Source organism: Mesorhizobium sp. WSM4807, from assembly GCF_055811615.1.
In genome coordinates this window covers 114,752-172,422 of sequence record NZ_JBVVQY010000013.1, presented here as the reverse complement: position 1 = coordinate 172,422, position 57,671 = coordinate 114,752, and the positions used below count along the sequence as shown (strand labels likewise).

General features: G+C 62.1%; 45 protein-coding genes and 4 pseudogenes (2 of these 49 running past the window's edge). 27 read left to right on the top strand and 22 right to left on the bottom strand.

The window, feature by feature from the left end:
- The 3 genes from AC0L3N_RS18825 to AC0L3N_RS18815 all read right to left on the bottom strand — a co-directional run.
- Positions 1-162: the 5' end (the start) of an antitoxin Xre/MbcA/ParS-like domain-containing protein gene (locus tag AC0L3N_RS18825; protein ID WP_473548999.1), read on the bottom strand. The gene continues 249 nt to the left of window position 1, outside the view; 162 of the gene's 411 nt are visible here — the first part of the coding sequence; its start codon is at positions 160-162; its stop codon lies off the left edge, out of view.
- Between the two features lie 633 nt (positions 163-795).
- Positions 796-2,199, bottom strand: coding sequence for a sensor histidine kinase (locus AC0L3N_RS18820; protein ID WP_473548998.1), 1,404 nt, complete (start codon positions 2,197-2,199; stop codon positions 796-798).
- Entirely contained in the window at positions 2,196-2,951 is a 756-nt protein-coding gene (locus tag AC0L3N_RS18815) for a response regulator (RefSeq protein WP_123147422.1), read from the bottom strand. The genes AC0L3N_RS18820 and AC0L3N_RS18815 overlap by 4 nt, the downstream gene beginning before the upstream one ends.
- A gap of 340 nt (positions 2,952-3,291) precedes the next feature.
- Here AC0L3N_RS18815 and AC0L3N_RS18810 point away from each other — a divergent pair, with 340 nt between their 5' ends.
- From AC0L3N_RS18810 to AC0L3N_RS18795, 4 genes and pseudogenes are all read left to right on the top strand, one after another.
- Positions 3,292-4,824 (top strand): efflux transporter outer membrane subunit, encoded by a 1,533-nt coding sequence (locus tag AC0L3N_RS18810; protein WP_244602630.1) that lies wholly within the window; start codon positions 3,292-3,294, stop codon positions 4,822-4,824.
- On the top strand, positions 4,824-5,897 hold the full coding sequence (locus AC0L3N_RS18805; protein ID WP_473549019.1) for an efflux RND transporter periplasmic adaptor subunit: 1,074 nt from the start codon (positions 4,824-4,826) through the stop codon (positions 5,895-5,897). Before AC0L3N_RS18810 ends, AC0L3N_RS18805 begins: the two co-directional genes overlap by 1 nt.
- Positions 5,894-8,977: pseudogene (locus AC0L3N_RS18800) on the top strand (efflux RND transporter permease subunit); the annotation flags it as partial. The gene AC0L3N_RS18805 and the pseudogene AC0L3N_RS18800, both read left to right, overlap by 4 nt.
- A 673-nt stretch (positions 8,978-9,650) precedes the next feature.
- The gene (locus AC0L3N_RS18795) at positions 9,651-9,938 is read left to right on the top strand and encodes a hypothetical protein (RefSeq protein WP_123146674.1); all 288 of its coding nucleotides are present in this window, start codon (positions 9,651-9,653) and stop codon (positions 9,936-9,938) included.
- Between the two features lie 422 nt (positions 9,939-10,360).
- Here AC0L3N_RS18795 and AC0L3N_RS18790 read toward each other — a convergent pair whose 3' ends face one another.
- The 4 genes from AC0L3N_RS18790 to AC0L3N_RS18775 all read right to left on the bottom strand — a co-directional run bounded on the left by AC0L3N_RS18790 (position 10,361) and on the right by AC0L3N_RS18775 (position 14,935).
- Positions 10,361-11,560, bottom strand: a complete 1,200-nt coding sequence (locus AC0L3N_RS18790; RefSeq protein WP_473548997.1) for a mandelate racemase/muconate lactonizing enzyme family protein — start codon at positions 11,558-11,560, stop codon at positions 10,361-10,363.
- A 17-nt stretch (positions 11,561-11,577) separates the two neighbouring features.
- Positions 11,578-12,939 (bottom strand): mandelate racemase/muconate lactonizing enzyme family protein, encoded by a 1,362-nt coding sequence (locus AC0L3N_RS18785; protein WP_473548996.1) that lies wholly within the window; start codon positions 12,937-12,939, stop codon positions 11,578-11,580.
- 62 nt (positions 12,940-13,001) lie between these two features.
- Positions 13,002-14,168 (bottom strand): mandelate racemase/muconate lactonizing enzyme family protein, encoded by a 1,167-nt coding sequence (locus AC0L3N_RS18780; RefSeq protein WP_473548995.1) that lies wholly within the window; start codon positions 14,166-14,168, stop codon positions 13,002-13,004.
- A 59-nt stretch (positions 14,169-14,227) separates the two neighbouring features.
- Positions 14,228-14,935 carry a GntR family transcriptional regulator gene (locus AC0L3N_RS18775; protein WP_473548993.1) on the bottom strand — a complete coding sequence of 236 codons (708 nt, stop codon included), beginning with the start codon at positions 14,933-14,935 and terminating at the stop codon, positions 14,228-14,230.
- Positions 14,936-15,147: 212 nt separating this feature from the next.
- Here AC0L3N_RS18775 and AC0L3N_RS18770 point away from each other — a divergent pair, with 212 nt between their 5' ends.
- The 6 genes from AC0L3N_RS18770 (at position 15,148) to AC0L3N_RS18745 (ending at position 21,634) form a co-directional block, all read left to right on the top strand.
- Positions 15,148-16,626, top strand: a complete 1,479-nt coding sequence (locus AC0L3N_RS18770; RefSeq protein ID WP_473548992.1) for an ABC transporter substrate-binding protein — start codon at positions 15,148-15,150, stop codon at positions 16,624-16,626.
- A 66-nt stretch (positions 16,627-16,692) separates the two neighbouring features.
- A complete protein-coding gene (locus tag AC0L3N_RS18765) occupies positions 16,693-17,652 on the top strand; it encodes a carbohydrate ABC transporter permease (protein ID WP_473548990.1) in 960 nt (319 codons plus the stop codon).
- On the top strand, positions 17,649-18,539 hold the full coding sequence (locus AC0L3N_RS18760) for a carbohydrate ABC transporter permease (protein WP_473548989.1): 891 nt from the start codon (positions 17,649-17,651) through the stop codon (positions 18,537-18,539). Before AC0L3N_RS18765 ends, AC0L3N_RS18760 begins: the two co-directional genes overlap by 4 nt.
- 10 nt (positions 18,540-18,549) lie before the next feature.
- The gene (locus AC0L3N_RS18755) at positions 18,550-19,647 is read left to right on the top strand and encodes an ABC transporter ATP-binding protein (RefSeq protein WP_473548988.1); all 1,098 of its coding nucleotides are present in this window, start codon (positions 18,550-18,552) and stop codon (positions 19,645-19,647) included.
- 50 nt (positions 19,648-19,697) lie between these two features.
- On the top strand, positions 19,698-20,861 hold the full coding sequence (locus AC0L3N_RS18750) for a mandelate racemase/muconate lactonizing enzyme family protein (RefSeq protein ID WP_473548987.1): 1,164 nt from the start codon (positions 19,698-19,700) through the stop codon (positions 20,859-20,861).
- Positions 20,862-20,884: 23 nt separating this feature from the next.
- Positions 20,885-21,634, top strand: a complete 750-nt coding sequence (locus tag AC0L3N_RS18745) for a ribonuclease activity regulator RraA (RefSeq protein WP_473548986.1) — start codon at positions 20,885-20,887, stop codon at positions 21,632-21,634.
- 1 nt (position 21,635) lies between these two features.
- Here the strand turns inward: AC0L3N_RS18745 and AC0L3N_RS18740 are convergent.
- Positions 21,636-21,842 (bottom strand): annotated as a pseudogene (locus AC0L3N_RS18740) (lipopolysaccharide biosynthesis protein); the annotation flags it as partial.
- 195 nt (positions 21,843-22,037) lie between these two features.
- Between AC0L3N_RS18740 and AC0L3N_RS18735 the strand changes: the two are divergent.
- From AC0L3N_RS18735 to AC0L3N_RS18720, 4 genes and pseudogenes are all read left to right on the top strand, one after another.
- Positions 22,038-24,227: pseudogene (locus tag AC0L3N_RS18735) on the top strand (GumC family protein).
- 123 nt (positions 24,228-24,350) lie between these two features.
- Positions 24,351-25,250: a bifunctional methylenetetrahydrofolate dehydrogenase/methenyltetrahydrofolate cyclohydrolase FolD gene (gene folD / locus AC0L3N_RS18730; RefSeq protein WP_473548985.1), complete on the top strand. Its 900-nt coding sequence runs from the start codon at positions 24,351-24,353 to the stop codon at positions 25,248-25,250.
- Between the two features lie 18 nt (positions 25,251-25,268).
- Positions 25,269-26,267, top strand: a complete 999-nt coding sequence (locus AC0L3N_RS18725) for a GlxA family transcriptional regulator (protein ID WP_258122016.1) — start codon at positions 25,269-25,271, stop codon at positions 26,265-26,267.
- A gap of 110 nt (positions 26,268-26,377) precedes the next feature.
- Positions 26,378-28,032 (top strand): annotated as a pseudogene (locus AC0L3N_RS18720) (vWA domain-containing protein).
- 47 nt (positions 28,033-28,079) lie between these two features.
- Here the strand turns inward: AC0L3N_RS18720 and edd are convergent.
- The 4 genes from edd to AC0L3N_RS18700 all read right to left on the bottom strand — a co-directional run bounded on the left by edd (position 28,080) and on the right by AC0L3N_RS18700 (position 32,458).
- Positions 28,080-29,924, bottom strand: a complete 1,845-nt coding sequence (gene edd, locus AC0L3N_RS18715; RefSeq protein ID WP_473548984.1) for a phosphogluconate dehydratase — start codon at positions 29,922-29,924, stop codon at positions 28,080-28,082.
- Positions 29,925-29,997: 73 nt separating this feature from the next.
- The gene (pgl, locus tag AC0L3N_RS18710; protein WP_473548983.1) at positions 29,998-30,714 is read right to left on the bottom strand and encodes a 6-phosphogluconolactonase; all 717 of its coding nucleotides are present in this window, start codon (positions 30,712-30,714) and stop codon (positions 29,998-30,000) included.
- Positions 30,696-32,165 carry a glucose-6-phosphate dehydrogenase gene (gene zwf, locus AC0L3N_RS18705; RefSeq protein ID WP_473548982.1) on the bottom strand — a complete coding sequence of 490 codons (1,470 nt, stop codon included), beginning with the start codon at positions 32,163-32,165 and terminating at the stop codon, positions 30,696-30,698. Before zwf ends, pgl begins: the two co-directional genes overlap by 19 nt.
- Positions 32,162-32,458: a hypothetical protein gene (locus tag AC0L3N_RS18700; RefSeq protein WP_473548981.1), complete on the bottom strand. Its 297-nt coding sequence runs from the start codon at positions 32,456-32,458 to the stop codon at positions 32,162-32,164. The genes zwf and AC0L3N_RS18700 overlap by 4 nt, the downstream gene beginning before the upstream one ends.
- A gap of 13 nt (positions 32,459-32,471) precedes the next feature.
- On the opposite strand from AC0L3N_RS18700, the gene AC0L3N_RS18695 reads away from it, so the two are divergent.
- Positions 32,472-33,218 carry an SDR family oxidoreductase gene (locus AC0L3N_RS18695; RefSeq protein ID WP_123147424.1) on the top strand — a complete coding sequence of 249 codons (747 nt, stop codon included), beginning with the start codon at positions 32,472-32,474 and terminating at the stop codon, positions 33,216-33,218.
- Between the two features lie 233 nt (positions 33,219-33,451).
- Here AC0L3N_RS18695 and AC0L3N_RS18690 read toward each other — a convergent pair whose 3' ends face one another.
- The 4 genes from AC0L3N_RS18690 to AC0L3N_RS18675 form a co-directional block, all read right to left on the bottom strand.
- Positions 33,452-34,276 carry an SH3 domain-containing protein gene (locus AC0L3N_RS18690; RefSeq protein ID WP_165848438.1) on the bottom strand — a complete coding sequence of 275 codons (825 nt, stop codon included), beginning with the start codon at positions 34,274-34,276 and terminating at the stop codon, positions 33,452-33,454.
- Between the two features lie 229 nt (positions 34,277-34,505).
- Positions 34,506-35,792: an NAD(P)/FAD-dependent oxidoreductase gene (locus tag AC0L3N_RS18685; protein ID WP_473548979.1), complete on the bottom strand. Its 1,287-nt coding sequence runs from the start codon at positions 35,790-35,792 to the stop codon at positions 34,506-34,508.
- 104 nt (positions 35,793-35,896) lie between these two features.
- The gene (locus AC0L3N_RS18680; RefSeq protein WP_123146692.1) at positions 35,897-36,262 is read right to left on the bottom strand and encodes a four helix bundle protein; all 366 of its coding nucleotides are present in this window, start codon (positions 36,260-36,262) and stop codon (positions 35,897-35,899) included.
- 40 nt (positions 36,263-36,302) lie between these two features.
- Positions 36,303-37,739, bottom strand: a complete 1,437-nt coding sequence (locus AC0L3N_RS18675; protein WP_165848439.1) for a glutamine synthetase family protein — start codon at positions 37,737-37,739, stop codon at positions 36,303-36,305.
- Positions 37,740-37,888: 149 nt separating this feature from the next.
- Between AC0L3N_RS18675 and AC0L3N_RS18670 the strand changes: the two genes are divergently transcribed.
- The 5 genes from AC0L3N_RS18670 (at position 37,889) to AC0L3N_RS18650 (ending at position 42,380) form a co-directional block, all read left to right on the top strand.
- Positions 37,889-38,605, top strand: coding sequence for an HAD family hydrolase (locus AC0L3N_RS18670; RefSeq protein WP_123146693.1), 717 nt, complete (start codon positions 37,889-37,891; stop codon positions 38,603-38,605).
- Between the two features lie 295 nt (positions 38,606-38,900).
- Complete coding sequence (locus AC0L3N_RS18665; RefSeq protein ID WP_473549017.1) at positions 38,901-39,782, top strand: metal ABC transporter substrate-binding protein; 882 nt, start codon at positions 38,901-38,903, stop codon at positions 39,780-39,782.
- Positions 39,779-40,684, top strand: coding sequence for a manganese/iron ABC transporter ATP-binding protein (locus AC0L3N_RS18660; RefSeq protein WP_123146695.1), 906 nt, complete (start codon positions 39,779-39,781; stop codon positions 40,682-40,684). Before AC0L3N_RS18665 ends, AC0L3N_RS18660 begins: the two co-directional genes overlap by 4 nt.
- On the top strand, positions 40,681-41,538 hold the full coding sequence (gene sitC, locus AC0L3N_RS18655; RefSeq protein WP_123146696.1) for an iron/manganese ABC transporter permease subunit SitC: 858 nt from the start codon (positions 40,681-40,683) through the stop codon (positions 41,536-41,538). Before AC0L3N_RS18660 ends, sitC begins: the two co-directional genes overlap by 4 nt.
- Positions 41,535-42,380 (top strand): metal ABC transporter permease, encoded by an 846-nt coding sequence (locus tag AC0L3N_RS18650; protein WP_473548978.1) that lies wholly within the window; start codon positions 41,535-41,537, stop codon positions 42,378-42,380. Before sitC ends, AC0L3N_RS18650 begins: the two co-directional genes overlap by 4 nt.
- Positions 42,381-42,390: 10 nt before the next feature.
- Here the strand turns inward: AC0L3N_RS18650 and AC0L3N_RS18645 are convergent, their stop codons facing one another.
- The 4 genes from AC0L3N_RS18645 to aceA form a co-directional block, all read right to left on the bottom strand.
- Positions 42,391-42,834 carry a Fur family transcriptional regulator gene (locus AC0L3N_RS18645; protein ID WP_473487201.1) on the bottom strand — a complete coding sequence of 148 codons (444 nt, stop codon included), beginning with the start codon at positions 42,832-42,834 and terminating at the stop codon, positions 42,391-42,393.
- Between the two features lie 203 nt (positions 42,835-43,037).
- Positions 43,038-43,427 carry a response regulator gene (locus tag AC0L3N_RS18640; RefSeq protein WP_244602699.1) on the bottom strand — a complete coding sequence of 130 codons (390 nt, stop codon included), beginning with the start codon at positions 43,425-43,427 and terminating at the stop codon, positions 43,038-43,040.
- Positions 43,428-43,738: 311 nt separating this feature from the next.
- Entirely contained in the window at positions 43,739-43,981 is a 243-nt protein-coding gene (locus tag AC0L3N_RS18635) for an SMc00767 family acetate metabolism repressor (protein ID WP_077379645.1), read from the bottom strand.
- Between the two features lie 55 nt (positions 43,982-44,036).
- On the bottom strand, positions 44,037-45,326 hold the full coding sequence (aceA, locus tag AC0L3N_RS18630; protein ID WP_123146699.1) for an isocitrate lyase: 1,290 nt from the start codon (positions 45,324-45,326) through the stop codon (positions 44,037-44,039).
- Between the two features lie 247 nt (positions 45,327-45,573).
- On the opposite strand from aceA, the gene AC0L3N_RS18625 reads away from it, so the two are divergent.
- The gene (locus tag AC0L3N_RS18625; protein ID WP_473528118.1) at positions 45,574-47,028 is read left to right on the top strand and encodes a helix-turn-helix domain-containing protein; all 1,455 of its coding nucleotides are present in this window, start codon (positions 45,574-45,576) and stop codon (positions 47,026-47,028) included.
- A gap of 41 nt (positions 47,029-47,069) precedes the next feature.
- Here the strand turns inward: AC0L3N_RS18625 and AC0L3N_RS18620 are convergent, their stop codons facing one another.
- The gene (locus tag AC0L3N_RS18620) at positions 47,070-47,861 is read right to left on the bottom strand and encodes a class I SAM-dependent methyltransferase (RefSeq protein ID WP_473528117.1); all 792 of its coding nucleotides are present in this window, start codon (positions 47,859-47,861) and stop codon (positions 47,070-47,072) included.
- Between the two features lie 254 nt (positions 47,862-48,115).
- Here AC0L3N_RS18620 and AC0L3N_RS18615 point away from each other — a divergent pair, with 254 nt between their 5' ends.
- The 5 genes from AC0L3N_RS18615 (at position 48,116) to AC0L3N_RS18595 (ending at position 53,534) form a co-directional block, all read left to right on the top strand.
- Positions 48,116-49,066, top strand: coding sequence for a DMT family transporter (locus AC0L3N_RS18615; RefSeq protein ID WP_473528116.1), 951 nt, complete (start codon positions 48,116-48,118; stop codon positions 49,064-49,066).
- 358 nt (positions 49,067-49,424) lie between these two features.
- Positions 49,425-50,522: a polyamine ABC transporter substrate-binding protein gene (locus AC0L3N_RS18610; RefSeq protein WP_258122033.1), complete on the top strand. Its 1,098-nt coding sequence runs from the start codon at positions 49,425-49,427 to the stop codon at positions 50,520-50,522.
- 74 nt (positions 50,523-50,596) lie between these two features.
- Complete coding sequence (locus AC0L3N_RS18605; RefSeq protein ID WP_473487168.1) at positions 50,597-51,736, top strand: ABC transporter ATP-binding protein; 1,140 nt, start codon at positions 50,597-50,599, stop codon at positions 51,734-51,736.
- A gap of 8 nt (positions 51,737-51,744) precedes the next feature.
- Positions 51,745-52,719, top strand: a complete 975-nt coding sequence (locus AC0L3N_RS18600; RefSeq protein WP_473528113.1) for an ABC transporter permease subunit — start codon at positions 51,745-51,747, stop codon at positions 52,717-52,719.
- Positions 52,716-53,534, top strand: coding sequence for an ABC transporter permease (locus AC0L3N_RS18595; protein ID WP_473487166.1), 819 nt, complete (start codon positions 52,716-52,718; stop codon positions 53,532-53,534). The genes AC0L3N_RS18600 and AC0L3N_RS18595 overlap by 4 nt, the downstream gene beginning before the upstream one ends.
- A gap of 48 nt (positions 53,535-53,582) precedes the next feature.
- Here the strand turns inward: AC0L3N_RS18595 and AC0L3N_RS18590 are convergent, their stop codons facing one another.
- Entirely contained in the window at positions 53,583-55,433 is a 1,851-nt protein-coding gene (locus AC0L3N_RS18590; protein WP_123146706.1) for an AsmA family protein, read from the bottom strand.
- A 272-nt stretch (positions 55,434-55,705) separates the two neighbouring features.
- On the opposite strand from AC0L3N_RS18590, the gene AC0L3N_RS18585 reads away from it, so the two are divergent.
- Positions 55,706-57,671, top strand: the 5' portion of a protein-coding gene (locus tag AC0L3N_RS18585; RefSeq protein ID WP_473548976.1) for an acetoacetate--CoA ligase. 17 nt of this gene lie beyond the right edge of the window; 1,966 of the gene's 1,983 nt are visible here — the first part of the coding sequence; its start codon is at positions 55,706-55,708; its stop codon lies off the right edge, out of view.

The following is a 57,671-nucleotide window of genomic DNA, read 5'->3' as shown; positions in this document are numbered from 1 at the left end:
AACGAACTGGGCCAGCGGGAACACGTGCCTCCCGAGGCCCTTGCGCAATGCTATGACCTGGTTACGCTTCTGCCAGCGGTGCAACGTCGATCTCGGAATCTGCAGATTTTCTTCGAGGTATGTTGGCCCGGCAACTGCGCCTGCCCAGTCTTCAAGACGCATTGTGGCAACATCGGCGAGACGCGATCGCGTCAAATAGGGTTCAGAATCTCGCCCCGCGTTCGCTCGCGCCAAATCGGCATTCTTTTCCTCAGACGGCCTTGTGCCCCTGCCGGTCTGGCCGAGACAGCCGCGCGGCAAGTTTCGCTGGCGAAGGGAGCGGCTTGACGGTTCCGCAAGATTTGCCCAGCGACCGAGCGCGGCGCCGTCACCAAGAGGCAACCTCATCGATCGCCCTGGCCACCTGGGTTGCTGCTGGGCCTGCTGACCGGAGGAAAGCCGCCACGGTGGCCGGCAACAAAACTTCACCAACCGCCTTGGTTTTGTCCCGCTTTTGACATCGCCAGGGTCTCGGCCGCGGCTACGTCCTAACACGATAGAGACGGAGACCCTTTATGGCCCATGATGATCTAAAGCGTGAGGACATCCTCAAAGACCCACTCATCAGACAGATGATGCGCGCGGACCGCGTCTCTTTGAGAGAGATGAGGAAACTGCTTCAGGATGCGGCGCGGTCGCACCGGCTTCATGGGAAGGATGAGCCCTTGCGGCCCTCAGGAGGCGCTCCCCCTCACCGCGCCAAGGCGTTGAACGACGGTCCCAAACGTCACGGCCCGCGTCGTGCTATATAGTCGACTATCTGCCTTTGGCGAGCGCCTGCCGCGTTGAAGCCTGTCGTTGCATATCGTCAGTCTTGCTGTTTTTGAGCGGAACAACCCGTGCCGGCGGCAACGATATCGTCGCTCGTAGCCCATGCGGGGATATGTTCTCGAGCGACAGCGAGCCACCATGGCTCTTTGCGATCTCATCTGCGATCGAAAGACCCAGTCCAAAACCGCTGTTGATAGTCGAGGACCGGGCCTGATCTGCCTTGAAAAAAGGCTCAAGAGCCTTCTCGTGGAGACCCTCTGCAAGGCCGGGGCCATCGTCCTGCACAACAATGGACACTTTGCTTGGCGGGAAATTGGACAATTGGACGTGCACGATCTTACCGAACCTGACGGCATTTTCCACGATGTTGGTGACTGCCCGCGTCAGCCCTTTCTGCTTGCATGAATATCCGAATCTCTCGGGCCCGACGTAAATCACCGTGTGTCCAACATCGGAGAACCCGGCAACGATTGTCTTCATCAGGGCTGCAATATCAACCTTTCGAAGCGGCTCGTCGCGCGCCGTGCTGCTCAGATATTGAAGGCTTTCCTCGATCATCGCGGTCAATGTGGCGATATCGTCAAGCATCAATTGTTTCGACGGGGTCTCCTTTGATCGCTCCACGCGCATTCTTAGACGCGTTAGTGGTGTTCTCAGGTCGTGGCTTACGGCGGTCAGCATCCGCGTGCGGTCATCAACCATCTTACGTATTCTACGCCGCATATCGTTGAGCGCCGTTGCGAGGGTGCGAAGCTCCTTGGCGCCTGCGACAGTGAATAGCTGCTCCTCGCTGCCGTCGAGCCGCAAGCTCTTTGCCGCTTCGGCAAAACGGACAAGAGGCGACGTGATCACGCCACCTATGTAAAGCACCAGCAGAAGCATCGGGAGGATCAACATCAGGATCTTGGCAATGAGTTCGACAACCGTGCCGAAGACGGCTGGATAGGTATCAGCGTCAGAGAACCGTACCAGGAGGCCACGCTTGGCGTCGACACGCACCGCCAGGGCATTGTGTTCCGCATCCTGCGGAAGAACAGCGGCCTCAAAATCAGTGGGCAGCACGTCGCGAAGCTCGTCGGCGATAAATTGCATATCCCCTTGGTGGCTGCTTCCGACGTTAAGATCACGCCACGGCAAAATCCTCATCTCCAGACCGATGGGAGCGCTCGCTCGCAGCAGCTTCTCGGCGTCGGCATCGTCCGCGCTGTTTCTGAGTTGCTCTACGATCAATTCGATCTGTGTGCTTCTGACCGCAATCACTTGCTTAGCCTGGAAGATGTACGGCTCCGGCAAGAGCGCGATAACGCTAAGAAGCACTGCGGGAATAGGGATCGCAGCGAGCACGACGAACTGGAGTCGAATGGGCGCCCGTCTGAACCGACCGATCATATGGCTACCGCGACCTCCGGAGTGAAGATGTAACCGCCCAGCCGCACTGTCTTAATGAAAGTGGGCTCCTTATAGTTCGGCTCTATCTTTTGCCGGATACGGCTCACATGCACATCAATGCTGCGCTCGACAGGTCCGGCAGCGCCAGCGTGGGTGCGAGCAAGTATGTCTTGCCGGTTCATCACCTGTCGAGGATTCTCGCAGAACACAAGCAGCACATCAAATTCCGCCGTCGTGAGCGGCACATGGACACCGTCAATGTCAGTCAATTCGCGAGTGACAGGATCTATTCGCCAGCCCGCGAACGTCATCGGGTCCTGGCTTGGCTTGAGTTGGCTTGAATACGACGATCGCCGCAGCAGCGCCTTTATTCTCGCCAAAAGTTCCCTCGAACTAAACGGTTTTGTGACATAGTCGTCGGCCCCCAGTTCCAGTCCGACGACTCTGTCCACCTCTTTTGTCAGCGCGGTAAGCATGAGGATGGGTGTAGTATCGGATGCCCTGATCCTTCTGCAAATGCTAAAACCGTCCTCACCCGGCAGCATTCCGTCCAATACAATAAGGCTGAACTCTTTCTTTTTGAGAACGCGGTCCATTTCCATGGCCGATCCGACTGTCTCGGCGACGTAGCCCGCCTCTTTCATCAGTTCGATCAGCATAGTCGCTATATCCCGGTCATCCTCGACGACGAGAATTCGGGCTGAAGCTGGAGTGATGACATCATATCCGACGTTTTCCATAGGCTTGGCCATTTTGTTGCCCTTTCCCCTTCGGAGTAACACGCTGCTCATCATGGCTGTCAGCAACAATTGTGTTTAATTTTGTTGCTGTGGTCCCCGGCAGGCCTCCTCCCGGCCCAACAGTCGCCGCGTCTGCGGCAGCGATCCCATCCGCGCGGCGCGGACCAGCGCTTCCGGCGGGCGCTAGGCCGCTGCGCCTTAGCAACTCTTAACAATACATAACCCACCGCAATGACAAATCGGGATTAATGCCGCCCAGGAGCGATTGCGAAGAACGATCGCCATACGCGGTGCTGCCGGTGGAGACCTAGATGTTTCCGCTGGGTGGCGGCCCCGGAACAAGGCGGTAGACATGCATCGACTAGTGGCCATCACCATGATGGCCTTTCTTGCTGGCTGTTTCGCGCCGGGCCGTAATGCCTGCCAATCGAAGGCCGCGATGAAGGCGGCCTATCGCAGGATTGTCGGTATGGGCGGTCTTGGAGCGTGCCTGATCGTGTCAGGCTGCACGACCGTCGCCAGCGTTCAGGAACCTGATTTGAAGATCGCGAATGCCTGGCACGCGACCTTTCCGCATGGCGGCCGGACCGGCGATCTCGTGTCCTGGTGGTCCACGTTTTCCGATCCATCGCTGACGGCCCTCATTGCATCTGCGCAGGCGGAAAGCCCCAGTCTCGAGTCCGCCGCTGCAGAGATCGAGAGGGGGCGCGCCACGCTGGCATCTACGCAGGCGAGCCTTTTTCCGGGGCTTGGCGGCTCGGGATCGCTCGCCCGCTCCGGCACGGGCGGCAACAAAGCCAACCAAGTTGCTGCCGCTACGACGGTGAGCGGCAGCCTCGACGCTTCTTGGGAAATCGATCTGTTCGGCAAGACGCGGCAGAGGAGCGAGGCTGCGCGGCTGCGGGTCCACGAGCGCACCGCCGATTGGCACGATGCGCGCGTCTCACTCGCGGCGGAGGTGGCGGACTACTATATGCAGTACCGTGCCTGCCGGCAGCTGGAGCAAGTTTATACCACCGAACTCGCCTCGCAGCGCGAGACGATCCGGGCAATGGAAATGGCCGCAACCTCCGGCCTTACGTCGAGCGCCGACCTTGCGCTAGGGCGGGCGAGTGCTGCTACCTCGGCCTCGACACGGACCGCCCAGCGTGCCGAGTGCGAGGTTCTCGTCAAATCTCTCGCCCGCCTTATCGGCGGTGACGAGCCTCACGTCCGCGATATTCTGGCGATGGGCAAGCACGGGTTACTCACGCCGAGGACCCTCAAGCTATCCGCCGTGCCTGCCGACGCCTTACGGCAGCGCCCCGACATCGACGCCCTTGAGCTCGAGGTCGCTGCATCGCTCGCCGAGATCGGCGCGGCAAAAGCCGATCTCTATCCGAGCCTCAGCCTCGGCGGCTCGGTCACGATCGACAGTTCATCGCTGATGGGAACCTCTCTGCCCTGGTCCTTCGGCCCGGCCATCTCGATCCCGCTCTTTGACGGTGGCTCGCGCCGGGCGGCAGTGGGCAGCGCGGCAGCCGCATATAAGGTGGCGGTGGCCGCCTACAAATCAGGTGTGCTGGACGCGGTCGCCGAAGTCGAGACCGCACTCGTGCGGATCGACAGTACGCGACGGCAGATCGGCGACGCCAGTGTCGCGGCGCGCAACTACCGCGCCTACTTCAAAGCCGTGGATTCGAACTGGAAGGCCGGTGGCGCAAGCCTGCTCGACCGCGAGGACGCCCGGCGTTCGGCGCAGTCGGCGGAGGTCTCGCTCATCGAAATCCGTCGTGACTCCGTGCGCTATTGGATCGCCCTCTACAAGGCGCTCGGCGGCGGCTGGGATGCGAGCGCCTCCTCATCCAAGGACCTGCCGCAAAAATCGAAAGAAAACCTGCTCTGATGCGATCTTCACCTCTTCTCCTCGCCGCTTTCCTGAGCGGGATCCTTGTTTTCGCCGCAGAGCCCGCGCTCGCGCAACAGAACGAGGCGGCAGCGCTTACCGTCGCAGTGGCAAAGCCCGCGGAACGCCAGTGGCCTGAAACGATACCCGCCAGCGGCTGGCTGAAGCCCTGGCACGAGGCCGTAATCGCCGCGGAAATCGGCGGCCTGCGTGTGACCGATGTCCTTGCCGATGTCGGGTCGGTTGTCTCAAAGGATCAGCCCCTGGTTCGGCTGGCCGACGAAACGGTGCGCGCGGAACTGCGCAAGGAAGAGGCTGTGCTGGCAAGCGCCAAGGCGGACCTCGCAAAAGCCAGGACGAGTGCGGGCCGAGCACGCAAGGTGCAGGGAAGCGGTGCGCTTTCTGAGGAGAAGATCACCGAATACCTGATCGCCGAGCAGACTGCGATCGCGGGTGTCGAATCCGCCGAAGCGTCGTTGGAAAGCCAGAAGATCAAGCTTGCTCAGGCGACCATTCTGGCCCCGGACGACGGGCTGATCACTGCCCGTTCGGTCCAACTCGGCGCTGTCGTTTCCTCCGGCACGGAGCTGTTCCGTCTCGTGCGCCAGCAGCGCGTCGAGTGGCAGGCGGAAGTGTCTGCACGTTATTTGCCTCGCATCAAGGAAGGCCTGACCGCCACGATCGTCGGTCCGGAGGGGCGGCGCATCAACGGGACCGTGCGGCTCGTCGGGCCGACGGTCAGCACCGATACCGGAAGGGTGCTCGCCTACGTGGCGCTGCCGGCGGAAGCGCACCCACCCATTGGCCTTTACGTCACCGGCCAGATCGAGCTTGCGACCACGAAGGCATTCACCGTGCCCGAGACGGCGCTCGTGGTGCGTGACGGCATCGCTTACGTCTTCACCGTGGATGCAGACATGCGTGCGTCACGCGTCCGTGTTGAAACCGGCCGCCGCAATGCCAGCGAAGTGGAAATCCTCTCGGGCCTTGATCCCTGGGCCGACGTGGTGACGACGGGCGGCGCCTTCCTTTCGGATAAGGCGCTTGTCCGGGTAGAGGAGGAAGCACGATGAATTTTTCCGCCTGGTCGATCCGCAATCCGGTTCCCGCAATCCTGCTGTTCATCCTGCTCACCGTCGGCGGCCTGCTCGCCTTCGATCGTTTGGCGGTTCAGAACTTCCCCGACATGGTGCTGCCGACTGTCCAAATCAACGCCGCGCTCGAAGGTGCAGCGCCGGCCCAACTCGAAACCGAAGTCGCGCGCAAGATCGAGGACAAGCTCGCCTCCCTGAACCTCCTAGAGCACGTCACAACCACGATCACGGACGGCGCGGTCAGCATCAATGTCTCATTTCAGCTGGAGAAGGACGGCGAGGCAGCGCTGAACGAGGTGCGCAATGCCGTCGACAGTATGAGCGGTGACCTGCCCGCCCAGATGCAGACACCAAGCGTGACGAAAACGACGGCGCAGGGATCACCAATCCTTACCTACGCCGTGCGCTCCATCCGCCTCAACGAGACGGAACTCTCGTGGTTCGTCGACAACGACATGACGAAGACCTTGCTTGCCGTGCCCGGCGTCGGCCAGGTCAGCCGCATCGGCGGCATCGATCGTGAGGTGCATATCGATCTCAATCCCCAGCTGATGAGTTCGCTCGGCCTTAGCGCTGCAACCGTTTCCGCGCGGCTCAAATCCGTGCAGTCGGACGCTTCGGGCGGCCGGGCCGAAATCGGCGGCAGCAAGCAGGTGATCCGCACGCTTGGCGCGGTTTCGTCGATCGAGGCGTTGAGGGCGCTCGCAATCCCGCTTCCGAGCGGAGCTCTGGTGCGTCTGGACGAGATCAGCACGGTTACGGACAACTTCGCCGACCGGTCGTCCATCGCCTATCTCGACGGCAAGCCGGTAATCGCATTGCAAGTCAAGCGCTCCAACGGCTTTTCGGATACGGGCGTCGCGACGGCTATCCAGGTGGCCATGCAGAACTTCGCCGCCGCCAATCCTGATGTCGAGATTGTCGAGGCGTACAGCACGATCGGGCCGATTATCGAAAACTATGACGTCTCCATGCACATGCTCTACGAGGGCGCGATCCTCGCAATCGTCGTGGTCTGGCTCTTCCTGCGCGACTGGAGGGCAACCTTCCTTTCGGCGGTGGCGCTGCCCCTATCGGTCATCCCGACCTTCCTTGTGATATACATGGCGGATTTCAGCCTCAACACGGTGACGCTGCTCGCGCTCTCGCTTGTGGTCGGCATCCTCATCGACGATGCGATCGTGGAGATCGAGAACATCGCGCGCCACCTGCAAATGGGGAAACCGCCGAAGGAGGCCGCGCTCGAAGCCGCAGACGAAATCGGCCTTGCCGTCATCGCCACGACCTTCACGCTCGTTGCCGTCTTCCTGCCGACTGCCTTCATGGGCGGTATTCCCGGCCTTGTCTTCCGCCAGTTCGGTGTGACGGCAGCCGTGGCGGTTCTCGCCTCCCTGGTCGTCGCGCGCCTGCTGACGCCGATGATGGCCGCTTACATGATGAAGGCGCATCCTGTCGAGGCAAAGGACGGCCGGATCATGCGCGCCTACCTAGCCATTGTTAAAACCTGCCTGCACCATCGCAAACTGACGGTCCTTGGCGTCTGCCTGTTCCTCGGCCTGTCGATTTCGACGATCCCGTTCCTCAGTTCCGGTTTCCTACCCGCGTCGGACGATGCGCAGACACAAGTCACTCTGACGCTGCAACCCGGCAGCACGATTGAGCAGACGGACGCGATCACGCGGCGAGCCGCAGAGATTGTTTCCCGACTGCCGGACGTGACGCATGTGTTCTCCTCCGTCGGAAGCGCCTCTTCAGGTGACCTGATCGATTCCTCGACGACCGTCGATACGGCGGCCGCCTCGCTCGTCGTCGACCTGAAGAAGATCGGCGAACGCACCCGCAAGCAGACCGAGATCGAGAATGATATCCGGCAGGCACTCGCCATTCTTCCTGGCGCCAGGATCGCTGTGGGTACGGGCGGCAACGGCACGACACTGGAAATCACGCTGGCCAGCGACGATTCCAATGCGCTCGGCCAGGCAGCCGGCGCGCTCGAAGAGCAACTTCGCACGCTGCGGGGGATCGGCGCGGTTACCTCCAGTGCCTCCCTGCAGGCCCCTGAAATCCAGATCGTCCCGAACCTCGACCGCGCGGCCGCTCTCGGCATCACGGCGGAAGCGATTTCCGAAGCGGTTCGCGTGGCCACCAACGGCGATTATTCCTCCTCGCTAGCAAAGCTCAACCTGCCGCAGCGCCAGCTTCCTATCCGCGTCCGGTTTGATCCCAGCAACCGTACGACGTTTGATGACATTGCCAATCTTCGCATTGCTGGCGCCAGGGGCAGCGTCGATCTCGGCTCGGTCGCCGAGATCAGCATCGGCGGCGGCCCGTCGGAGATCAGCCGCATCGACCGCTCGCGAAATGTCACGCTGTCGGTCGAACTCAACGGGCGCATCCTCGGCGACGTCTATCGCGAAGCGCAGGCACTGCCCGCCCTTCAGCGCCTTCCAGACGGGGTGAAACTCGTCGAACAAGGGGAACTGGAGCGCAGCTCCGAGCTCTTCGGCAGTTTCGCCATCGCCATGGCAATCGGCGTTTTCTGCATCTATGCCGTGCTGGTCCTGCTCTTCCATGATTTCTTCCAGCCGGTGACGATCCTTATGGCGCTTCCGCTGTCTCTTGGCGGCGCCCTGCTGCCGTTGGTGCTGACCGGCACGAGCTTTTCCATGCCGGTGGTGATCGGGCTGCTCATGTTGATGGGTGTGGTGACGAAGAATTCGATCCTGCTGGTCGAATACGCGATCATCTCACGCCGGGCCGGTCTCTCGCGGTTCGACGCCCTCATTGACGCTTGTCACAAGCGTGCTCGTCCGATCGTCATGACGACGATCGCGATGGGATGCGGCATGCTTCCCGTAGCGCTCAGTCTCAGCGGCGGCGACTCCAGTTTCCGTCAACCGATGGCAATTGTCGTTATCGGTGGCCTGATGACTTCCACCGTCCTCAGCCTCGTCGCCATTCCCGTCATCTTCACCTTCGTCGATGACTTTCTCAGGCTTCTCAAGCAGCTTGTCGGCATAAGACAGCCTGCGCCCTCGCCGGCTTCCACACCTGAAGATGGGGGGCGGTTCGGGGCACCACTTTGCGGGGAGCGGCCCTGGGAGGCACCTCCACTTGGATCCAGCCGTCGTGGACCAGACGCGGCATCGAACTGGGCTGCAACGCCCGCGGACGGGCGTTTGCCTCCTGCTGCCAGACAACCAGCACGTCGGAATTGAAGCCGATGGCTCGCTGCACTTCAGCCGAGGTGGCGAACCGTCGCGCTGTCCGCCTCTTCGGAAATGGCGCGGATCGGGACCGGCGGTTGCCACGAAGGATCGGCCGACCATCAGGTCCATTCTTATTATTCAGACAAAGTACATTGGTGACGTTGTCTAAATGTCAGAAATGCGCCCTTATCGGACATCGAGACCAGCGTCGCTGTGCGCTCAGAAACGGACCCTCTCGATCCAGAATCGGCAGCTGGATGGACCAGCAAGTGCGCCGACGAGCAAGCGCGCCGAGCAGCAGACGCGCTAGGCCGAAGAGTCTAGCACCTGGTCGGTGATCGGTCGGGTCCCAAGCCAATTTCCTCCTGCCGCGCTCCACTTTATTGCAAGACGGTCAAATTTGAGCTTCCGCATTCATGCTTTGTCGAGCGTATCTCTTAGAGTCGCTTAAACCTTCTGCGCCGTAAGTTTTAGCCGTGCTGAATCGCCGTCAGCGCCGATGACGACGAAATAGGAGAACGCAATGACTCGCAATCACGTTGAACGTCTTGGAGAGTTCAGGGAAATCCTGGTCGCGACTCGACGCGAAGGAGTCCGTAACGTGCACCATACCCGCGACGCAATGCGGGCAAGTGGCTTTCAGATCGGGGACAGCGACGGCTCCAGCTACGGAGCTGAGCTAAAGGAGCTCCAAGAGGAAATCGAGGCAGTCGATCGCGCCATCGAAGACGAGAAGCGGCTGGCCTTGGCCCTTGAGAGTGCGGCTCAATCCCGCCGACCAATTAAGCCGAGAATCGTGAAGGGAACATAGAGTCGGAGACGGCCCTTGGTGCCCGTCGCGCGGATTCGCCTGCGACATCGTGTCGGGCTCGTCGCCGCCGTGCTACAGAGCCCTGAACGTCATCCGTTGCCATCAAACGTGGGGCAGGGGCGGCCGAAGCCGCCCTGTGTCGATGTCGACTTCGCTATGTCCATCGTTGTCGATGCCGTCGCTACCCTCGCCAACGGCGTTCCTAAGGTATCCGATCTGAAACGCGATATTTGGACATGAAATCACGGAGGCCAGCTTCTGGCGCAAAGCGGTCGGCACTACCCTGGATGAAAAGGTCGGCTTTCTAGCCCCATCATCCCGAAAGCGGACGTTCCGCTTCCGGCCCGAAACGGTCATTTCATTCCAGTCGCCAATTTGCGTGAAGCGGTCCGCGTGGTACAGGGCGGCGCAAGAAGGATGGTTCAGTCAAAGAAGCCCGCATCCTCTTCACTGAGATACTTGCTGGCTGCTTCGGCGTCGATATCGAGGCCCAGCCCCGGCGCTTCCAGCAGGTCCACCATGCTGTCCTTCACGATCTGCGACGGCAGGCCGATTACGAGGTCCTCCCACCAGGGGTCGGAGGCGCTCGGGTATTCGAAGGCGATGTAGTTGGCGGGCAAGGTGGCGCAGACATTGATCAACGCGCCGAGGCCAAGCAGGCCGTTCGCCGTGCCGTGCGGCGCCATCAGGATCGAGTGCATATGGGCGTGCTCGGCTACCCATTTCAGCTCGGCGATGCCACCGATATCGGCCGGGTCCGGACCGATGATACGGACCGCCTGCGTTTCGATCAGCTCCTTGAAATTATGGCGCAGGTAGATCTGCTCGCCGGTATGGATTGGCGTCGAGGTGGAGGTGGTCAGCTCCCGATAGGCCTGCGGATTGACCCAGGGCACATAGTCGCCAGTCAGCATGTCCTCGAGCCACATCAAATTGTACTTCTCGACCGCGCGAGCAAACTTAATCGCATCGGGCAGCATCCAGCCCGGGCCGCAGTCGAGCGCCAGGCTGACCTTTTCGCCCAGCACTTCCTTCATCGCGATCACGCAGTCGAGCATGTGATTGAAACCGCGCTCGCTGATCACGCCTTGATCCATGGCACCGTGATAGCCGGCCTTTTTCTGCGTCACGCCGTAATGGAAGCCCTCGATGGTGTCCTTCATGTTGGAGTGGAACGAGATTCCTTGCTTGATCATGAAGAAGTTCTGCGGCTGCTCCATCATCCATTTGACGTCAGCGGCGTAATCCTCCGGCCGGTCGCCCGTGCGTTTCTGGCGGATCGAGCCGTTGTAGACGCGCACCTTGTCGCGCACCTTGCCGCCAAGCAGTTTGTAGGCCGGCACGCCTGCGGCCTTGCCGGCAATGTCCCACAGCGCATGCTCGATAGCGCTTACCGCCGCGCCATAGGGCTTGAAAGAGCCGCGTTGGCGGATCTTCAGCATCACCCGCTCGACGTCGGTCGGGTCCTCGCCGATCAGTGCCTCGCGAAAATGCAGCACCCACGGCTTCAGGTAGGGCTTGGTGTACTCGACCTCGCCCAGGCCATAGAGGCCCTCGTCGGTGACGACGCGAACGATGGGGTGCTTGCCGATGACGGCACAGCGGAGATCGGTGATCTTCATGTTCGGTTCTTTTCGCCTCAGCTCCAGGTGCGATCCCAGGAATACTCGTTGTCCCAGTGATCCGTGGGCTGCCAGATGCCGGTGACACCCGGCTGCAGATGCTGCGAGATCACCTCGTCGATGACGTCGTCGATCCCCAGGCCCGGCTTGTCCGGAACAGTGATAAAGCCGTCCTTCACGAGCGGCTTGGCAACGCCGGTGACGATATCGTCCCACCAGTCGACATCGACAGAATGGTATTCGAGCGCCATGAAGTTTTCGGTCGCGGTCGCGACATGTGCCGCGGCCATTGCGGCGATTGGACTTTCCGCCATATGGATCGCCATAGCGACGCCGTGGTCCTGCGCCATGTCGCCGATCTTCTTGGTCTCGAGAATGCCCCCGCTGGTGAGCAGGTCTGGGTGGATAACGGAGAGGCCGCCGCTCTTGAGCAGAGGTTCGAAGCCCTCCTTGAGGTAGATGTCCTCGCCGGTGCAGATCGGCACCGTGGTGGCGTCCTGCAGTTGTCGGTACTGCTCGGTGTACTGCCATGGGATCACATCCTCGAGCCAGGCTGGCACATATTTTTCAATCCGCCTGGCGAGGCGAATACCGTTCTGCAGCGAGATGTGGCCGACGTGGTCGATGGCGAGCGGAATATCCATGCCGATAATTTCGCGAACCTCGGCAATGTACTGCTCAAGCAAGTCGAGGCCCTTGTCGGAAAAGTGGAGGCCGGTAAACGGGTGGGGGACGTTATGCAAATCGTAGGCGGCGTTGCGGGCGCGTCGCTCTTCAAGGGTCTTGACCTGGCCGCGGCCGGGCTGGACGCGGTATCCATCAAGTGAGCCGGCAGGAGACACGACCGCACCGGGGACGTCGGCGATCTGCATCAATCCCAGATCCATTTTTAGGAACGTGAAGCCGAGCGCCATGCGCTGCTTGAGGCGCTTGCCGGTCTCGGTGCCGCTCGGCACGGTGGCGTCGGTATCGCAATAGAGGCGCACCTTCTCCCGAAACCGGCCGCCGAGCATCTGGTAGATGGGGACGCCATAGGCCTTGCCGGCGAGATCCCACAGCGCGATTTCGACCGCCGAGACGCCGCCGCCTTGCCGGCCGTGCCCGCCGAACTGTTTGATCCGGCGAAACAGGCGGTCGATGTTGCACGGGTTCTCGCCAAGCAGCCGGCTCTTCAGCATCAGTGCGTAGGTGGCGCTGGCGCCGTCGCGCACCTCGCCAAGTCCGACGATGCCCTGGTTGGTGTAAATCTTGAGCAGCGTTGAGGTGAACGGCGCGCCGATGATTTCGGCTACCCGCATGTCGGTGATGCGAAGCTGGGATGGCTTAGAGTTCGCGTTCACCCGATTGAGCGCCTCGTCGGCGCCACCCGTCTTTGCCATGACTTATCCTCGTTCTGGTGGTTGGGGCTTGTCGCCCGTACGCCGGCCGGCATAGAGCGTTGCTAGCCCAGCTCAATCTCATGGGCCTGCAGGTAGTCGCGGTTCATCTCAATACCGAGACCAGGCCTAGACGTCAGCTTGAGGCTGCCGTTCGAGACGTCGAGTGGCCTGTCGATGAGGTGATCGTATTTGCCCAGGTTCCACTCCGACGTTTCGAGCTTGTAGAAGTTAGGAACGGTCATCATCACCTGCGCTCCCGCAACCACGTTGATCGGTCCCGCGGCGTCATGTGGCGAGACCGGGACGTAGTAGGCTTCGCATAGGGCAGAAATCTTCTTGAGTTCGGTAATGCCGCCGGTCCAGGTGACGTCCGGCATGATGTAGTCAGCGAGCCTGTTCTCGAGCACCGGCACGAAATCCCACTTCGTGTGGCCGCGCTCGCCCCACGAGATGGCGGCACTGACCTTTTCACGCACCTGCTTGAGGGCGTTGAGGCTCTCGGGCGGGCAGGGCTCCTCGAACCAGTCGATCTGGCCGGCTTCCTCGAGGCTACGACAGAGGCGAATGGCCGTGGGAACGTCGAAGCGGCCATGCGCATCGATGAGGATGTCGACATCGGGCCCCGCCGTTTCGCGGATCAGAGCCGTGAGTTCGGCGGCTTCGCGCTCGTCCTTGCGGGTCATGCTGCCATCGAGGTAGCCGTCTCGCTGTTCGCGGGGCAGGCCATCGGCGCTGCGGCCCTGGTGGGGGTACGGATCGAACTTGAGCGCGGTGTGTCCGGACTCGACGATGTCCAGAATTTCGCGGACCACAGCCTCCTTGCCGGTGAATTTGGCCTGGTTGGGATGGGTGTAGAGCGCGATTTCATCGCGTACCGGTCCGCCCAGCAGCTCGTAAATCGGCTTACCGAGGACTTTGCCCCGGATGTCCCAGAGGGCAATATCGATGGCGCTCACGCATTCGACGGCGGCGCCGCGGCTGCCCATGTAGGTGAAGCTGCGAAAAATCTTGTGCCAGAGATGCTCGATACGTGCTGGATCCTCGCCTGTCACGGCCACACCGATCTGCCCCAGGATCGTGCAGAGAGCGCGGTTGGCGAGCCTTGTAGTGGTGGTGATCTCTCCCCAGCCACTCACCCCCTCGTTGGTCGTCACTTCGACGAACAGGAACTCTCCCCAATAAGAAGCATCGGACTTGATCAGCCACGGCCGAATGCTCGTGATTTTCATCTCAATTCCTTTATCTGAAATCGTCAGGGCTAACGATGTTCGAGACTGGATCTTCGTTCCTATCCGGCCCGAGCGGCGTTGCGCGCACGCATCTGTTCGAGGATATGCCGGCCGGAACCCTCGACATGGCGGGAAACGAGTTCGGCCGCCTTGTCGGCTTCTCCCGCTTTTACGTGCGCGATGAGTTCGCGGTGCTCGCGAATGATCGCGGCACGCCGCGCGAGCGTGAAATTGAAACGCCGGCTGACTGCTCGCAGCACCTCGCGATGCTTCCACCAAAGTTCGGCGGCATGGCGGTTATAGTGCCGCTGGTACATCACGGTATGGAAAGCGGTATCAAGCTCACTGTGCCTGAAGGTGTCGGCAAAGTTGTTCTCTTCAATCAGGCCTTGGAGACGTTCGAGTTCGGCGATGTCCTCGCCGGTCGCCATATTCACAAACCATCGCGTCAGGGCCGGCTCGATCAGAACACCGATTTCATAGATATCCCGGACAAAATCCTGATCTATGGGTCGGACGCGCGCCCCGCGGTTGGGGAGAAAGGTGACAAAACCCTCCCCGCGCAAGAGTTGCAGGGCCTCGCGCACGGGGTTGGTCGAGGTGCCGTGACGCCGGGCGAGATCGGTGACCACAAGCCGTTCGTTGGCGGCGAGCCGTCCCTCAATGATGTCTTCCCTGATCAGTTCATAAAGCGAGGCGCCCTCGCTGGAGGCCATGGGGTCAGTCTCCACCGGTGGCACGGCTTTAAAATCATCTATTTCGGCCAAGGCCGGCTCCCCTGATCAATACATACCCTGCCCGATATCACACACGGTTTTCACAAACAATGTACGATCCAGCGCGTTGACAGGCAATCCACGATCTGAAAACGTACAAAATGATCGAAGGGATACATAGAACAGAAAGGCGTCCCGCGGTCGAACGAGCTAGACCGCTTTGCCTCGGCGCAGGGCGGCATGGAGAACCAGGGAGGATACCTATGACGAGGATTACGCTCGGCAGTGCGGTCCTGCGCGGCACTGTCGCCACTGCTTTGATGGCATCGCTGACGTCCACATCGGCGCTCGGAGCGCCGCCGGTCGACCTCAGCAAGTGGTCGCCGGAATATGTGCGCTCCATTGCGGGCACACAGGATTTTGACACCGCGGCCGATTGCGCCAAGGTCACCCCACTCGACTACAAGGGGCGACTGACGTTCTGGTATCAGGGCGTGTTCGAGGGCGACCCCGACCTTTTGCGCCAGTACTACAAGGATTTCTTCGAGACCTTCCGCAAGACCTATCCGAACATCCAGCTCGAGGAACAAGCCCTCACCTATAACGACCTTCTTGACAAATTCCGCACGGCGCTCCTGGGCAATGCCGCGCCGATGGCGGTCCGCCTGCAAATCCTGGGTGGTACCGAGTTCGCCTCAAAAGGCTACCTGGAGCCGCTCAAACCCGAGGATGTCGGGTATTCCACCGAGGACTTCTGGCCCGGCGCCATGAAGGCCGTGACCTGGGAGGGGGTGACCTACGGCATTCCAACCAACAACGAGACGATGGCGTTCATCTGGAACGCCGACATCTTCAAGCGTGCGGGCCTCGATCCAGACAAGGCTCCGGCAACCTGGGACGACGTCGTCAAGTATTCCAAGCAGATCCACGACAAGCTCGGCATTGCCGGTTACGGCCTCGTGGCACGCAAGAATGCCGGCAATACGCCGTACCGCTTCATGCCGCAGCTGTGGGCCCATGGCGGCGGCGTCTTCGACGAAGCCACCGCGAACCCGACCTATGAGGAGGTCAGGCTCGATAGCCCGCAGAGCAAGGCCGCCCTGCAAGCCTCGTACGACATGTATGTTCGCGACAAGTCGGTTCCGGTTTCGGCGCTCACCAACCAGCAGGCCGATAACCAGCCCCTGTTCCTCGCCGGCCAGCTCGGCATGATGATCTCGCACCCGTCCGACTACGACGTCATGCTCGACCTGCAGAAGAAGGCGACGGGCGCCGACAAGGACAAGGCGCAGACCGTCATCGACAACATGCGCTACGGCCTGATTCCCACTGGCCCCGACGGCAAGCGCGCAGTCGTGTTCGGCGGCTCGAACATTCACATCCTGAAGCCCGAATATGTCGAGGGCGGCAAGGTCGACGAGCCGGCCGCAAAGGCTATCATCTGCATGTGGACGAGCCCTGAATGGTCGCTGAAGATGGCCTATGCCGGCTCGAACCCGGGCAACCTTAACGGCTTCAAGACCAAATGGATGAAGGAACGTCTGGACAACATCAAGTTCCTCGATGTGACGACCTCGATGCTGCCATACGGCATCCCGTTCCCAGCACTGCCGCAGGCTCCCGAGATCATGAACATCATCGTCCCGGACATGCTGCAAAATGCCCTGACCGGAGCGATGACCGTCGACCAGGCAGCGGACGACGCGGCCAGGAAGGTAAGAGACCTGATGGGCGGACTCTAGTCCAGGCCTGACCGGCTGCACCGATAGTGCAGCCGGTTCGTTCAGAAGAAACAAGGGCGCGCCACAGTGACGATCGTGACCGGCAAGGCCGAGGCTCGCCAAAGATTGCAATCCGGCAGGCCCGGCGTGTTACGCGAGATATGGGAGCATCGCGCCGACTACGCGTACGTGCTCCCTGCGATCGCCGTGATGCTCGTCGTCATCGCCTATCCGATCTACTACACGATCGAGCTGTCGTTCTTCAAGACGCCGCCTGGCCTGCAACTTCGCGACAAGACCTTCATCGGCTTCGACAATTACGCGACCATCCTTACCAGCGAGGTGTTCTGGAGAGTCACCTGGAACACTCTGATCTGGACGCTGGGCTCCACTTTGATTGCCTTTGTCCTGGGGTTTGCCACCGCACTGGCGCTCCACCGCGAGTTTGTCGGTCGCGGTGTGCTGCGCGCAATCCTGATCATTCCCTGGGTCATCAGCGCGGTCGCCGCCTCCTATATCTGGAAGTGGATCTATCATTCGGACTTCGGGATCATCGGTGCGGTGCTGGTCGGCCTCGGATTGGCCGACCGACCGCCGAATTTCATCGACAGCGTCAGCACGGTGCTGCCTTCCCTGATCGTCGTCAATATCTGGCGCGAGTTTCCGTTTGCCATGATCATGATGATGGCCGGCCTGCAGACCGTGCCCGAGCAGTTGCTGCGCGCCGCGCAGGTCGACGGCGCCAGCGCCTGGCAGCGCTTCTGGCACGTCACCTTCCCGCACTTGCGCAACGTCTCGACGGTGACGATCCTGCTGCTCGCGGTGGCCAACTTCAATTCTTTCATCATTCCCTGGATCATGACCGGCGGCGGGCCGTCCAACGCATCGCATATCTGGATCACCCACATTTATGAGCTTGCCTTCGGCCGGCAGCGCTGGGGCGTGGCATCTGCCTATTCGGTGCTCCTGTTCCTCACCCTGATGACGCTCGGTTACTTCTACGTCCGTGCGCTAAGCGGTAACGAGCGGCAGGAGGGGAGCGCATGAGCACGACTGCCGAAACAGCCCCGCGAGCCTTGAGCTGTCGCCGGATACGCGTCGACGGATGGCGGTGGACCGGGCGCATCTTCCTCGCGTTCATGCTGCTTTACACCGCGGTGCCGATGATCTGGATGCTGATCACCTCGATCAAGTCCGGGTTCGCGGCGATGGAATTCCCGCCGCAATGGTGGCCGGACGAACCTACCCTCGCCAGCTACGAGAAACTGCTCGATCCCCAGAACAGCGTCGGCCAGGACTTCCTCCGCTTCTTCTGGAACAGCCTTTTCGTGTCGACCGTCACGACAATCCTCTCTGTGATCGTCGCCGTCCCTGCGGCCTACGCGTTTTCGCGCTTCAGTTTCCCCGGCCGGAACTTCCTGTTCTTTGCCGTGCTGCTGCGCAACATGTTCCCGGCGGTGATCTTTCTCGTGCCGCTGTTCATCCTGATGCGCCTGCTCGGGTTGATGAACACGCATGGCTCGCTGATTCTCACCTATCTCACCTTCGGCCTGCCGCTGGCGATCTGGTTGCTCAAGGGCTTTTACGACAACATTCCGGTGCAGCTCGAGCAGGCGGCGCGCATCGATGGGGCAACGCGGTTCCAGGCCTTCATCTTGATTGTGATGCCGCTCTCGGCGCCGGGGATCATCGCCACCGCGATCTATTCGTTCATCGGCGCGTGGAACGAGTACATCTACGCCTACACCTTCCTCACCAAGAACGACCAGTTGACACTGCCGGTCGGCATCCAGCGCTTCTTCTCGGAAAATACGACGGACTTTCCAGGCCTGATGGCGGCCAGCTTCATGATGAGCGTGCCCGTCGTGGTGCTGTTCCTCGTCCTGCAACGATACTTCGTACGCGCCCTTACAGAAGGCGCGGTCAAGCACTAGGGAGTTGCCGATGGCCCACGTGGTCCTCAAAGATCTCGTCAAGTCCTATGGCAGCTTCAAAGCTGTCAACCACGTGTCGCTGACGGTCAATGACGGCGAGTTCGTTGCGCTCGTCGGCCCTTCAGGCTGCGGCAAGACAACCACGCTCAATCTCGTCGCGGGGCTGATCCCGATCACATCGGGCGACATCGTCATCGGCGACCGGGTGGTCAACGACCTCGACCCCAAGGACCGGGACATCGCAATGGTGTTCCAGAATTACGCGCTCTATCCGCAGAAATCGGTTTACAAGAACCTGGCCTTCCCGCTGCAGATGCGCAAGCTGCCCCGGGACGAGATCGACAAGAAGGTCAAGGAAGCGGCGCGGGTGCTCGACATGACGCACCTGCTCGAGCGCAAGCCGCGCGAACTTTCGGGCGGGCAGCAGCAGCGGGTGGCCCTGGGCCGTGCGCTTGTCCGCGACCCCGCCGTGTTCCTCATGGACGAGCCGCTCTCTAACCTCGACGCCAAACTGCGCGTGCAGATGCGGTCGGAGATCAAGCGCTTCCACCAAGACCTCAAGGCGACGATCATCTATGTGACGCACGACCAGCTCGAAGCCGTGACCATGGCCGACAAGATGGCGGTGATGAACGGCGGCTACCTGCAGCAATACGATTCACCGGCGCAGGTCTTTGCCCATCCCGTCAACATGTTCGTCGCCAGCTTCATAGGCAGCCCGGCGATGAGCCTTATTCCGCTGCAGGCATCGACGGCAAACGGCAACTCTGTGTTGACCGGCGCGGAGGGCTGGAGCTTTGAGCTCTCGCCGCGCAACGCCCAGAAGGTCGCAAGGGCAACGACCAGGAAAGTCGTGCTCGGCGCACGTCACTCGACGATCAAGCTGCACAAGAGCGCGGTCCCCGGTGCCATTCCGGCCAAGGCCTACACGGTGGAGCCGACCGGAGACGTCACCTTCGTGCAGGCGTTCCTGTCCGGCGCCATCGTCAACGTCAGCGTGCCGCCGAACATTGCCGTCGCGCCCGATGAACAGATCTGGCTCGAGTTCGACCAGGAACGGATGCATCTGTTCGACGGCAAAACCGAAATGGCCCTCAAGGCCAACTGAGACAGGGCGCCAACTGAGACAGGGCGGATGCGTTTGAAACGTGGGCGTGGATGACTACGAAGCTTAGGATCACCGCGATCAAGCCCTATCCAGTGTGGGTAGGAACGCGCAACCAGATGCTCGTCAAGGTCGAGACCGACCAGGGCATCTTCGGCTGGGGCGAGAGCGGCTTGAGTGGTCGCGAGAAAGCGGTGGCCGGCGCGGTCGAGCACTATCGCGAGTTTCTCATCGGCCGCGATCCGATGCAGATTGGCCGGATCTGGCAGGAGCTTTATCGCAGCCAGTACTTCGAAGGCGGACGTGTTCTGCAGGCGGCGATTTCCGCCATCGACATCGCCCTTCACGACATCAAGGGCAAGGCGCTGGGAGTGCCGGTCTACGAGCTGCTAGGCGGCAAGCAGCGCTACCGCATCCCCACCTTCGCCTCGACCGGAGACGAGGCCGAAGGTGACGCTGCCATCGAACGAGCCCGTGAGCTACGCACACAGGGGTGGCAGGCGATCCGCTTCTTCCCCGCCGGGCAAAACAGCAGGGACATCTTCGAGCCGCGCGCGTCGATCGGCGCTACCGCCAGTATCCTTAACCGGGCGCGCGAGGCGCTGGGCGACGACGTCGTCCTCGGCATCGACTATCATCATCGGCTATCGGTGGCCGAGGCGGCGAGCTTCTGCAACAAGCTCGGCCGCGGCGTGCTTGATTTCCTCGAGGAGCCGATACGGGACGAGACACCGGAGGCCTACGAATCCCTGCGTACGATGACCGACATCCCCTTTGCCATCGGCGAGGAATTTGCCAGCAAGTGGCAGTTCCTGCCCTACATCGAGCGCGGTATCCATCAGTTCAACCGGCTCGATGTTTGCAATGTCGGTGGGCTCACCGAGGCGATGAAAGTCGCTGGCTGGAGCGAGGCGCACTATGTGGATCTGATGCCGCACAATCCCCTTGGTCCGGTGTGCACGGCCGCTACCGTGCATCTCGCCGCAGCGGTAGCCAACTTCGCGTGGCTCGAGACCAGGGGACCCGAAACAAAGCTCGGCTTCGACAATTCCGACTTCTTCCCGGTGCAACCACGGCTCGACGGGACCGACTATCCGGTCGGCGATCTGCCGGGGCTCGGCGTCGAGGTCAACGAGGAGGCGATCCAGGCGGCGAGCTTTCGTTTTTGGGAAGCGCCTCACCTTAAGCGCCGCGACGGTTCGGTTACGAACTGGTAGTTGCCTTTCAACCGGAGTCCACCATGACACATGCTCCCGACATCACCCGGCCGCCTAAAGACCTGATCGACGCGCTCCGGGAGATCGGCGCCGCGACGGTTGCCGGCACGCTTGGCCACATGGGCTTCCGCAATCCGAATATGGTGGGACCGGTGGCGCAGAACCACGGGAAGTCGATCGTCGGGCCGGCGCTGACGCTGCAGTTCATGCCGCAGCGGCCGGACCTCTTCACCGAGGGAGAATATTCCGATCCGGAGACGCAACTGCACCGGCACGTGCTCTACCACGCGCAGGAGGGCGATGTGGTCGTGGTCGACGCGCGCGGCGACATGAGTTCGGGCGTCTTCGGCGATATGATGTCGACGTATTTCAAAGGCAGGGGCGGGGCGGGCATCGTCATCGATGGATGCATGCGCGACCGGCCTAATGTTGAAAAGCTCGATCTGCCCCTATGGCTGCGCGGCTGGACGCCAAATTATCATGTGCAAACCAGCATCTATCCCAATGCCGTCAACGTTCCGATTGCCTGCGGCGGTGTCACGGTGATCCCCGGCGACATCATCGTCGCCGACGACGACGGGGTGGTGGTGCTTCCCGTCGCAATGGCCGCAAAGGTGATCGAAGAATCACAAAAGCATCACGATTGGGAGGAGTTCTCACGAGTGAAGCTCATGGAGGGCGCGCCGTTGCAACGCTATTATCCGCTGCATGACGATGCCCGCGGGGAGTACGAGGAGTGGCGCAAAACAAACCGCGTGAAGAACCCAAGTTAGCGGCCGCCGACGCGGTGGCGAACATGCCGAACTCGGCGATGGACAGCGTGTTGGCCAGCGCGATGAAATAGGCGAGCGAAAACACCAGCCGCCCGGCCGCGCCGCTGATCGCCGAAAAATAGTCGCGAACCAGCCTCCGTCGCTTGGCCACGAAAGCGCCGATCCGGGCGAGGGGCCGCCTTTGCGGGATGTTGCTAGCCTGAGTCATGTGTCGAGACAGCATAGGCTGGAAAGTTAACGCGCGGTTCTGAGTGCTTTCGTTGCGTTCAAGAAAGACACAACCGAAGAGGGAAACCTTGTCTTCAAGGCAGGGAAATTAACCTTTTGTTTCCTATGCTTGTTTAGCGTGGATTAACGAATGGCTGACCGCGCGTCCAAGCCGCCAAGGGCAAGCTCCACGACAATGGTCGACAGGCAAAACCGTGAAGATTGGAAGCGCGAGCGGTCCTTGCTGGCGCTCGGCCAGGCGATGCGCGGCGAAGAAGAACCATCGCTGGTTTCGCTCGGGGATCGGGCGGACCCGTCATGGCGCGAAGACGCCGCAACGCGCCATCGTCTCGCGCGCTCACGCCGCGAGGAGCGAGCGCATCCGGAATTATCGGCAACCCCGGAGCCCTCAGCGATCCCGGAACGCCCGATAACTCCAGAATTCTCGGCAAACGGCGAAACAAGCCAGTTTCAAACCGATCATGCATCCGCTTCGGCCGCCCGGATACCGCCTGAGACCGACGATGCCGTTGAAGCGGGCTATGCGGACGCCAGGCTGCGGGGAGGAGCCGTTTGCTGCCGGCGCCTCCGAGGACCGCCGTTCCGATGCCGATCCTCGACATGCCGCGTTCGATCCGCGATACACATTCGAACCTCGGTATCCCGCGTCCGATCCACGATATGCAACGTTCGAGCCCCAATACGCCGGTGACGAGCAGCGGTCTTCCCCTGAAGACGACGGCGGATGGAAGCCGTTGATCGATCCGATGCAGGTGGTCCGCGGCGTTGCCCGGTCGAAGCTGCTGATTGTTACCATGACGATACTCGGCGCCACACTTGGCATCGCGATCGCATTGTCGACGCCGAAGAAATACGATGCCACTGCAGAGCTGATCGTCGACCCGCGCGACCTGAAGCTCACCGACCGCGATCTTACCCAATCGGTGGTTGCGTCCGACGCCACGCTGGCCATCGTCGAAAACCAGGTTCGCGTGCTCACCTCCGGCACCGTTCTCAACAAGGTCGTGGACAAGCTCAATCTGGTCAACGATCCGGAGTTCAACGGGCAAGGTTCCGACGGACTGGGCGTGATGACGCTCATCCGATCGATCCTGTCGCGCAATGACGGGCCGGGTGCCGATGAGGGCCGCCGCCGTGCGCTGGCCGTCGCCAATCTGGCGGAGAGCCTTTCGGTCGAGCGCGGCGGCAATACCTTCGTCATCTCCGTCAGCGCCACCACGCAAAATGGCGAGAAGTCGGCGCTCATCGCCAACACGATGACGGACGTTTTCCTGCAGACCTTCGGTCAGATCCAGTCCGATACCGCTGGACGCGCGACCGACGAACTGACGGGCAGGCTCGACGAGCTGCGCAAGGGCGTGGAAGTGGCCGAGCGCAAGGTCGAGGATTTCAGGGCCGCGCACGACCTCGTCGACGCACAAGGCCATCTGATCAGCGACGACGAGATGCTCAAGCTCAACCAGCAGCTCGCCATCGCCTGCGCGCGCACGCTGGAACTCAACGCCCGCGCGGCGTCGGCGCGCTCGATCGACGTGAATTCGGTTCTGAGCAGCACCTTGCCGGAGGAGATCAACTCCAATACGATGAGCGAATTGCGCTCGCAATATGCGACGCTCAAGCAGGGGGCCGACCGCGCCGCGATCCGGTTCGGGCCGCGCCATCCCGAGCTCCAGGCGCTCAATCCCCAGCTTGCCGGCTCGCGCGAGCGTATCGCCGGGGAACTGCGCCGCATCGCCTCGTCGCTGCAGGTCGACTTGAGGCGCGCCGTGCAGCTCGAACAGGATCTGGCCTCCCGGCTGGCGCAGTTGAAGGTCCGCAGCGGCGACGTCAACAGCGACCTGGTTACCCTGCGCGAACTGGAGCGCGAGGCCGCCGCCAAACGCTCCGTCTATGAGCAATATCTTCTGCGCGCCAAGGAAACCGGCGAGCAGAAGGCACCGCCAATATCAACGTGATCTCCAAGGCCTTCGCCCCGCTCGAGCCGAACGGACCGTCGCGCGCCGTGACGGTGCTTGCCGGCCTGCTGGCGGGCCTCGCCTCTGGTGTCGGTCTGGGCGCCACGCGCGGCGCCTATGCGAGCCTGCGCGAAACCGCCAATTCGCGGCCGCGCCGCAGGGCACAAGAGCGCCGGACAGCCATTGAAGACAAAGCATACCAGGCGTCGCCGCCCGTTCCGCCCCATGCCGGACAGGTACCTCATCCGCAGCAGCAGCCGGTCTATCCTCGAGCCTCGTCGGACAAGGCAAATCAGGCTTCGGAAGCCGCTGAACAGCAAGCCTCCATCGAGGAAATCCGAGCCAGCCTGCGCGAATTCCGCGAAGCGGTTCGCGAACTCACCGAAAGCCGATCGCGGCGCTATTTCTGAGCGCCGAATAGAATAAAAGCCATCGGTTTCGAGTTAGCGGCATCAGACGGCGCTTTGACGGGATTGCCAGATCGGATTTTCGTGAAAATGCCGCCCGAAGCAGAACGATGTTGAGGGTGGTTCATGGCCGAGTTGATTGACGGAAAGAGCGTCGCCGAAGACGTGGTGCGGCGCGTCAAGGCCTTGACGATCGAACTGATGGAAAAGAGCGCGCACAAGCCCGGTCTTGCCGTGGTCATCGTCGGCGAGGATCCGGCGAGCCAGGTTTATGTCGCCTCCAAATCCCGCACCGCCAAGGAATGCGGCTTTCATTCGGTCCAGCACACGCTGCCGGCCGAGACCTCCGAACAGGAACTGCTTGATATCATCGGCGAACTCAACGCCGATCCCGGCATCAACGGCATCCTGGTGCAGCTTCCGCTGCCTGGCCATGTCGATGCGGGCAAGGTCATCCAGGCAATAGCGCCGCAAAAGGATGTCGACGGCTTCCACTTCATCAATGTCGGCAAGCTCGGCACCGGCGAACTGGAGACGGCGTTCGTGCCTTGTACGCCGGCCGGCTCGATGCTGCTGATCGAGCGTGTGCGCGGCAGGGATCTTTCCGGGCTCAATGCGGTGGTCGTCGGCCGCTCCAACATTGTCGGCAAACCGATGGCCAATCTTCTGCTTGCCGCCAACTGCACTGTCACCATCGCGCATAGCCGCACGAAGGATCTGGCTGCACTGGCGCGCACCGCCGACATTCTCGTGGCCGCTGTCGGCAGACCCGAAATGGTCAGGGGCGACTGGGTCAAATCAGGCGCCACCGTCATCGACGTCGGCATCAACCGCATCGCGGCGCCCGAAAAGGGCGAAGGCAAGACCCGCCTCGTCGGTGACGTCGCCTATGCGGAAGCGGCGAAGACGGCCGGCGCCATCACGCCGGTGCCCGGCGGCGTCGGACCGATGACCATTGCCATGCTGATGGCCAACACGCTAGCTTCCGCCTATCTCGCGGCCGGATTGAAACGACCGTCTTTCTGAACCTGGAAAGCCTCAGCTTTGCCGAACCTCACTGTTCCCTCAGAGCGGCTGGTCACGAACGATCCCGTTCAAGGCGGCCGGCAGTTCGGGTTCCTGCTGGTCGACAAGTTTTCCATGTTCTCGCTGGCCGCCGCAATCGACACGTTCCGGTCGGCGAACCGGCTGCTCGGCCACGACTTCTATGGCTGGACGACGGTGTCGGCCGACGGCGATGCCGTGATGGCCTCCAACGGCCTGCCGCTCAAGATCGACTACGCTGTCGCCGATCTGCCGCCGGTCGATATCCTTTTCGTCTCGGTCGGGCTGACGACGGAGTTTCCCGGCAAGAGCAAGGTGCTGGCGGCGCTGCGCAGCTGGGGCCGGCGCGGCAACGCGCTCGGCGCACTGTCGGTCGGCTCCTATCTGCTCGCCGAGGCAGGCCAGCTCGAAGGCTATCGCTGCACCATCCACTGGGAAAACCGCGCCGGCTTCGTCGAGCGGTTTCCCGACATCAACTGCACCGGCAATGTCTTCGAGATCGACCGCAAACGCTACACCTGCGCCGGCGGCACCACCTCCATCGACCTGATGCTGGAGATCGTGCGCGGCGATTTCGGCTCGGGCCTCGCCAACGGCGTCGCCAACCAGTTCCAGCACGAGCGCATCCGCTCCGCCGGAGACCGCCAGCGCGTCGGTCCTGAGCGCGACCTGACCGGCAAATCGGAAAAGCTGCGCCGCATCGTCGAGCTGATGGCCGATCATCTCGACGAGCCGCTGTCGGCGGTGCAGCTCGCCAAGTCGGCCGGCCTGTCGGTGCGCCAGGTCGAGCGCCTGTTCCTGCGTCACCTCACGGTGACGCCCGGCCGCTATTACATGCGGCTCAGGCTCGAGCGGGCGCGCGAATTGCTGCGCCAGACCAACATGCCGATCCTCGACGTGGCGATCGCCACCGGCTTCACCTCACACTCCTATTTTGCCCAGAGCTATCGGCTGCAGTTCGGCCGGCCGCCTTCCGAAGAGCGGCGCACGACGTACTGAGTGGTTTGGCTCAGTTGCGATGCGGCTTCGTGCACCGTCCGGGCTTGTGTCGCGACGCGGCGTCAAATAGCTTTCCCGCGCCAGCCGGCAGCGACTGAGGGGAGATTCTCATGGCGGGACTTGCACGGAGCATCGCTGCGGCGATCCTCCTGTTGTGGATGACGACGCTCGGCCTTGCTGCCGGCCGAGTCATCCTCATTCTCGATGCTTCCGGTTCGATGTGGGCGCAGATCGACGGCAAGCCCAAGCTCGAAATCGCCCGCGAATCGCTGCGAACGGTGTTGCAATCGGTCCCCGCCGATAGGGAAATCGGCTTCATGGCCTATGGCCATCGCGAGAAGGGCAGTTGCGAGGACATCGAGCTCATCGTGCCGCCGCGGGCCGGCTCGGCAGCTGCTGTTTCCGCTGCCGCCGACAGCCTGAAATTCCTCGGCAAGACGCCGCTGACATCAGCCGTAAGCCAAGCGGCCGAGGCGCTGAAATACACCGAGGACAAGGCCACCGTCATCCTGATCACCGACGGGCTCGAGACCTGCAATGGCGACCCGTGTGCGCTCGGCAAGGAACTGAACGCTGCCGGCGTCGACTTCACCGTAGACGTCGTCGGCTTCGGTCTGAGCGCGGACGAGGGCAGGCAGGTTGCTTGCCTCGCCGACAACACCGGCGGCAGATACATCCAGGCGTCCGACGAGCAAGCGCTGCGGGACGCGCTGGTCGAAACCATCGCCGCCGCACCTGCACCCGAACCAGCCCCTGCGCCGCAGCCGGCTCCCGAGCCGGAAAAGCCGGAGTTCAACTTCATGCCGGCCGTGGTGCTCGCCGAGGGCGGCGATCCCGTCACCGACGGCAATTCCTGGGAGATCTACAAGGCAAAGTCCGACGGCACGCGCGGCGATTACGTCACCACCGAATACGGAGCCTACAAGGGCGATCTGGAGCCGGGCGGCTACATAATTGTCGCACGCTATGGCGAGGCCAGGACCGAACAGAAGATCACGGTCGAGGCGGGCCAGGTCCACAAACCCCTCCTTACGCTGAATGCCGGCACGCTCATCATTCATCCGCGGCCAAGCGAGGGCGCGGATGTGGCCGATGGCGCGGCTGTCGTGATCGCCTATCCGGGCGTCGATACGCCCGCGACCTATTACGGCGACACGAAAATCGTATTGCCGGCCGGCGACCAGAAAGTGACGGTCAGGATCGGGCAGGGCGAGGTCACCGAAATCATCCCGCTCACTGCCGGCAGGATCGTCGACAAGGATATCATCGTCGCGTCGGCCATGTGGTTGCCAACGCCTACTACACTGCCGGCGGCGACAAGGCCGACGGTCCGGGCATCGGCTTCAAGGTGTTCAAGGCAAAAAAGAAGATCGACGGAACGAGGCAAGAGGTGGCTCATGCCTATGGGCCCGACAGCAAGTTCGATCTGCCGCCCGATGATTATGTGTTGATGGCGACGGTCGACCTTGCCATCGTCGAGCAGCCGTTCAGCGTCAAGGCCGGTGAGCATCAGGATCTGAAGGTCGCCATCAATGCCGGCGTGCTGGCGATCACCGCGCCGGGGGCCTCGAAGATCGAGATCTTCGATCCGAAGAAGGACATCAACGGCAACCGCAAATCGCTCGGCTACGCCTATGACGAGAAATATCAGGCGGCACTGCCGGCCGGCGACTACGCGGTCGTCTCGGAGAGGTTGGACAACAGCTCGAAGGAAAGCACGGTGACCATCAAGGCCGGCGAGCGAGCCGAGCTGACGGTGCAGTAGGGACGCAGCTCGACGCCGGCAAAAGGGCGGCCACGAGCCGCCCTTTTTCACTGCAGCGCAAATTCCGCCACGTTGTTTCCGAAGGCGCTGGCGCCGTGGTCGGCACGGCCTACCATTTGCCGGAATCCAGCGAAAAGCTCGCGGCCGAAGCCGAATTCATTGGCGACAAGATCGCTGTCCGCCGCTCGCCGCAGCGCGAAATCGCCTGCCGGCACCAGCACTTCCAGCGTTCCGGCGTCGGCGTCGAGCCTGATGATGTCGCCTTCATGGACCCTGGCGATCGGCCCGTCCTCGACCGCCTCCGGCGTCACATGGATCGCAGCCGGCACTTTGCCGCTCGCGCCCGACATGCGCCCGTCGGTGACCAGCGCCACATGCTGGCCGCGATCCTGCAGCACGCCGAGCACGGTGGTCAGCTTGTGCAGCTCCGGCATGCCGTTGGCTTTCGGCCCCTGGAAACGGATGACGGCGATGAAATCGCCGGTCAACGTGCCGGCCTTGAACGCCTCGTTGAGCCCTTGCTGGCTGTCGAAAACCTTGGCCGGCGCCTCGAGGATGCGCCGCTCCGGTTTCACCGCCGAGGTCTTGATGACGGCGTGGCCGAGATTGCCGGAAAGCATTTTCAGCCCGCCCGTCGGCTGGAACGCCTTCTTGAACGGCGCCAGCACCTTCTCGTCGCTGCTTTCGCGGGGCGAGGCCTCGCGCACCACGCCGCCATCGGCGCCGAGCTTGGCCTCGACCGCATAAGGCCGCAGCCCTTCGCCCCAAACCGTCTGGACGTCCTCGTGCAATATTCCCTCGTCGAGCAGTTCGCGGATCAGGAAGCCGAGCCCGCCGGCTGCGTGGAAATGGTTCACGTCGGCAAGGCCGTTCGGATAGACCCGCGCCAGCAGCGGCACGGCTTCGGAAAGGTCCGAAATATCCTGCCAGGTAATGGCGATGCCGGCGGCAGCCGCCATGGCGATCAGGTGGATGGTGTGATTGGTCGATCCGCCGGTGGCGTGCAGGCCGACGATGCCGTTGACGATCGAGCGCTCGTCGATCATCCGGCCGGCCGGCGTGTAGGCGTTGCCGAGCGCGGTGATCGCCAGCGCCCGCTTCGTCGCCTCCCGGGTCAGCGCGTCGCGCAATGGCGTGCCGGGGTTGACGAAGGAGGCGCCCGGCGTGTGCAGCCCCATAATCTCCATCAACATCTGGTTGGAGTTCGCCGTGCCGTAGAAGGTGCAGGTTCCCGGTCCGTGATAGGATTTGGATTCGGCCTCGAGCAGTTCGGCCCGTCCTGCCTTGCCTTCGGCATAGAGCTGGCGGACCTTGGCTTTCTCGTCATTTGGCAGGCCCGTCGTCATCGGCCCGGCCGGGATGAACACCGCCGGCAGATGGCCAAAAGTCAGCGCCGCGATCACCAGCCCCGGCACGATCTTGTCGCAGACGCCGAGATAGACGGCGGCGTCGAACATGTTGTGCGACAGGCCGATCGCCGCCGCCATGGCGATCACGTCGCGCGAGAACAGCGACAGCTCCATGCCGGGCTGGCCCTGGGTGACGCCGTCGCACATCGCCGGCACGCCGCCGGCGACCTGGGCAATGCCGCCGGCCCCGCGCGCCGCGTCCTTGATCAGCGCTGGAAATGTCTCGAAAGGCTGATGCGCCGACAGCATGTCGTTATAGGACGTGATGATGCCGAGGTTCGGCACCCGATCGCCGCCCAGCGCCAGCTTTTCCGAAGGGCTGCACACGGCAAAGCCGTGGGCGAGGTTGCCGCAGGACAGCACGGCCCGGTTGGCGGTGCGGCTCGAGGCCTCGGCGATACGGCCGAGATAGGCCTCGCGCCCCGGTCTGGAGCGTTGGCGGATGCGCTCGGTGATGGCTTCGATGTCGCGTCTTGCGGTCATGGCGTCGGTCCTTTCAGGCGAGGTCCCGCAAACACCGTCCGGCTATCTGCCGGGACCTCTTGGCAAGTTGAAATCAGGGTGCCCAGAAAACCTCTACGGGCCTCTCGGCGGCGTCGAGCACGGCGCGAATGGGTTTTCGCGGTTCCGAGGCAACCGCGCTTTCGAATGCCTTGCGCTTGTCTTCACCTTCGATGTGCAGTGCGAGGAAGCCGGCGCTGACGATCCGCGCCAGCGACAGCGTCAGGCGCGGCTCGCCGGCGCTTGCCGCGTGAACCGAGAGCACGACCCTTTCCGAGGACGGGTCGAGCAGTCTTTCCAGATTGTCGGCGTCAGGAAAAAACGACGCGGTATGGCCATCGGTTCCCATACCAAGCACGACCACATCGAGCGGCCATGGCAGCGACCGCAACATCCTGCTGTCGGCCTCCAACGGATCGCCGATGCTTGCTGCCTCCTGATAGAGCGGCACGAAACGTGCGGCTGGGGCCGCGTTTTGCAAAAGATTGGCAGCGACCAGCCCGGCGTTGGAGCGCGGAGAGGAGGCCGGCACGCATCGCTCGTCGACCAGCGTCACCGTGACCTTGTTCCAGGCGATCGGGATACTCGAAAGCGATGCGAAAAATTTCGCCGGCGTCGTGCCGCCGGAAACGGCGAGCAATGCCGTGCCGCGCTCAGCGATTGCATTGGTCAGGCGGCCTGCGACGTGGCCGGCAAGTGCTGCCGCCAGGTCCTGGCGTTCGGCAAACGCGTGCCAGCTATACGCGGCGCCGTTCAATTGCTCTCGTGCCATGTCCGCCCGTCGCGTTCGATCAGCGCAATCGAGGCGGAAGGCCCCCATGTGCCGGCGGTATAGCCCTGCGCCTCCTGCCTGGCGCTTTCCCATGCGTCCTGGATCGGGTCGATCCATTTCCATGCCGCCTCGACCTCGTCGCGGCGCATGAACAGCGTCTGGTTGCCACGGATGACGTCCATGATCAGTCGCTCATAGGCGTCGGGCGCGCGGCCGTCGAAGGATTGCGCGAAGCTCATGTCGAGCGGGATCTGGCGCAGCCGCATGCCGCCAGGCCCCGGATCCTTGATCATGATGAACTGCTTGACGCCTTCGTCGGGCTGCAGCCTGATGACCAGCTGATTTGCCGAGATCGGCCCGGCGCTCTCGCCGAAGATCGAATGCGGGATCGGCTTGAATTCGATGACGATCTCCGAGACGCGGGTCGCCAACCGCTTGCCCGTCCTGAGATAGAACGGCACGCCCGCCCAGCGCCAGTTGCCGATTTCGGCCTTGAGCGCGACGAAGGTCTCGGTGTCGCTGTTCTTGCCGAGCTCCTCGACATAACCTTTCACCGGCCCGCCGGCCGAGGCCCCGGCACGGTACTGGCCGCGTACCGTGTGCTTGGGCGCTTCGTTGCCGTTGATGCGTTTCAGCGCGCGCAACACCTTTAGCTTTTCGTCGCGCACGGCATCGGCGTCCATCGACGACGGCGCCTCCATGGCGACGAGGCAGAGAAGCTGCAGCATGTGGTTCTGCACCATGTCGCGCAGCGCACCGGCCTTGTCGTAGTAGGTGACGCGGTCTTCGAGGCCGACGGTCTCGGCCACGGTGATCTGCACATGGTCGACATTGGCGGAATTCCACAGCGGCTCGTAGAGCGCGTTGGCAAAGCGCAGCGCCATCAGGTTCTGCACCGTCTCCTTGCCGAGATAGTGATCGATGCGGAAGATCTGGCTTTCATGGAAATCGTCGCCGACCAGATCGTTGAGCTCGCGCGCCGAGGCGAGATCGCGCCCGATCGGCTTCTCCAGCACGATGCGCGAGTTCGGCGTGATCAGCCCGCTCTCTTTCAGCTTGTGCGAGATGTCGCCGAACAGCGCCGGCGCCACCGCCAGGTAGAAGGCACGGATGCATTCGCTGTCGCCGATCGCCTTCTTCAATTTGTCGAAGCCCGCGCCGGTCGTTGCGTCTGCCGAGACGTAGGAAAGCCGGGCAAGGAACGTCTTCAGCTCCGTGGCGTCGATATCGGCCGGCTTCACATGGTCGGAAATCGCTTGCCTGGCGAACGCCTGGAATTCCTCGTCGGTCATTTTCGAGCGCGAGGTGCCGATGATGCGCGTCGGTTCGGAAAACTGATGGCCGCGCTGGCGGTGATACAGCGACGGCAGAAGCTTGCGTTCCGACAGATCGCCGGTACCACCGAAAATGATGAAGTCGAAAGGGTCGACGGGAATGATCTGGCTGGTCATGGTCTGTCCGCTTTGACGCCGGTCGCTGTGACGCGGTCGATATAATCTAATCGATTTAGATTTTCCAGTGCTATGGCGTCACACCCCAAGGCCAATCGGGTTTTACCGATTTGGTCCTGAGGTATGCCCTTGACACTGGCGCAACCCGGCGGCTTGTCGGCAACGTGTTCCGGGAGGCCTTCGCAGTTGCAGCATAGAGCGGGATCGAGGCGAAAGCCAAAGGAGAAATCGAGGGTATATTGATCTTTCGGCAGCCATTGCCGGCGGCTGCCCGAGTGATCGTCTTCAATCATGAGTGAGAAAGCCATGCGCCTGGAAAACAAAGTTGCCATCGTCACCGGTGCCGCGTCAGGCTTCGGCGAGGGTATCGCCAAGCGTTTTGCCGAGGAGGGCGCCAAGGTCGTTGTCGCCGACCTCAACGCCAAGGGCGCCGAACGCGTCGCCAACGAGATCGGCCGGGCGGCGATCTGGACCCAGACGGACGTCTCGACCCGTTCCGAGTTCGACGAGATGGTCTATGCCGCAAGGAGCGCCTTCGGCCGCATCGACATCATGGTCAACAATGCCGGCTACACCCATCGCAACGGCGATATGCTCGAGGTCGACGAGACGACCTTCGATCTGATCACGGCCGTCAACATGAAGGCGATCTACCACGCCGCTCTGGCGGTCGTGCCGGTCATGGATAGGCAAGGCGGCGGCGTTATCCTGACCACGGCCTCGACCGCCGGCATCAGGCCGCGGCCCGGCCTCACCTGGTACAATGCGTCGAAGGGCTGGGCGATCACCGCGACCAAATCCATGGCGGTGGAACTCGCGCCGAAGAACATCCGCGTCAACTGCCTCTGCCCGGTCGCCGGCGAGACCGGCATGCTGGAAAAATTCATGGGCGCCGACACGCCCGAAATCCGTGAGAAATTCCGCGCGTCTATCCCGCTTGGCCGACTTTCGACGCCGCTCGACATAGCCAACGCGGCACTCTGGCTGGCTTCGGACGAGGCGGCTTTCATCACCGGCGTGGCGCTGGAAGTCGACGGTGGACGTTGCATCTGAGCCGTCCGGCGCTGTCGGGTTCAAGTTTGACTTGATCGCTCTTCGCACCCCGGCGGCTGATTGCGGCAGCCAAATGAGCCGTGGGCAACGTCAAAGAATGGGCTGACCGGCCCCTAAAGCGCGTCGCCTTTGAATGGACTCATGCGACGCGTTTTAGGTTCTTGTTTTTATGCATGTCGTTGTCGCAAAACCGCTGCGCACCTTCAAGCCCGAGGGCTTTTGCGCGACATGCATTAGGCGCCGGTCTTGACGAAGCTCTTGTAGATCCAGCCGCGTTTGCCGTTGTAGACGATCTGACACCATTTCTTGCAGCCCATCACCTGAACCGAGGTCTTGGCGGGAATGGTGACGATGGCGGCCGCACTGTTCTTCGGACCGGTGCGCATGGTGACGCCCCTGAGGATGCGTCCGGTGTCTGCCGCGCTTGCTTGCTTGGCCTCGACTTTGGCCTGGGTGCCATCCTTCTGTGTCGCGGCCGGCAGCGGCTTCGGGGTGGGGATGGCGGCGGTTGGCGCACCGTCCGTCGCCGTCTTGTTGGGAGCAGCGACTTTGGCAAGCAATGCTGCCACTTTGGTTTTCGCTGCCGGATCGGCGAGTGCCGCCGCAGCGGGCGGCTTGTCTGCCGTTTTTTCAGCCTGGCCTGCCATCTGGCCGGGTGTGGTCTTCGGTCCCGATCCTGTCCAGCGAGGATCATTGGGCGCCAGCGCCGCTATCTCGGCCTTCGCTGCAACCACCGCCGGCGAAATCGCATCGGTCTTGCTCGCAGCCTGCTGCGCCGCGGCGACCCTCGCGGCCGCGGTCGGCACGATCCTTGTTGTTTTTACCGCAATGCTTGAAACGATCTGCTCGGGACTCGCGACCGCTTGTCTCTCGTCGGCCGGCAATGCCAGCCATAGCGCCACCGCTGCCACGCTAAGCAGCGCTGCTGTGCCAAACGCGGCGATGACCAGATGCAGGTTCGACCGGATTTGCCGCCAGAACCTGGGCTGCATGTCGTAGCCAAACTGCACCGCAAAGCGCCGTCGTTCCGGCGCGCCGAAACTGAAGGGCTCTCTCACTCTTACAGCCTCCATTTGCGGGCCGACGTTCTTGCGACCTATGCCGGGAAAACCGGCAATTGGTCGGCATCGGTCCCAAACCAACGCGGGCAGGCCCGCAAACTCCCCGTTCAACTGCCCTGAGCCCGCATCCTTTGCCGGCGATTGTGGCATCACTGCGCCCTTGCCGGGCGGATTCTGCACCTTTGCGAGAGATTCTGCAACTTGCAAGGGATTTTGCAACCTATGGTTAGATACGGTCTCTTAAGGCATACCAGTTGAGCGCAAGAAACAGCAAAGGCGCGCGGAAGCGCCGGCCGCCGGGAAAGGCCGGGATTTTCAGGTCCTCGATCAGCCTCAGCCGGTCCCGGTTGCCGGCAACGGTTTCGGCATAGAGCTTGCCGAAAAAGTTCGACAGCATGACGCCATGGCCAGAATAGCCGCCGATCGAGATCACATTGGGCATCACCTCGCGCACGAAGGGTTTTCTCGGCATCGTGATGCCGACATAGCCGCCCCAGCCATGGGTGATCTCGATGTCCTTCAGCGCTGGGTAAAGCTCGGCGATCTGCCGGCGGATGTGGACATGGATGTCTTTCGGATCGTTGACGGCATAGATCTCGCGTCCGCCGAACAGCAGCCGCCCATCCGTCGATTTGCGGAAGTAGCGCACGACGAAGCGGGAATCATCGACCGCCTCACCGCCCGGCAGCACGTTTGTGTCCGCCCCCAGCGGCACCGTCGCGCCGATGAAGGAGCCGATCGGCATGATGTGCGCGGCGCTGATCGGCTCGAGCGTGCCGCCATGAGCGTTGACGCCGATCAGACATTTCTCGGCTGATATCGTGCCCTTCGGCGTCGTAACTCTGACCTTGCCGCCAAGCGATGCGATGCCGGTCGCCGGCGTCTGCTCGAACAGCTGCGCGCCCGCCTGCGCCGCCACCTTTGCCGTGCCGATCACCAGCTTCAGCGGATGAATGTGCCCGGTGCCGGTGTCGCGGGTGCCGCCGAAGTAGCGCGTCGAGCCCAGCCGCTCCGCCGTCTCCTTGGCGTCCATGAAGGTGATGTGCGGGTAGCCGAAACGGTTCGCCATGATCTCGGCATGCGCCTTGTAATCGTCGACATAGCGCTGCTTGTGCGCCACCGACATCTGGCCGGGCATGTAGTCGATCTCGATCTTGTTGGCGGCGGCGAACTCGAGGAGATGCGCCTTGGCCTCTTCGGCGAGGTCGAACAGCGCCTTGGCACGGGAAAAGCCGTATTCCGCCTCCAGTTCCTCGGCCCAGGCGCGCTGGCCGGTGCCGAGTTGGCCGCCATTGCGGCCCGATGCGCCGTCGCCGAAACGATGCGCTTCGATCAGCACGACATTGCTGCCGGCCTTGGCGAGGTGTGCCGCCGCCGACAGGCCGGTAAAGCCGCCGCCGACGATGACGACGTCGCATCTGCGGTTGCCGTCGAGCGCCGGGTATTCGGGCCGCGGCCCGGCCGTGTCCTCATACCAGGAGCGGCCGGGCGAGATTGGGGATTGGTAGGGCATGATGACCGAGTAGGGGAGTAGGGCAGTAGGGGAGTAGGGCAGTAGGGCAGTAGGGCAGTAGGGCAGTAGGGCAGTAGGGCAGTAGGGCAGTAGGGCAGTAGAAGCTATTCAGGTGACAATTTGCGGATCAGAAGGCGCAATAACGTCCCTACGCTCTCGCTGCGGTTCATCAAAGGTTCGACCGCCTCGTGCGAGGCGATTCCGACACGGTGCGCAATCATAAGATGCGTCTCCAGTTCCTTGAGTGATCCTTGGGCGATCCTGAGAAATTGCTGATAGGAAGCTCGGCTCTCTCGGCCGTAACCCTCAGCGATGTTGGCAGGTACGGAGGTAGCTGCCCGACGCACCTGACCTGTCATTCCATAGAGCTCGTCTTTCGGCCAAGCTCGTGTCACTTCATAGATTGATACTGCCAGGTCCATTGCCTGCTGCCAGACGATCAGATCCCTGTAGGACTCGATCTTCGCCACTACGTGCCGCCCTCTACTGCCCTACTGCCGTACTCCCCTCCTACACATTCAACAACAGATACTCCCGCTCCCACGGACTGATCACTTCCATGAAGGTCTCGAATTCCGCCCGCTTGATCGCCGCATAGGTCGCGGCAAATGACTTGCCGAGCAGCGCGCAGAGTTCCTCGTCGGCTTCGAACAGGTCGACAGCTTCGAGCAGGCTTCGCGGCAGGTCGATCTCTGCCTCGTTGGCGGTGGTGAGAACCGGCGGTTCGGCCTTGATCTTGTTGGTCATGCCGATCAGCCCGCAGGCGAGCGATGCCGCCAGCGCCAGATAGGGATTGGCGTCGGATGAGGGGATGCGGTTCTCGACGCGCCTGGCTGCCGGGTCGGAACGCGGGACGCGGAAGGCGGTAGTGCGATTATCGTAGCCCCATTTGTTGTTGACCGGCGCCGAAGCCGACTGCGTCAGCCGGCGATAGGAATTGACGTAGGGCGCGAACATCACCAGCGCGTTCGGCACATGTTTTTGCATGCCGCCGAGGAAATGGAAGAAGGCTTCGGTTTCCGAGCCGTCCTCGGCGGAAAAGACGTTCTTGCCGGTCTTCTTGTCGATGATCGACTGGTGGATATGCATGGCCGACCCGGGCTGCCCCTGGATTGGCTTGGCCATGAAGGTGGCGTAGATCTCATGCTTCAGCGCCGCCTCGCGGATGGTGCGCTTGAACATGAACACCTGGTCGGCGAGTTCGATCGGATCGCCATGGCGCAGATTGATCTCGAGCTGGCCGGCGCCTTCCTCGTGGATCAGCGTATCGATCTCCAGGCCCTGGCTTTCGGAGAAATGATAGATGTCGTCGATCAGTTCGTCGAACTCGTTGACGCCGGCGATCGAGTAGCCGGCGCCACCGCCGATCGCCCGTCCCGAACGCCCGACCGGCGGCGTCAGCGGGTAGTCCGGATCTGGATTCTTGCGCACCAGGTAGAACTCGATCTCGGGCGCTACCACCGGCTTCAGCCCGCGCTTGTCGTAAGCGGCAAGCACACGCTTCAGCACGTTGCGCGGCGTGAACTCGACCGAGCGGCCGTCCTGGTGGACGAGGTCGCAGATGACCGCCGCCGTCGGGTCCTCTTCCCACGGCACCACGGTCAGTGTCGACAGGTCCGGCATCAGCTTGAGGTCGCCGTCGTCCTCCGGATAGTGGAACCCGTTGCCGTCTTCCGGGTAGCCGCCGGAGATCGTCGTCATGAACACCGCCGAAGGCAGCGCCAGCGAGGTGTTGGAGGTGAATTTCTTCGACGGCATCATCTTGCCGCGCGCAACACCCGCCTGGTCGGGCGTGATGCATTCGATATCCTCGATGCCGCGCCATGCCAGCCAGGCGCCGACTTCCTTCCAGTTTTTCACACCACGTTGGTTCTTCACGAAGGCAGGCGTGCGGATACGTCCTCCGCGGCTCGACGGACGGACTTCCTTTTTTGCAGGCGGCATCATTCACCAGATTGGGTTGCGGATTTGGGAGTATAGCCGGGGCCGGCGATGGAAGGGAAGGGGAGCGCGGTTGCGTTCGCGCGCCCAGTTGAAAACCGCCCCAGGCAGCTTAGGTTCGACGCAAGTTCAATGACCTCGTTTGAAGACATCGAATGCTGAACAATCATGAATTGACCACGATCGGCTTCGATGCCGACGACACGCTCTGGCAGAACGAGCAGTTCTTCCGCATGACCGAAAAGCGCTTTGCCGCGCTGCTCGCCGATCATGCCGAGGAGGAGCACATCTCGGCAAGATTGCTGGAGGCCGAGAAGCGCAACCTCGCCGTCTACGGCTTCGGCATCAAGGGCTTTACCCTGTCGATGATCGAAACGGCGATCGAGATTACCGAGGGCCGCGCGCCGGCCTCGGTCATCGCCGAGATTCTTGCGGCGGGCCGCGAGATGCTTGGCCATCCGATCGAGGCGCTGCCTCATGCGCGCGAAACCGTGGAAAAGCTGGCGGGCGCGTATCGCCTGGTGCTGATCACCAAGGGCGACCTGTTCGATCAGGAACGCAAGCTGGCGCAATCGGGCCTCGGCGACCTGTTCGATGCCGTCGAAATCGTCAGCGACAAGAGCCCCGCGACTTATGTCAGGATCTTCCGCCGCCACGGTGATGGCGCCGAAAAAAGCATGATGGTCGGCAATTCGCTCAAGTCGGACGTGGTGCCGGCCATCGAGGCCGGCAGTTGGGGTATCCACGTGCCGCATGAACTGACCTGGGTGCTGGAACATGTCGAGCCGCCGGTCACCGCGCCTCGCTTCCGCCAGATAGCCGATCTCTCGGAACTGCCCGGACTTGTCGAAAGCATCGGGAAAGCCGGCTGATCGCGTGTCTCGGCGTCGAACCGGCGTGCACCGCAGCTTATCGATGCCGGACATTGCGCGTCGCAATCCTTGTTGTCCGCTCCGCCAAGGGCCGCGCTGTAGCTGACCTCCATCGCGCGGCCGTGTACAATCCACGATGCAAAACCGCTTTCTACTTGCAAATCAGTCGCAATTGCAGAGTATGCGAAAAGCGCGCGTCGCAGTCGCATAATGGCGGCCACCGGCGGGACGTTAAAAATCGCGGCAGGAGAAATTGATGATTGAGAGATACGGGCGACGGGTTGTCATCGGGTTGATGGTTACGGTTTTCGCTGCGGCAGTGGCTTCTTGTCCAGCGAAAGCCCAGGAAAAGTTCAAGGCCGTGACGACTTTCACCGTCATCGCCGACATGGCGAAGAATGTGGCGGGCGACGCAGCAATCGTGGAATCGATCACCAAGCCGGGAGCGGAGATCCACAATTACGCGCCGACGCCGGGCGACATTCAGCGGGCGCAGGGCGCACAGCTCATTCTGTGGAACGGGCTCAACCTCGAACTCTGGTTCGAAAAATTCTTCCAGAACCTCAGCGACGTGCCCGGCGCGATCGTCTCCGAGGGCGTCCAACCGATGAGCATCGCCGAGGGGCCCTATACGGGCAAACCGAACCCGCATGCCTGGATGTCGCCGTCAAACGCGCTGATCTACGTCGACAACATCCGCGACGCCTTCGTCGAGCACGATCCGGCCCATGCCGAGACCTACAAGGCCAATGCAGAAGCCTACAAGGCAAAGATAGAGGCGGCCGTCGCGCCGATCCGTGATAAGCTTGCCTCGATCCCGCAGGACAGGCGCTGGCTGGTGTCGAGCGAAGGCGCCTTTTCCTACCTCGCACGCGATTTCGAGCTGAAGGAGCTTTATTTGTGGCCGATCAACGCTGACCAGCAAGGCACCCCGCAGCAGGTTCGCAAGGTGATCGACGCGGTCAGGGAAAACAAGATCGTTGCCGTCTTCAGCGAAAGCACCGTGTCGGACAAGCCGGCCCGGCAGGTCGCGCGCGAGACGGGGGTGCATTACGGCGGCGTGCTCTTCGTCGATTCTCTCAGCGAGGCGGACGGCCCGGTGCCGACCTATATCGACCTGCTGCGTGTGACATCCGATACGGTTCAGAAAGGCCTCGCCGCAGGGCTGTCGCAATGAACGAAGCCGTTCCGCCTCTTGCCCCCGCGTCCGAGGATGCGGGGGCCGGTCTCGCCATCCGCGACGCGACCGTCACCTACCGCACCGGCCAGACGGCGCTGCGGGATGCGAGCTTTGAAATACCGACAGGCACGATCACGGCACTTGTCGGTGTCAACGGCTCTGGCAAGTCGACGCTGTTCAAAGCCATCATGGGCTTCGTGCGGCTGGCAAAGGGAGAGATTTTTGTTCTCGGACAGCCGGCCGCGGCCGCGCTGAGAAAAAACGTCGTCGCCTATGTGCCGCAGGCCGAGGAGGTCGACTGGACCTTCCCGGTACTGGTCGAGGACGTCGTCATGATGGGTCGCTACGGCCATATGGGCATGATGCGCATTCCGAAGGCTGCCGATCGTGAGGCGGTTACGGCCGCGCTTGCGCGTGTCGGCATGAGCGATTTCCGCAAGCGCCAGATCGGCGAGCTTTCGGGCGGGCAGAAGAAGCGCGTCTTTCTCGCTCGGGCGCTGGCGCAGGACGGGCGCGTCATCTTGCTCGACGAGCCCTTCACCGGCGTCGACGTCAGGACCGAGGACGCTATCGTCGAACTGCTGCGCGCGCTCCGGGACGAAGGCCGAGTGATGCTGGTCTCGACGCATAATCTGGGTAGCGTGCCGGAGTTCTGCGACCGTGCCGTGCTGCTCCGGAACACGGTCCTTGCCTACGGGCCGACAGGCCAGACATTCACGCAGGCGAACCTGGAAAAGGCTTTCGGCGGCGTCTTGCGTCATTTCGTGCTGGGCGGTGCCGGACTGCATGAGGACGACGACAGGCGCCGCCTTGCCGTCATTACCGACGACGAGCGGCCGCTGGTCTTCTACGGAGAGAACGGAGCGATGCAGCAGAAGATGCGGGAACCGGACGAATGAGTGTCCTGCTCGAGCCGTTCGGCTACGAATATATGCTCAATGCCATGTGGGTGTCGGCCTTAGTCGGCGGTGTCTGCGCCTTCCTGTCCTGTTATCTGATGCTGAAAGGCTGGTCGCTGATCGGCGACGCGCTCTCGCATTCGATCGTGCCAGGCGTCGCCGGCGCCTATATGCTGGGCCTTCCCTTCTCGATCGGCGCCTTCTTCTCCGGCGGGCTCGCCGCTGCGGCGATGCTCTTCCTCAACCAGCGCACCAAGCTGAAGGAAGACGCCATCATCGGCCTGATCTTCTCCTCCTTCTTCGGCCTCGGCTTGTTCATGGTGTCGCTGTCACCGACCTCCGTGAATATCCAGACGATCGTGCTCGGCAACATCCTGGCCATTACCCCGGAAGACACGCTTCAGCTCGCCATCATAGGCTTCGTCTCGCTCGCCATCCTGCTGGTGAAATGGAAGGATCTGATGGTGGTCTTCTTCGACGAGAGCCATGCCCGCTCGATCGGCCTCAACCCCAGCGCGCTCAAGATCATGTTCTTCATGCTGCTATCGGCCTCCACGGTCGCCGCGCTTCAGACCGTCGGCGCTTTCCTTGTCATCTGCATGGTGGTGACTCCCGGCGCGACCGCCTATCTTCTGACGGACCGCTTTCCGCGCCTGCTCGTCATCGCGGTTGTCATCGGCGCGGTCACGAGTTTCACCGGCGCCTATGCCAGCTATTTTCTCGATGGCGCCACCGGCGGCATCATCGTCGTGTTGCAGACGCTGATCTTTCTCGCCGCCTTCTTCTTCGCTCCCAAGCATGGAATGCTAGCAGCCCGCCGCCGCGCGGCGAGCGCCTTGGAGGCCAGCCTATGAGCTTCCTCGATACGCTGCTTACCCCTTTTCAGTTCGGCTTCATGGTCAATGCCCTGATTGTTTCGGTTCTGGTCGCTGTGCCGACGGCGCTGCTCTCCTGTTTCCTCGTTCTCAAGGGCTGGTCGCTGATGGGCGACGCGATCAGCCACGCCGTCTTTCCCGGCGTGGTCATCGCCTACATCGTTGGATTTCCCTATTCGGTCGGCGCCTTCGCCGCCGGGATGGTCTGCGCTCTCGCCACCGGCTTCCTCAAGGACAACAGCCGCATCAAGCAGGACACGGTAATGGGCATCGTCTTCTCCGGCATGTTCGGCCTCGGCCTGGTGCTCTATGTAAAGATCCAGTCCGACGTGCATCTCGACCACATATTGTTCGGCGATGTGCTGGGCATCGGCCTGCGCGACATCGTCGAAACGGGGCTCATTGCTGCGATTACGGCCGGCATCATCGGGATCAAGTGGCGCGACTTCCTGCTGCACGCCTTCGACCCGGCTCAGGCTCGCGCGGTTGGTCTTCGGGTCAACTTGCTCCACTACGGCCTGCTTTGCCTGATCTCGCTCACCATCGTCGGCGCGCTGAAGGCGGTCGGCATCATCATGGCCATCGCGATGCTGATCGCGCCTGGCGCCATCGCCTTCCTGCTGACAAGGAAGTTCAGCACCATGCTGATCCTGTCGGTGACGATCGCGGTCGCCGCGTCGTTTCTCGGCGTCTATCTGTCCTTCTTCATCGACAGCGCACCGGCGCCGACCATCGTTCTCATGCTGTCCGCCGCCTTCATCGCGGCCTTCGCCGTTACCACACTCAAAGTGAGCCCAATGGAGATTGCCGAGGAAAGGTAGAAACGGGCGGTCATTCTCCGGATTTACGAGAGCGTCGCGTTTTCTGGATCGGCTTCACGTAGATCTCCAATCTGTGGCTGATGATCGTGAATCCGTGCCGTCGAGCGATTTCCTCTTGGAGCCGCTCGATCTCCGCCGACTGGAATTCGACGACGTCTCCCGTCTCGATGTTGATGAGATGATCGTGATGCTCACGGGGGACGGTTTCGTATCTGGCGCGCCGATCGCCAAAGGTGTGCCGCTCCAGAATGCCCTTTTCGCGCAGAAGGCTGACGGTGCGATAGACAGTGGCGAGCGCGATCGTCGGCTCGATGGCGACAACACGGCGATGGAGTTCCACCACATCCGGATGGTCGCTGGATTCGGATATAACACGCATGATGACGCGGCGCGGACCGGTGATGCGCAGTCCGAGTTTCCTGCAAAGCGCGGCGATGGTCTGTTCTGAGGACATGTCATGATCCGCCAATATCGACAGCCATGTCGCGAAGTCGGAACATGCCTGCGGATTTGTTCGAAGCTGCTACCCCAGATGCGTCGCAATTGCAAAAGGACATCGGACTGGGTTCGCTGTCAGGCGGTCACCTACTGACATAGAGATATCCAGATCCGATCGCAAGAAGCAAGGAAGGGCGTGTGAGCCGGATCGGATGCTGGCTAGTTACGTCCGAGCCCGATCAGGTGGTCGATCACCGGCTGCAGCCGTTCGGTCGTGATCGGTTTGACGACCACCGCATCGATGACGCTCGACAGGCCAAGGCTCTCCGGTGTGCCGTTCTTGGTCGAAAGCAGGATCACCGAGGGAAGCGGCCTGCCCGAGGCGCGTCGCAGCGCATCGATACCGGACATCAGCGCGTCGCAGTCCTTGTTGTCCGCTCCGCCATCGAGGACGACAGCTCCGGGAATGAGCGATCGCAACGTCGTTGCTGCCGTTTCGGGCGATTCCGAGATCGGTTTGAGCCCGGATCGTTCGACGATTTTCGAAACCACCACCCGGTTGACCGGCGACTTCCCGACGACGAGCACGCGGGTGAAGTCCGTGAGCATCTCGGGGTCCACATTCCGGCTCCCCCAAGTCAGGTGGCTTACGGTTCTGGGGTCGCGGTTCATGGGGCGCATGAGCGTGGGGGCACTCGTCTGGTTTCAATGCAGGGTTGAAACTTTAGAAACAATTGCAGTGAGATCGCTGCCTGTGTCAAGCTGAAATGGCGGATATCCAGAATATCGCAAGAAACGTTAAAATTTAAAGCGAGTTCTGTTCTTGCCCCTATGCAAACTGGTCCTGCAGACGCAGATCACCTGCGCAGAGACTGCGCAGGTGATGCTGGATCCACCGACAGGCTTCGGTCGGATTTCGGTCAGCCGAGGCTCCGCTGGGTGACGATCACCGGGATCAGCAGGTCGCCCCAGTTGCCGTCGCCGCCATGGTGCCGTGCCGAGCGCACCAGCTCCACCGACACACCGGCCTCGACCGCCTTCATCACCGACTGGTTGAGCCTGTGCAGGTCATTCGCCAGCATGCGGATGGTCGCTTGCTGGTCGACGGTCATGGTGGTGGCCTGTTCTTCGGCCCGTTCCTTGACGCGGCTTATCGATGCCATTGGTCTTCTCCTTCATACCCCTTTGGGGCGTTCCTCTATTTTGTTGCGTTGCTGGCTATTCTGCCGCCGGTTTGAACTGGGCGTGCTCGGTCGATTCATGCATCGCCGTGGTCGAAGACCGGCCACCGGTGATCGCCATCGACACGGCGTCGAAATAGCCGGTGCCGACTTCGCGCTGGTGCTTGGTCGCGGTGTAGCCGTGGGCTTCCGCCGCGAATTCAGCCTCCTGCAGCTCGGAATAAGCCGCCATTTGCCGCGCCTTGTAGCCGCGGGCGAGTTCGAACATGCCGAAATTGAGCTGGTGAAAACCGGCCAGCGTGATGAACTGGAACTTGTAGCCCATGGCGCCGAGTTCCTTCTGGAACCTGGCGATCGTGGCGTCGTCGAGGTTCTTCTTCCAGTTGAACGACGGCGAGCAATTATAGGCGAGAAGCTTGCCGGGATGGTGCCTGTGCACGCCCTCGGCGAACTTCTTGGCCTGCGCCAGATCGGGCTTGGAGGTTTCGCACCAGATCAGGTCGGCGTAGGGCGCGTAGGCGACGGCCCGCGCGATGCAAGGCTCGATGCCGTTTCTGACGTGATAGAAGCCCTCCACCGTGCGGCCGGCGCCATAGTCGACGAAGGGCTGGTCGCGCTCGTCGATGTCGGAGGTGAGCAGCTTTGCCGCTTCCGCGTCGGTGCGTGCGACGACCAGCGTCGGCGTGCCCATGACGTCGGCGGCAAGTCGCGCGGCGTTGAGGTTGCGGATGTGTGCGGCGGTCGGGATCAGCACCTTGCCGCCGAGATGGCCGCATTTCTTCTCCGACGCCAGCTGGTCCTCGTAGTGGACGCCGGCGGCACCCGCCTCGATGAAGGCCTTCATGATCTCGAAGGCATTGAGCGGTCCGCCGAAGCCGGCTTCCGCATCGGCGACAACAGGCGCGAACCAGGTGTCGACCGAAAGTCCCTTGCCTTCGGAGGTCTCGATCTGGTCGGCGCGCTGCAGGGTGCGGTTGATGCGCTTGACCAGTTCGGGCGCCGCATTGGCGGGATAAAGCGATTGGTCCGGATACATGGCGGATGCGGTGTTGGCGTCGGCGGCGACCTGCCATCCAGACAGGTAGATCGCCTTCAGCCCGGCCCGGACCTGCTGCATCGCCTGATTGCCCGACATGGCGCCGAGCGCGTTGACGAAGTCCTCTTCGTGGATGAGCTGCCAGAGCCGGTTGGCGCCCATTTCGGCGAGGCTCTGCCGGATCTGGACCGAACCGCGCAGCCGCTTCACGTCGTCCGGCGAGTAGGGCCGCTCGATGCCGTCGAAGCGGCCTTCCGGCGCCGAGGGGACGAGGTTGTAAAAATCGGTCATTGGTCACTCCGAATAAATCGCTGCTGGGATGGAAACGCCGCCTCATGGAGATTTCTGCGTCGTTTTGGTGTGACAGCATTTACATTCTGGCGCGAAGCAGGCGAGAAAAACCAGCGGATTGGCTGGAAAATAAGAGAAAACCTGTGTTGCGTTTGACAGCTAGACGCAGTAAATTTGTCACGATTGTAAAAAAGCCGGCATGGCATCGCCGTGCAGAGTCATGTAAATTTCTGTCAAGGACAGTCGAGTGGCCGATCAGAAGATCTTCGCCGGGCCGCGCATCCGCCGCATCCGCAGCGCCAAGGGCCTGACCCAGACCGCGATGGCCGAAGGGCTCCGCATCTCGCCGTCCTACCTCAATCTCATCGAGCGCAACCAGCGGCCGCTGACGGTTCAGCTGATCCTCAAGCTGGCATCCGTCTACAAGGTCGACCCGCATGAATTGCAGGGCGAGGCTCGGGGGTCGGTCGCTGCCTTGAAGGAAGTATTTTCAGACCCGCTGCTGGTCGGCGAATTGCCTGGTGACCAGGAACTGATCGAGCTTGCAGAGGCGGCGCCCAACGCTTCCGCCGCGGTGATAAAACTGTTTCGCGCCTATCGCGAGCAGGCCGAGCGCCTTTCCGACCTCAACGAGCTTCTCGCGCGTGAGGGCAAAGCGACGGCACTCTCCGGCGCCCGCTTGCCGATCGACGAGGTGCACGAGATTTTCGAGCGCCGGCCGAACCATTTTGCCGCGCTCGAAGAGGAGGCCGAGGCATTCACGTCGGTTCTCGATCCCGGCGACGATCTGTTCGGTGCGTTGAAGGCCTGGCTGAAGCGCGAATACGCCATCGTCGTCAAGGTGCTGCCGGTCGCCACCATGCCGAACTGGCGCCGCCGCTACGACCGCCACTCGCAACGCCTGTTTCTGTCCGAGCGCCTGTCGCCGTTCGATCAGTTGCGCGAGGTGGCGATGGAGGCCTGCCTGATCCGCATGACGGTCGCGGTGGCAAGCGAGATCCAGGCGCTGAAGCTGACCACGGATGAAGCCCGCCGGCTTGCCCGCTTCGAGCTTGGCCGCTACGCCGCCCACGCGCTGATGATGCCCTATCAATCCTTTCACGCAGCCGCGGTACGCGCGCGTTACGACATCGACGTGCTGCGCTCGCGCTTCGGCGTCTCCTTCGAGCAGGCGGCGAACCGCCTGACCATGCTGCAGCGGCCGGGCACGCCGGGCGTGCCGTTCTTCATGCTCGAGGTCGATAATGCCGGCAACCGCTTCCGCAAGGCGGGCAGCCAGGGTTTTCCGCAAAGCCGCTTCGGCGGCGGCTGTCCGAAGCTTCCCGTGCATGCCGCCTTTACCCAGCCCGGCCAGATCTTCGTAGAGGCGGTGGAAATGCCCGATGGCGCCGAGTTCCTCTGCGTCGCCCGCACGCTCGAAGGACCGCAAGGCTCGTTTTCGGAGCGACCGCGCCGTACCGCCCTTCTGTTGGGCTGCGATATCGGCTTTCGTGACGAGATCGTCTACGGCGCGGCACTGCCGGGGGCAGCCGCCGCCGCGACCGGAAAAGCCGGACAGGGCGCCAATCCGGCCACGCCGATTGGCCCGGCCTGCCGGCTGTGTGAACGCATCGGCTGCCTCGCCCGCGCCGAGCCGCCGGTGACGCGCCCGCTCGGCCTTGACGAGATGGTGACCGGACTAAGCGCGTTCGATTTCCAGTGACGGGCACAGCGTTTCCATCAAATTGCGCTCGGCGCATTGTTCTATCGCCCACCGCTGCCTATCAGAACGTCCATCTCAATCGTCAGCGGCTCTCCAACGCTCGGCGAAGCCAGCCCGCGCCAGACTTCCTCACGCACTGTGACCTGCATGTCTGGAGGAAGCTGGACATACTCCTGACCGCTCAATGTTGCTCCTTTGGTGATTCCGCTGAAATAATCGTCGAAAGATGAGAATTTGATGGGCCGAGTTTCAAGCTGGACATAGACCTCTTGAAACCCGGCGCGGTGGAGCAAGGAATGCAAGCATGTCGCGTCAGGGATGGAGAAGAAGCGATTTAGCTTTTCGGCTTTTTCAGGTGCGCAACGGGCGATTACCGCGCCTATTCTGGCGAACAGCGAGCGCTCCGGCGTCGTCGTCACGCTAACTGCAGTCCAGCCGTTGGGGCGCAGAACCCGACGAAACTCAGAAAGCGCTCCAAGCGGGTCTGAGAAGAACATGAGCCCAAGCTGACAGATCACCGCATCGAACCGACAATCCTCGTAAGGGAGCGCGTGAGCGTCAAACCTTGCGAGGATGATTGGCTGGTTCTTCAAATTGCGTTTGGCAGATTCGAGCATGGCCGGCGAGATATCGCCGGCAGTGACAGAGCCGGATGGGCCTACCACGATCGCTGCAGCTTGCGCTGCTGCTCCTGTACCCGTTGCGACGTCGAGCACCCGATGGGCAGGCGCAATTTGCGCTGCCTTCAGCAAGGATGGGATGAACGAGTTCGTTGCGCGGGCGAACAGCTCGTCATAGCCAATCGCAGCCGTCTTGTAGAATGGCTCATCCATGGGTCGCCCTATACATGTTATTTACGTCGGTCACGGGGCTTCTCTTGTCACGCAGTAGCCGTCCAGCCTCGCATCGTAAACTATCCCTGCCAGCTCCGCACGACCGTCTTGCCTCGTCCCTGCGCTAGTCAGTGCGCCAAACGGAATACGGCGCTGGATCACGCCCGACCTTCGTCTTTGCGTTACGCGATTAATGCACGTTTCTGTCGTCCGCTATGCATCGTGCTGCCCCGAAATCGCCGACAGTCGCACTCATGACCGATTCATCATCAGCGATAGCCGTCTCCCCTGCTGTCTCGCCGCGTGACGAGCGTGTCGGGCTCCTGTTGATATTCCTGTCGGCGCTGATGTGGAGTTTCGGCGGCGCCATCGCCCGTTTCATCGACGCCGGGGACAGCTGGACGGTGGTGTTCTGGCGCTCGGTCTGGGCCGCCGCCTTCCTCATCTGCTTCATGATCTGGCGCGACGGCTGGCACGGCACGGTAAGGTTGTTCCGCGGCATGGGCCTGCCCGGCCTTGCCGTGGCGTTCTGCTTCGCCACCGCATCGACCTCGTTCGTCGTGGCGCTTGCCTACACCACCGTCGCCAATATCCTTTTGATGCAGGCAGGCGTGCCGCTCCTGGCGGCGCTGTTTGCCTGGGTGCTGTTTCGCGAACGGGTAGCCGTGGCGACCTGGGTGGCGATTGCAGCCGTCATTGCCGGCGTTGCCATCATGGTATCGGAGTCGCTTGATGGCGCCGTGTCGCCTATCGGCGACGGCTTGGCGCTGCTCATCGCTGTGATGTTTTCGATCGCCACCGTCATCACGCGACGCTTTGCCCATGTGCGCATGACGCCGGCGACCTGCCTCGGCACGATGCTTGCCGCCGCATTCGCCGCGTCGCAGGCGTCGCAATTCGGCGTTTCCAGCAGCGACATGGGCTTCCTGTTTGCATTCGGCGTGGTCAATCTGGGTCTCGGCCTTGCCTTCTTCGCCACCGGCGCCCGGCTCGTTCCAGCAGCGATCGCAGCACTGCTCGGCACTTTCGAGCCGATCCTCGGCCCGATCTGGGTCTGGCTCATCCATTCCGAGGTGCCGTCGGGACGCACCATCCTTGGCGGCGCGGTGGTGGTCACGGCGCTGCTCGTCCATATCGGGCTCGAATTCAAGCGTCAGGCGCGGCCGGTGCGGCCGGGTGTCACCGGCATGCCGTCGCCTAATTGATTGCAGCGCACGCGCCAAAGCGAGATGAGCCATTGACAATGGCGCAGCCGCGCGGGCAGGCTGCAAATACGGCAACAACAAGACAGGCTCATCTTGCCAAGTCTCCCCTCCGGCCCGACCGAGACCGGACAACATCGTCGTATCCCTGCCCGCGCCGTGGCGAGAGCCTTTGACGGCGCCGGAATGCCACCTGGATCACGACATGGGAACGGGGGACTCGGCCGCTGCACATCGAACCACCAGGGTGTCGGCGGTTCGCGCTTGTCGCTTGTCGGAAAGCCCAATAATCTGAAGCAAACGCCCAGCCGCGCAGCCCCGCGACGAGCTGGCGATGGAACACTCATCAAAGGAGACACTCATGACCCGCAAAGCATTCTGGCTTTCGGCGACCTCGGCATTTCTGACGCTTTTCACCCTCGGCGCTCATGCCCAGGACCGCGTCGTCAATGTCTATAACTGGTCGGATTACATCGACAGCTCGATTATCGAGGATTTCACCAAGGAAACGGGCATCAAGGTCACCTACGACACCTTCGATTCCAACGAGCTCCTGGAGACGAAACTGCTTGCCGGCGGCAGCGGCTACGACGTCGTCGTGCCGACCGCCAATTTCCTCGCACGCCAGATCCAGGCAGGTGTGTTCCAGAAGCTCGACAAGTCGAAGCTGCCCAACATTTCCAACATGTGGGACGTCGTTTCGGAGCGCACAGCCAAGTACGATCCCGGCAACGAATATTCGATCAACTACATGTGGGGCACGGTCGGCCTCGGCTATAACATCAAGAAGGTGCAGGAAGCGCTCGGCACCGACAAGATCGATAGCTGGGACGTGTTCTTCAACCCGGAAAAGCTGGCCAAGCTGAAGGATTGCGGCGTCTATGTCCTCGACTCTCCGAGCGACATCCTCCCGAACGCCTTCAAATATCTGGGTATCGATCCCGAGACCACGTCGCTGGACGATTTCGCCAAGGCGGAAGAACTGATGCTGAAGATCAGGCCTTACATCCGCAAGTTCCACTCGTCGGAATACATCAACGCCCTGGCCAATGGCGACATCTGCCTGGCCGTCGGCTGGTCGGGCGACGTGTTCCAGGCGCGCGACCGTGCGACGGAGGCAAATCAGGGCGTCGAGATCGGCTATTCCGTGCCGAAGGAAGGTGCCGAAATGTGGTTTGACCAGATGGCGATCCCGGCCGACGCGCCGCATGTCGCCGAGGCGCATGAATTCCTGAATTACATGATGAAGCCGGAGGTGATCGCCAAGTCGAGCAACTACGTCTTCTACGCCAACGGCAACAAGGCGTCGCAGCAGTTCATCAACAAGGAGATACTCGAGGATCCGGCGATCTACCCGGACGAGGCGACGCTGGCGAAGCTGTTCACCATCGCCCCCTACGATTCCAAGACCCAGCGCGTCGTCACCCGCACCTGGACCAAGATCGTCACCGGGCAGTAAGCGACAATCAACGACCCCGGCAGGTGCTGCCGGGGTCAAATCTTCTGGGGATAGGACGCAGGACGGAGTGGGATATGAAATCGCTTGGCAGCATCCGCAGGGATTTCGCGCCGTGGAACGACCCGAACGCCAAGCCATACATCCAGTTCGACAAGGTCACCAAGAAGTTCGGTGACTTCACCGCCGTCAACAATTTGTCGCTGACCATATTCGAGCGCGAGTTTTTTGCCCTGCTCGGGGCGTCGGGCTGTGGAAAATCGACGCTTTTGCGGATGCTCGCCGGATTCGAGGAGCCGACCGCCGGCCGCATCCTGCTCGATGGTCAGGATCTGCGCGGCATCCCGCCATACCGGCGGCCGGTCAACATGATGTTCCAGTCCTATGCGCTGTTCCCACATATGACGGTCGAGAACAACATCGCCTTCGGCCTCAAGCAGGACGGCATGCCGAAGCCCGAGATCGCGGCGCGCGTTGGAGAGATGCTGAAGCTGGTCAAGCTCGAGCAGTTCGCCAAGCGCAAGCCGCACCAACTGTCCGGCGGCCAGCGCCAGCGCGTCGCGCTTGCCCGCTCGGTCGCCAAGCGGCCGAAGGTGCTGCTGCTCGACGAGCCTCTGGGCGCGCTGGACAAGAAGCTGCGCGAGGAAACACAGTTCGAGCTGATGGACCTGCAGCAGTCACTCGGCCTCACCTTCGTCGTCGTCACCCACGACCAGGAAGAGGCGATGACCATGGCCGACCGTATCGCCATCATCGACAAGGGCGAGGTGATGCAGGTAGCGACGCCGGCGGAAGTCTACGAGGCGCCGGGCTCCCGTTTCGTCGCCGGCTTTGTCGGCAACGTCAACATGTTCGAAGGCAAGATTGCGCATGGCGAGGCCGGCGCGGCAAGCATCGATGCGGGCAACGGCATCACCATCCGGGCCGAGAATGCCGGCGATGCCGCCACCGGCGCGGCCGTCGCCTTCGCCATCAGGCCGGAGAAGATCAAGATATCCTCGACGAGACCGGCGGGCGCTGTCAACGCCATCGAAGGCGAGGTCTACGATATCGCCTATCTCGGCGACATGACCGTCTATCACGTCAGGCTGGACGACGGCCACGTGGTGCGGGCCAGCACGATGAACGCGGCCCGCATCACCGAGGATCCGCTGAGCTGGAACGACCGTGCCTGGGTGTCGTTCAGGCCGGACGCCGGCGTCGTGCTGACGCGATAGAGGCGGTCATGTCGAATGCCGCTGTCACCGCTGCAACAAGCTCTCGGGCCGCCGACGCGGGCAAATCCGCCCTGGCCAGACTGGGCGAGGCCTTCGTTGGCCGCCTTGTCATCATCATCCCCTATCTCTGGCTGGTCTTCTTCTTCCTCATTCCGTTCGTCATCGTCTTCAAGATTTCGCTGTCGCAGACGGCGATCGCTATACCGCCCTACACGCCGGTACTTGGCTTCGGGGATGGGCTTTCCGGTTTTTTTGCTCAGCTGAAACAGCTCAGCATCGATAACTACACATGGCTGACGCAGGACGCGCTCTACGTCAACGCCTATGTGACGAGCGTCGTTGTCGCCGCCATTTCGACGGTGCTGACATTGCTTGTCGGCTACCCGATCGCCTATGGCATGGCCCGCGCGCCGGCGATGCTGCGCCCGACTTTGCTGATGCTGGTGATCCTGCCGTTCTGGACCTCGTTCCTGATCCGCGTCTACGCCTGGATCGGCATCCTCAAGCCCGAGGGGCTGCTCAACCAGCTGCTGCTCGCCACCGGCGTCATCAGCCAGCCGCTGATCATCCTCAACACCTACACGGCAATCTTCATCGGCATCGTCTATTCCTATCTGCCGTTCATGGTGCTGCCGCTTTATTCCGCCCTCGAGAAAATGGATTATTCGCTGATCGAGGCGGCCAAGGACCTCGGTTGCCCGCCGACCAGCGCCTTCTGGAAGATCACCTTTCCGCTGTCGCTGCCTGGCGTCATCGCCGGCTGCCTGCTGGTGTTTATTCCCGCCGTCGGCGAGTTCGTCATTCCCGACCTGCTCGGCGGCTCGCAGACGCTGATGATCGGCAAGACGCTGTGGAACGAGTTCTTCGCCAATCGCGACTGGCCGGTGTCGTCGGCCGTCGCCGTCATCCTGCTGTTGCTGCTGATCGTGCCGATCATGCTCTTCCAGCGGGCCCAGGCCCGCGCCCAGGAGCAGGACAAATGAACCCGACTTGGAGCCGCTTCAATATCACTTCGATCGTGCTCGGCTTTGCCTTTCTTTACCTGCCGATCGTCCTGCTCGTCGTCTTCTCCTTCAACGAGTCGAAACTGGTCACTGTCTGGGGCGGCTTCTCGACCAAATGGTACGTCTCGCTGTTCCACAACCGGGGCCTCATGGACGCCACCTGGGTAACGGCCCGCGTCGCCGTCATCTCGGCCACCGTGGCGACCGTGCTCGGCACGCTGGCAGCTCTCACCTTGACCCGCTACACGCGCTTCAAGGGCCGGACGCTGTTTTCCGGCATGGTGTTTGCGCCGCTGGTCATGCCGGAAGTCATCACCGGCCTGTCGCTGCTGCTGCTCTTCGTCGCCGTCGGTCTCGACCGCGGCTTTCTCACCGTCACGCTTGCCCATATCACCCTGACCATGTGCTTCGTCGCCGTCGTCGTGCAGTCGCGCTTGATCACGTTCGACCGCTCGCTGGAAGAGGCCGCGATGGATCTTGGCGCGCCGCCGGTGAAGACCTTCTTCCAGATCACGCTGCCGGTCATCATGCCGGCGATCGTGTCTGGCTGGATGCTGGCGTTCACATTGTCGCTCGACGACCTGGTCATCGCCAGCTTCACCTCAGGGCCCGGCGCCACCACGCTGCCGATGAAGATCTACAGCCAGGTTCGTCTCGGTGTGACGCCGGAGATCAACGCCGCCTGCACCATCCTGATCGCGGTCGTGGCGGTCGGCGTCATCATCGCTTCGCTCGCCAACAAGCGTCGCGAGGTGCAGCGCCAGCGGGACGAGCAGGCCGCGCAGCGTGGGTGAAAAGCCGGCAGGAAGCACTCCTGACGACGACCGCGGCAGCCTCGCTGCCTACTTTCCGGAAACCCCGCGGCTTATCGGCGAAATGAACGGCGTGCTCCACGTTCCGCCGACGAAGAACGAAGACTGGTTGGGACCCTGGTTATTTGTCTGCGTGGCTGGCTGGTCCGCCTGAATGATGCCGCCGGACAGCGCCAGCCCGCGCCCGGCGTAGGAGGCGATGCCGGAAAGCCAGATCTTGTACTTCGCCGAATTCGCTTCGGCCTTGTCGATCTTCGCTACACCGTTCGAGATGCTCGCCTTGAGTTCTGCCCCGTCGATCGGCAGCGTTCCGTCGGAGATATCGTCGAGCGCGAAGAACCCGCCCTGTTCGTTGTGCTTGAGAAACGCCGGCAGGTTGAACCGGCTCAACGCGCCCTGGCCGAATTTCGCCGAAACCGAGCCGTCGGCGTTTTCGAAAATGGAATCCCAGGTTCTGCCCGGCCCCTTGAGGATGACCGAAACGGTTCCCGTGCCGATCGGCACCAGTCGCGTCATTCCGGCTGCGGTGCCAAAAGCGCCGCCGTCGATGTCGGAGGCGAGCAGCCTGATCTCGACCTGCGTGCCTCCCGGCTTGCGGTCGAAACGAAGACTGCTCTGGATGTTGCCGCCAAAGGCCGATGCATCGGAAATATCGAAGACGGCAAGACCGTTCTTGACCTGGGCGGCGGCAGCGACGTCGGCAAGCTGGATAGCGCCTGCGGTGGCCTGAGCTGCCGACAGTCTGAGATCGAGATCGATCCGGTCGGCGACGCTTATGTCGATTTCGCCGGGGCCAACGCCGCTCGTAGGCGCCAGGGGTGTGAAGGCGGAGAGAAAGGACCGCAAGTCGAGCGTCTCGAAGGCGAGCGTACCGGCGATCACCGGCCGCGCCTCGCCAAAGGAGAAGTCCAGCGCACCCATTCCCGGATTGTCGTCCAGAGCGATCTCGGTGTTTTCGAATTTAATGCGGCCGGAGGTCGCCGTAACCTTGCTGGAAACGGAAACCGAGCCGATTGCCGCGCCCGGCGCGATGCCGGCCCGCGACCATTCGAGCACGCGCCTGAGCGAGGGTGCGGCAAATTTCGCCTGGCCGTCGAAATAGGCGTTCTCGGACATGCTGGCGACGCCGTCGAAGGAAAAACTGGCAGGGGGTGCCTTGAAGGAAAGCGTCATCGGCGCCGCACCACCCCCAAACAGCACCAGCGGGTTCGACGATGCGGCATCCACAGCGACGCTTTCGCCACGCCAGATCCCGGTCGCCGACAGCGTCGCATTGCTGTTCATTGCACCCCAGTTCGCCTGTCCGCTCAGGCTGCTCAGTATCTCAGCGTCCTTGCCATCGACGGAGGTCACCACGCGGCCGTTCCTGAACTCTACGGTGCCGAATGGATCAGCCGGCAGCTTGCTCAGGTCCGGCTTGGCCGGATTGGCACTGACCACGGCGCGAGCGATGTCGATGGAACGCGTGATGCGTCCGCCTGAAGGCAGGGCAGGCAGGAAAAATCCATGTGCTGCGCGTTGAACCCTGATCGTCGGCCGGATCAGCCGCGCCGTCGAGAACACCACATCGCCCTGCAACGCCGCCATGGCGGAGAGATTGACCTCGACCCGTTCGGCTTCGATCACAGGCGGCGCGTCGCTCTCTGTCCATTGCGAAAGCGTCACGTCGGACAGGATGGCCCGGAAATTCGGCCAGACCTCGATCCGCGGGGCCCCGTCGATGTTGACCCTGAAACCGCTCCATGCACTCATTTCCCAGGCGATGCGGTCGCGCACGATGCGGGTCGAGGCGACCAGCGGAAGGGCGGCAACGGCCAGCGCGATGACGAGCACGGCAACGCCGATCGCCCATATTCCGCGCCGGATCAAAGGTGATGACATGTCGCCCCGTATGCTTCCGTTCCGACAAGAATCGCCCGACGGGTGTAACCCACGGCTGACGCATTTCAAGTCTTTATGGCCCAGCGATGGCATTTGCGCACATCCACGTCGCTCGGCCGAACAAAATCTTGCTCTGCTGCGCCGCGATATGCATAAGCGATGCCAATGCATGTCGCCAAAATCGTCTTGGGATAACGCACACATAAAAACAAAAGTCTAAAGCGCGTCGCGTGAATCTCTTCAAACGTGACGTGCTTCAAGGAGGAACGATCATGGCCGGCGACGTACCGCTCTGGGCACCGACGAAAGACCAGGTCGACGCCGCGCCGATGACTGCCTTCATGCAGGCCGCCGCGGCCGCAACCGGCAAGGTTTTTTCCTCCTACGCCGATCTACATCGTTGGTCGATCGACGATCGCGAGGCATTCTGGAGCCTGGTCTGGGATTTTTGCGGGATCGTGGGCGACAAGGGCGCCAGTGGCGGGATCAGTGGCGGCGGGCGCGTGCTTGTCGATGGCGAGAAAATGCCCGGCGCCGCCTTCTTTCCCGACGCGAAGCTGAACTTCGCCGAGAACCTGTTGAAGAAAACCGGGCTCGCTGATGCCATCGTCTTTCGCGGCGAGGACAAGGTCGAGCGCCGGCTCTCCTGGAATGAGCTGCATGCGCTGACCTCGCGGCTGCAGCAGCTTTTCCTGTCGCTCGGGGTGAAACAGGGCGACCGCATCGCCGCCATGATGCCCAACATGCCGGAGACGGTCGCGGCCATGCTGGCGACAGTCTCGATCGGCGCCGTCTGGTCGTCCTGTTCTCCCGATTTCGGCGAACAGGGCGTGCTGGACCGGTTCGGTCAGATCGAGCCTGTCGTTTTCATCGCGCCCGACGGTTACTGGTATAATGGCAAGGCGATCGAGGTCGCCGACAAGATCGCGGCGGTTGCCGCAAAGCTTCCCACCGTCGGCAAGATCCTGATCGTCGACTATCTCGGCACGTCGACCGATGTGGCGGCGACCATAGAGAAGGCGACTGCGCTGGACGAGGCGCTCTCATCCTTTGCCGCCAAGCTCGTAACCTTCGAACGGTTGCCGTTCGCGCATCCGCTCTACATCCTGTTTTCTTCCGGAACGACCGGCATCCCCAAATGCATCGTCCATTCGGCCGGCGGAACGCTGATCCAGCATGTCAAGGAAGAACGGTTCCACGCCGGCCTGCTCGACGGCGACCGCTTCTTTTATTTCACCACCTGCGGCTGGATGATGTGGAACTGGCTGGTGTCCGGCCTGGCATCGGGTGCAACCCTTCTGCTTTATGACGGGTCGCCCTTCTATCCCGACGGCAACGTGCTGTTCGATTTTGCCGACGCCGAGAAGATGACCTATTTCGGCACCTCGGCCAAATTCATCGATTCCGTGCGCAAGGCCGGCCTCAGACCGATCAAAACGCATGATCTTTCCAGCGTGCGCACGATCTCCTCCACCGGCTCGCCACTGTCGCCCGAGGACTTCCGCTTCGTCTATGACGGCATCAAGACGGACGTGCATCTCGCCTCGATCTCCGGCGGCACTGACATCGTCTCCTGCTTCGTGCTCGGCGTGCCGACCGAACCGGTATGGACCGGAGAGATACAGGGGCCTGGTCTCGGCCTCGCCGTCGATGTCTGGGACGACGACGGCCACCCGCTCAGGCAGGAGAAGGGTGAACTCGTCTGCACCAAGGCGTTTCCGGCGATGCCGATCGGCTTCTGGAACGATCCCGAAGGCAAGAAATACCACGCAGCCTATTTCGAGCGCTTCGACAATGTCTGGTGTCACGGCGACTTCGCCGAATGGACCGCTCATGGCGGCCTGATCATCCACGGCCGCTCCGACGCGGCGCTCAACCCGGGCGGGGTGCGGATCGGCACGGCGGAGATCTACAATCAGGTCGAGCAGATGCCGGAAATCCTGGAAGCGCTGTGCATCGGCCAGGATTTCGACAACGACGTGCGCGTTGTGCTGTTCGTGCGGCTGGCTCCGGGCGTTGAACTCGACGCCGAGCTGCAAAAACGCATTCGCGCGAAAATCCGCAGCGGCGCGAGCCCCCGCCACGTGCCGGCTAAAATCGTCGCCGTCGCCGACATTCCACGCACCAAATCGGGCAAGATCACCGAACTCGCGGTGCGCGACATGGTGCATGGCCGCGCTGTCAAGAACAAGGAGGCGCTGGCCAATCCCGAAGCGCTCGAGCTGTTCCGCGACCTGC

Excerpts from the sequence above, each read along its gene's own strand:
- AC0L3N_RS18820 (WP_473548998.1), bottom strand. The coding sequence starts at position 2,199 with ATGATCGGTCGGTTCAGACGGGCGCCCATTCGACTCCAGTTCGTCGTG.
- AC0L3N_RS18815 (WP_123147422.1), bottom strand. The coding sequence starts at position 2,951 with ATGGCCAAGCCTATGGAAAACGTCGGATATGATGTCATCACTCCAGCT.
- AC0L3N_RS18810 (WP_244602630.1), top strand. The coding sequence starts at position 3,292 with ATGCATCGACTAGTGGCCATCACCATGATGGCCTTTCTTGCTGGCTGT.
- AC0L3N_RS18805 (WP_473549019.1), top strand. The coding sequence starts at position 4,824 with ATGCGATCTTCACCTCTTCTCCTCGCCGCTTTCCTGAGCGGGATCCTT.
- AC0L3N_RS18795 (WP_123146674.1), top strand. The coding sequence starts at position 9,651 with ATGACTCGCAATCACGTTGAACGTCTTGGAGAGTTCAGGGAAATCCTG.
- AC0L3N_RS18790 (WP_473548997.1), bottom strand. The coding sequence starts at position 11,560 with ATGAAGATCACCGATCTCCGCTGTGCCGTCATCGGCAAGCACCCCATC.
- AC0L3N_RS18785 (WP_473548996.1), bottom strand. The coding sequence starts at position 12,939 with ATGGCAAAGACGGGTGGCGCCGACGAGGCGCTCAATCGGGTGAACGCG.
- AC0L3N_RS18780 (WP_473548995.1), bottom strand. The coding sequence starts at position 14,168 with ATGAAAATCACGAGCATTCGGCCGTGGCTGATCAAGTCCGATGCTTCT.
- AC0L3N_RS18770 (WP_473548992.1), top strand. The coding sequence starts at position 15,148 with ATGACGAGGATTACGCTCGGCAGTGCGGTCCTGCGCGGCACTGTCGCC.
- AC0L3N_RS18760 (WP_473548989.1), top strand. The coding sequence starts at position 17,649 with ATGAGCACGACTGCCGAAACAGCCCCGCGAGCCTTGAGCTGTCGCCGG.
- AC0L3N_RS18755 (WP_473548988.1), top strand. The coding sequence starts at position 18,550 with ATGGCCCACGTGGTCCTCAAAGATCTCGTCAAGTCCTATGGCAGCTTC.
- AC0L3N_RS18750 (WP_473548987.1), top strand. The coding sequence starts at position 19,698 with ATGACTACGAAGCTTAGGATCACCGCGATCAAGCCCTATCCAGTGTGG.
- AC0L3N_RS18745 (WP_473548986.1), top strand. The coding sequence starts at position 20,885 with ATGACACATGCTCCCGACATCACCCGGCCGCCTAAAGACCTGATCGAC.
- folD (WP_473548985.1), top strand. The coding sequence starts at position 24,351 with ATGGCCGAGTTGATTGACGGAAAGAGCGTCGCCGAAGACGTGGTGCGG.
- edd (WP_473548984.1), bottom strand. The coding sequence starts at position 29,924 with ATGACCGCAAGACGCGACATCGAAGCCATCACCGAGCGCATCCGCCAA.
- pgl (WP_473548983.1), bottom strand. The coding sequence starts at position 30,714 with ATGGCACGAGAGCAATTGAACGGCGCCGCGTATAGCTGGCACGCGTTT.
- zwf (WP_473548982.1), bottom strand. The coding sequence starts at position 32,165 with ATGACCAGCCAGATCATTCCCGTCGACCCTTTCGACTTCATCATTTTC.
- AC0L3N_RS18700 (WP_473548981.1), bottom strand. The coding sequence starts at position 32,458 with ATGATTGAAGACGATCACTCGGGCAGCCGCCGGCAATGGCTGCCGAAA.
- AC0L3N_RS18695 (WP_123147424.1), top strand. The coding sequence starts at position 32,472 with ATGCGCCTGGAAAACAAAGTTGCCATCGTCACCGGTGCCGCGTCAGGC.
- AC0L3N_RS18685 (WP_473548979.1), bottom strand. The coding sequence starts at position 35,792 with ATGCCCTACCAATCCCCAATCTCGCCCGGCCGCTCCTGGTATGAGGAC.
- AC0L3N_RS18675 (WP_165848439.1), bottom strand. The coding sequence starts at position 37,739 with ATGATGCCGCCTGCAAAAAAGGAAGTCCGTCCGTCGAGCCGCGGAGGA.
- AC0L3N_RS18670 (WP_123146693.1), top strand. The coding sequence starts at position 37,889 with ATGCTGAACAATCATGAATTGACCACGATCGGCTTCGATGCCGACGAC.
- AC0L3N_RS18665 (WP_473549017.1), top strand. The coding sequence starts at position 38,901 with ATGGTTACGGTTTTCGCTGCGGCAGTGGCTTCTTGTCCAGCGAAAGCC.
- AC0L3N_RS18660 (WP_123146695.1), top strand. The coding sequence starts at position 39,779 with ATGAACGAAGCCGTTCCGCCTCTTGCCCCCGCGTCCGAGGATGCGGGG.
- sitC (WP_123146696.1), top strand. The coding sequence starts at position 40,681 with ATGAGTGTCCTGCTCGAGCCGTTCGGCTACGAATATATGCTCAATGCC.
- AC0L3N_RS18650 (WP_473548978.1), top strand. The coding sequence starts at position 41,535 with ATGAGCTTCCTCGATACGCTGCTTACCCCTTTTCAGTTCGGCTTCATG.
- AC0L3N_RS18645 (WP_473487201.1), bottom strand. The coding sequence starts at position 42,834 with ATGTCCTCAGAACAGACCATCGCCGCGCTTTGCAGGAAACTCGGACTG.
- AC0L3N_RS18640 (WP_244602699.1), bottom strand. The coding sequence starts at position 43,427 with ATGCTCACGGACTTCACCCGCGTGCTCGTCGTCGGGAAGTCGCCGGTC.
- AC0L3N_RS18635 (WP_077379645.1), bottom strand. The coding sequence starts at position 43,981 with ATGGCATCGATAAGCCGCGTCAAGGAACGGGCCGAAGAACAGGCCACC.
- aceA (WP_123146699.1), bottom strand. The coding sequence starts at position 45,326 with ATGACCGATTTTTACAACCTCGTCCCCTCGGCGCCGGAAGGCCGCTTC.
- AC0L3N_RS18620 (WP_473528117.1), bottom strand. The coding sequence starts at position 47,861 with ATGGATGAGCCATTCTACAAGACGGCTGCGATTGGCTATGACGAGCTG.
- AC0L3N_RS18615 (WP_473528116.1), top strand. The coding sequence starts at position 48,116 with ATGACCGATTCATCATCAGCGATAGCCGTCTCCCCTGCTGTCTCGCCG.
- AC0L3N_RS18610 (WP_258122033.1), top strand. The coding sequence starts at position 49,425 with ATGACCCGCAAAGCATTCTGGCTTTCGGCGACCTCGGCATTTCTGACG.
- AC0L3N_RS18605 (WP_473487168.1), top strand. The coding sequence starts at position 50,597 with ATGAAATCGCTTGGCAGCATCCGCAGGGATTTCGCGCCGTGGAACGAC.
- AC0L3N_RS18600 (WP_473528113.1), top strand. The coding sequence starts at position 51,745 with ATGTCGAATGCCGCTGTCACCGCTGCAACAAGCTCTCGGGCCGCCGAC.
- AC0L3N_RS18595 (WP_473487166.1), top strand. The coding sequence starts at position 52,716 with ATGAACCCGACTTGGAGCCGCTTCAATATCACTTCGATCGTGCTCGGC.
- AC0L3N_RS18590 (WP_123146706.1), bottom strand. The coding sequence starts at position 55,433 with ATGTCATCACCTTTGATCCGGCGCGGAATATGGGCGATCGGCGTTGCC.